At 44.4% G+C, this 57,671-nt stretch carries 57 protein-coding genes and 3 pseudogenes (1 of these 60 running past the window's edge); 38 read left to right on the top strand and 22 right to left on the bottom strand.

What is annotated here, in order from left to right; translation table 11 throughout:
- From ACED28_RS09920 to glmU, 21 genes are all read left to right on the top strand, one after another.
- Positions 1-251: the final stretch of an amino acid ABC transporter ATP-binding protein gene (locus ACED28_RS09920; protein ID WP_135445416.1), read on the top strand. 499 nt of this gene lie to the left of the window's left edge; 251 of the gene's 750 nt are visible here — the last part of the coding sequence; its start codon lies off the left edge, out of view; the stop codon is at positions 249-251.
- A 194-nt stretch (positions 252-445) separates the two neighbouring features.
- Entirely contained in the window at positions 446-580 is a 135-nt protein-coding gene (rpmH, locus tag ACED28_RS09915; protein WP_004735800.1) for a 50S ribosomal protein L34, read from the top strand.
- Positions 581-625: 45 nt separating this feature from the next.
- Positions 626-949, top strand: a complete 324-nt coding sequence (rnpA, locus tag ACED28_RS09910; RefSeq protein ID WP_029223763.1) for a ribonuclease P protein component — start codon at positions 626-628, stop codon at positions 947-949.
- Positions 916-1,173, top strand: coding sequence for a membrane protein insertion efficiency factor YidD (yidD, locus tag ACED28_RS09905; protein WP_004735802.1), 258 nt, complete (start codon positions 916-918; stop codon positions 1,171-1,173). Before rnpA ends, yidD begins: the two co-directional genes overlap by 34 nt.
- A gap of 2 nt (positions 1,174-1,175) precedes the next feature.
- A complete protein-coding gene (yidC, locus tag ACED28_RS09900) occupies positions 1,176-2,795 on the top strand; it encodes a membrane protein insertase YidC (protein WP_371709751.1) in 1,620 nt (539 codons plus the stop codon).
- A 129-nt stretch (positions 2,796-2,924) separates the two neighbouring features.
- Positions 2,925-4,286 (top strand): tRNA uridine-5-carboxymethylaminomethyl(34) synthesis GTPase MnmE, encoded by a 1,362-nt coding sequence (gene mnmE, locus ACED28_RS09895; protein ID WP_029222947.1) that lies wholly within the window; start codon positions 2,925-2,927, stop codon positions 4,284-4,286.
- Between the two features lie 50 nt (positions 4,287-4,336).
- The gene (gene mioC, locus ACED28_RS09890) at positions 4,337-4,771 is read left to right on the top strand and encodes an FMN-binding protein MioC (RefSeq protein ID WP_371709750.1); all 435 of its coding nucleotides are present in this window, start codon (positions 4,337-4,339) and stop codon (positions 4,769-4,771) included.
- A gap of 479 nt (positions 4,772-5,250) precedes the next feature.
- Positions 5,251-7,146: a tRNA uridine-5-carboxymethylaminomethyl(34) synthesis enzyme MnmG gene (gene mnmG, locus ACED28_RS09885; protein WP_012605106.1), complete on the top strand. Its 1,896-nt coding sequence runs from the start codon at positions 5,251-5,253 to the stop codon at positions 7,144-7,146.
- Positions 7,146-7,778: a 16S rRNA (guanine(527)-N(7))-methyltransferase RsmG gene (rsmG, locus tag ACED28_RS09880; protein ID WP_009848127.1), complete on the top strand. Its 633-nt coding sequence runs from the start codon at positions 7,146-7,148 to the stop codon at positions 7,776-7,778. Before mnmG ends, rsmG begins: the two co-directional genes overlap by 1 nt.
- A gap of 14 nt (positions 7,779-7,792) precedes the next feature.
- Positions 7,793-8,566 (top strand): ParA family protein, encoded by a 774-nt coding sequence (locus tag ACED28_RS09875; protein ID WP_009848126.1) that lies wholly within the window; start codon positions 7,793-7,795, stop codon positions 8,564-8,566.
- A gap of 23 nt (positions 8,567-8,589) precedes the next feature.
- Positions 8,590-9,471 (top strand): ParB/RepB/Spo0J family partition protein, encoded by an 882-nt coding sequence (locus ACED28_RS09870; RefSeq protein ID WP_012605105.1) that lies wholly within the window; start codon positions 8,590-8,592, stop codon positions 9,469-9,471.
- 192 nt (positions 9,472-9,663) lie between these two features.
- Complete coding sequence (locus tag ACED28_RS09865; RefSeq protein ID WP_008221392.1) at positions 9,664-10,053, top strand: F0F1 ATP synthase subunit I; 390 nt, start codon at positions 9,664-9,666, stop codon at positions 10,051-10,053.
- Between the two features lie 8 nt (positions 10,054-10,061).
- Positions 10,062-10,859, top strand: a complete 798-nt coding sequence (gene atpB, locus ACED28_RS09860) for a F0F1 ATP synthase subunit A (protein WP_009848124.1) — start codon at positions 10,062-10,064, stop codon at positions 10,857-10,859.
- Between the two features lie 49 nt (positions 10,860-10,908).
- A complete protein-coding gene (gene atpE / locus ACED28_RS09855) occupies positions 10,909-11,166 on the top strand; it encodes a F0F1 ATP synthase subunit C (protein ID WP_004411110.1) in 258 nt (85 codons plus the stop codon).
- A 59-nt stretch (positions 11,167-11,225) separates the two neighbouring features.
- Entirely contained in the window at positions 11,226-11,696 is a 471-nt protein-coding gene (atpF, locus tag ACED28_RS09850) for a F0F1 ATP synthase subunit B (protein WP_010433231.1), read from the top strand.
- Positions 11,697-11,711: 15 nt separating this feature from the next.
- Positions 11,712-12,245 carry a F0F1 ATP synthase subunit delta gene (gene atpH, locus ACED28_RS09845; protein ID WP_009848122.1) on the top strand — a complete coding sequence of 178 codons (534 nt, stop codon included), beginning with the start codon at positions 11,712-11,714 and terminating at the stop codon, positions 12,243-12,245.
- Between the two features lie 13 nt (positions 12,246-12,258).
- Positions 12,259-13,800 carry a F0F1 ATP synthase subunit alpha gene (gene atpA, locus ACED28_RS09840; RefSeq protein ID WP_009848121.1) on the top strand — a complete coding sequence of 514 codons (1,542 nt, stop codon included), beginning with the start codon at positions 12,259-12,261 and terminating at the stop codon, positions 13,798-13,800.
- A 48-nt stretch (positions 13,801-13,848) separates the two neighbouring features.
- Positions 13,849-14,715: a F0F1 ATP synthase subunit gamma gene (atpG, locus tag ACED28_RS09835; protein WP_009848120.1), complete on the top strand. Its 867-nt coding sequence runs from the start codon at positions 13,849-13,851 to the stop codon at positions 14,713-14,715.
- Between the two features lie 34 nt (positions 14,716-14,749).
- On the top strand, positions 14,750-16,153 hold the full coding sequence (gene atpD / locus ACED28_RS09830) for a F0F1 ATP synthase subunit beta (protein WP_009848119.1): 1,404 nt from the start codon (positions 14,750-14,752) through the stop codon (positions 16,151-16,153).
- Positions 16,154-16,171: 18 nt separating this feature from the next.
- A complete protein-coding gene (locus ACED28_RS09825; RefSeq protein WP_004735742.1) occupies positions 16,172-16,594 on the top strand; it encodes a F0F1 ATP synthase subunit epsilon in 423 nt (140 codons plus the stop codon).
- A gap of 182 nt (positions 16,595-16,776) precedes the next feature.
- Positions 16,777-18,138: a bifunctional UDP-N-acetylglucosamine diphosphorylase/glucosamine-1-phosphate N-acetyltransferase GlmU gene (glmU, locus tag ACED28_RS09820; protein WP_029222948.1), complete on the top strand. Its 1,362-nt coding sequence runs from the start codon at positions 16,777-16,779 to the stop codon at positions 18,136-18,138.
- Between the two features lie 123 nt (positions 18,139-18,261).
- Here glmU and punC read toward each other — a convergent pair whose 3' ends face one another.
- A complete protein-coding gene (gene punC / locus ACED28_RS09815) occupies positions 18,262-19,473 on the bottom strand; it encodes a purine nucleoside transporter PunC (protein ID WP_371709749.1) in 1,212 nt (403 codons plus the stop codon).
- Between the two features lie 163 nt (positions 19,474-19,636).
- On the opposite strand from punC, the gene punR reads away from it, so the two are divergent.
- The gene (gene punR, locus ACED28_RS09810) at positions 19,637-20,551 is read left to right on the top strand and encodes a DNA-binding transcriptional activator PunR (RefSeq protein ID WP_012605101.1); all 915 of its coding nucleotides are present in this window, start codon (positions 19,637-19,639) and stop codon (positions 20,549-20,551) included.
- 99 nt (positions 20,552-20,650) lie between these two features.
- Here punR and ilvA read toward each other — a convergent pair whose 3' ends face one another.
- From ilvA to ilvG, 5 genes are read right to left on the bottom strand one after another with little or no spacing between them, the layout of a single operon-like run.
- Complete coding sequence (gene ilvA, locus ACED28_RS09805; protein ID WP_017087280.1) at positions 20,651-22,195, bottom strand: threonine ammonia-lyase, biosynthetic; 1,545 nt, start codon at positions 22,193-22,195, stop codon at positions 20,651-20,653.
- A gap of 2 nt (positions 22,196-22,197) precedes the next feature.
- Positions 22,198-24,039, bottom strand: coding sequence for a dihydroxy-acid dehydratase (gene ilvD, locus ACED28_RS09800; protein ID WP_102451419.1), 1,842 nt, complete (start codon positions 24,037-24,039; stop codon positions 22,198-22,200).
- 33 nt (positions 24,040-24,072) lie between these two features.
- On the bottom strand, positions 24,073-25,041 hold the full coding sequence (locus tag ACED28_RS09795; protein WP_004735750.1) for a branched-chain amino acid transaminase: 969 nt from the start codon (positions 25,039-25,041) through the stop codon (positions 24,073-24,075).
- 12 nt (positions 25,042-25,053) lie between these two features.
- On the bottom strand, positions 25,054-25,338 hold the full coding sequence (gene ilvM, locus ACED28_RS09790; protein ID WP_017077311.1) for an acetolactate synthase 2 small subunit: 285 nt from the start codon (positions 25,336-25,338) through the stop codon (positions 25,054-25,056).
- 1 nt (position 25,339) lies between these two features.
- On the bottom strand, positions 25,340-26,986 hold the full coding sequence (gene ilvG, locus ACED28_RS09785) for an acetolactate synthase 2 catalytic subunit (protein ID WP_004735752.1): 1,647 nt from the start codon (positions 26,984-26,986) through the stop codon (positions 25,340-25,342).
- 471 nt (positions 26,987-27,457) lie between these two features.
- On the opposite strand from ilvG, the pseudogene ACED28_RS09780 reads away from it, so the two are divergent.
- The 5 genes and pseudogenes from ACED28_RS09780 to ACED28_RS09760 form a co-directional block, all read left to right on the top strand.
- Positions 27,458-27,655: pseudogene (locus ACED28_RS09780) on the top strand (magnesium chelatase domain-containing protein); the annotation flags it as partial.
- A gap of 63 nt (positions 27,656-27,718) precedes the next feature.
- A complete protein-coding gene (locus ACED28_RS09775) occupies positions 27,719-29,377 on the top strand; it encodes a recombinase family protein (protein ID WP_371709748.1) in 1,659 nt (552 codons plus the stop codon).
- A gap of 89 nt (positions 29,378-29,466) precedes the next feature.
- Positions 29,467-30,339 (top strand): hypothetical protein, encoded by an 873-nt coding sequence (locus tag ACED28_RS09770; protein ID WP_371709747.1) that lies wholly within the window; start codon positions 29,467-29,469, stop codon positions 30,337-30,339.
- Between the two features lie 4 nt (positions 30,340-30,343).
- Positions 30,344-30,622 carry a hypothetical protein gene (locus tag ACED28_RS09765; protein WP_371709746.1) on the top strand — a complete coding sequence of 93 codons (279 nt, stop codon included), beginning with the start codon at positions 30,344-30,346 and terminating at the stop codon, positions 30,620-30,622.
- Positions 30,615-31,016, top strand: a complete 402-nt coding sequence (locus ACED28_RS09760; protein ID WP_371709745.1) for a hypothetical protein — start codon at positions 30,615-30,617, stop codon at positions 31,014-31,016. The genes ACED28_RS09765 and ACED28_RS09760 overlap by 8 nt, the downstream gene beginning before the upstream one ends.
- Positions 31,017-31,754: 738 nt before the next feature.
- Here ACED28_RS09760 and ACED28_RS09755 read toward each other — a convergent pair.
- Positions 31,755-33,584, bottom strand: a complete 1,830-nt coding sequence (locus ACED28_RS09755) for a hypothetical protein (RefSeq protein ID WP_371709743.1) — start codon at positions 33,582-33,584, stop codon at positions 31,755-31,757.
- 328 nt (positions 33,585-33,912) lie between these two features.
- On the opposite strand from ACED28_RS09755, the pseudogene ACED28_RS09750 reads away from it, so the two are divergent.
- Positions 33,913-35,244: pseudogene (locus ACED28_RS09750) on the top strand (YifB family Mg chelatase-like AAA ATPase); the annotation flags it as partial.
- A 140-nt stretch (positions 35,245-35,384) separates the two neighbouring features.
- Here the strand turns inward: ACED28_RS09750 and ACED28_RS09745 are convergent.
- From ACED28_RS09745 to ACED28_RS09720, 6 genes are all read right to left on the bottom strand, one after another.
- Complete coding sequence (locus tag ACED28_RS09745) at positions 35,385-36,338, bottom strand: DUF2860 domain-containing protein (RefSeq protein ID WP_017099682.1); 954 nt, start codon at positions 36,336-36,338, stop codon at positions 35,385-35,387.
- A 139-nt stretch (positions 36,339-36,477) separates the two neighbouring features.
- Positions 36,478-37,077, bottom strand: coding sequence for a thiol:disulfide interchange protein DsbA/DsbL (locus tag ACED28_RS09740; protein WP_012605095.1), 600 nt, complete (start codon positions 37,075-37,077; stop codon positions 36,478-36,480).
- 53 nt (positions 37,078-37,130) lie between these two features.
- Entirely contained in the window at positions 37,131-38,117 is a 987-nt protein-coding gene (locus tag ACED28_RS09735; RefSeq protein WP_371709768.1) for a serine/threonine protein kinase, read from the bottom strand.
- Between the two features lie 74 nt (positions 38,118-38,191).
- Positions 38,192-39,610 (bottom strand): cytochrome c oxidase accessory protein CcoG, encoded by a 1,419-nt coding sequence (gene ccoG, locus ACED28_RS09730; RefSeq protein WP_371709742.1) that lies wholly within the window; start codon positions 39,608-39,610, stop codon positions 38,192-38,194.
- A gap of 326 nt (positions 39,611-39,936) precedes the next feature.
- A complete protein-coding gene (locus ACED28_RS09725) occupies positions 39,937-40,200 on the bottom strand; it encodes a YihD family protein (protein ID WP_009848104.1) in 264 nt (87 codons plus the stop codon).
- 131 nt (positions 40,201-40,331) lie between these two features.
- The gene (locus ACED28_RS09720; protein ID WP_009848103.1) at positions 40,332-40,499 is read right to left on the bottom strand and encodes a hypothetical protein; all 168 of its coding nucleotides are present in this window, start codon (positions 40,497-40,499) and stop codon (positions 40,332-40,334) included.
- A 283-nt stretch (positions 40,500-40,782) separates the two neighbouring features.
- Here ACED28_RS09720 and ACED28_RS09715 point away from each other — a divergent pair, with 283 nt between their 5' ends.
- Both ACED28_RS09715 and ACED28_RS09710 read left to right on the top strand, forming a co-directional pair.
- Positions 40,783-41,574: a sporulation protein gene (locus tag ACED28_RS09715; RefSeq protein WP_009848102.1), complete on the top strand. Its 792-nt coding sequence runs from the start codon at positions 40,783-40,785 to the stop codon at positions 41,572-41,574.
- A 173-nt stretch (positions 41,575-41,747) separates the two neighbouring features.
- The gene (locus ACED28_RS09710) at positions 41,748-42,401 is read left to right on the top strand and encodes a hemolysin III family protein (protein WP_004735763.1); all 654 of its coding nucleotides are present in this window, start codon (positions 41,748-41,750) and stop codon (positions 42,399-42,401) included.
- A gap of 22 nt (positions 42,402-42,423) precedes the next feature.
- Here ACED28_RS09710 and ACED28_RS09705 read toward each other — a convergent pair whose 3' ends face one another.
- The 6 genes from ACED28_RS09705 to def all read right to left on the bottom strand — a co-directional run bounded on the left by ACED28_RS09705 (position 42,424) and on the right by def (position 48,934).
- The gene (locus ACED28_RS09705; protein ID WP_009848100.1) at positions 42,424-42,978 is read right to left on the bottom strand and encodes a DUF3157 family protein; all 555 of its coding nucleotides are present in this window, start codon (positions 42,976-42,978) and stop codon (positions 42,424-42,426) included.
- 26 nt (positions 42,979-43,004) lie between these two features.
- The gene (locus ACED28_RS09700) at positions 43,005-44,450 is read right to left on the bottom strand and encodes a TrkH family potassium uptake protein (protein ID WP_009848099.1); all 1,446 of its coding nucleotides are present in this window, start codon (positions 44,448-44,450) and stop codon (positions 43,005-43,007) included.
- Between the two features lie 80 nt (positions 44,451-44,530).
- Entirely contained in the window at positions 44,531-45,907 is a 1,377-nt protein-coding gene (gene trkA, locus ACED28_RS09695) for a Trk system potassium transporter TrkA (RefSeq protein WP_004735766.1), read from the bottom strand.
- A 110-nt stretch (positions 45,908-46,017) separates the two neighbouring features.
- On the bottom strand, positions 46,018-47,298 hold the full coding sequence (rsmB, locus tag ACED28_RS09690) for a 16S rRNA (cytosine(967)-C(5))-methyltransferase RsmB (RefSeq protein ID WP_371709741.1): 1,281 nt from the start codon (positions 47,296-47,298) through the stop codon (positions 46,018-46,020).
- Positions 47,299-47,417: 119 nt separating this feature from the next.
- The gene (gene fmt / locus ACED28_RS09685) at positions 47,418-48,383 is read right to left on the bottom strand and encodes a methionyl-tRNA formyltransferase (RefSeq protein ID WP_371709740.1); all 966 of its coding nucleotides are present in this window, start codon (positions 48,381-48,383) and stop codon (positions 47,418-47,420) included.
- A 38-nt stretch (positions 48,384-48,421) separates the two neighbouring features.
- On the bottom strand, positions 48,422-48,934 hold the full coding sequence (gene def, locus ACED28_RS09680; RefSeq protein WP_004735769.1) for a peptide deformylase: 513 nt from the start codon (positions 48,932-48,934) through the stop codon (positions 48,422-48,424).
- A gap of 140 nt (positions 48,935-49,074) precedes the next feature.
- Here def and ACED28_RS09675 point away from each other — a divergent pair.
- From ACED28_RS09675 to ACED28_RS09660, 4 genes and pseudogenes are all read left to right on the top strand, one after another.
- A pseudogene (locus ACED28_RS09675) lies at positions 49,075-50,167 on the top strand (LysM peptidoglycan-binding domain-containing protein).
- Positions 50,164-51,276 (top strand): DNA-processing protein DprA, encoded by a 1,113-nt coding sequence (gene dprA / locus ACED28_RS09670; RefSeq protein ID WP_371709739.1) that lies wholly within the window; start codon positions 50,164-50,166, stop codon positions 51,274-51,276. The pseudogene ACED28_RS09675 and the gene dprA overlap by 4 nt, the downstream one beginning before the upstream one ends.
- A 3-nt stretch (positions 51,277-51,279) precedes the next feature.
- The gene (locus ACED28_RS09665) at positions 51,280-51,756 is read left to right on the top strand and encodes a DUF494 family protein (RefSeq protein WP_009848094.1); all 477 of its coding nucleotides are present in this window, start codon (positions 51,280-51,282) and stop codon (positions 51,754-51,756) included.
- A 12-nt stretch (positions 51,757-51,768) separates the two neighbouring features.
- The gene (locus ACED28_RS09660) at positions 51,769-52,338 is read left to right on the top strand and encodes a type I DNA topoisomerase (protein WP_017098117.1); all 570 of its coding nucleotides are present in this window, start codon (positions 51,769-51,771) and stop codon (positions 52,336-52,338) included.
- 86 nt (positions 52,339-52,424) lie between these two features.
- On the opposite strand, the gene ACED28_RS09655 is transcribed toward ACED28_RS09660, so the two are convergent.
- Complete coding sequence (locus ACED28_RS09655) at positions 52,425-53,555, bottom strand: 5-(carboxyamino)imidazole ribonucleotide synthase (protein ID WP_371709738.1); 1,131 nt, start codon at positions 53,553-53,555, stop codon at positions 52,425-52,427.
- 5 nt (positions 53,556-53,560) lie between these two features.
- Positions 53,561-54,046 (bottom strand): 5-(carboxyamino)imidazole ribonucleotide mutase, encoded by a 486-nt coding sequence (gene purE, locus ACED28_RS09650; protein WP_004735777.1) that lies wholly within the window; start codon positions 54,044-54,046, stop codon positions 53,561-53,563.
- Between the two features lie 195 nt (positions 54,047-54,241).
- Here purE and ACED28_RS09645 point away from each other — a divergent pair, with 195 nt between their 5' ends.
- The 4 genes from ACED28_RS09645 to ACED28_RS09630 all read left to right on the top strand — a co-directional run bounded on the left by ACED28_RS09645 (position 54,242) and on the right by ACED28_RS09630 (position 56,931).
- Complete coding sequence (locus tag ACED28_RS09645; RefSeq protein ID WP_004735778.1) at positions 54,242-54,799, top strand: L-threonylcarbamoyladenylate synthase; 558 nt, start codon at positions 54,242-54,244, stop codon at positions 54,797-54,799.
- A 19-nt stretch (positions 54,800-54,818) separates the two neighbouring features.
- Positions 54,819-55,736, top strand: coding sequence for an oxygen-dependent coproporphyrinogen oxidase (gene hemF / locus ACED28_RS09640; protein WP_371709737.1), 918 nt, complete (start codon positions 54,819-54,821; stop codon positions 55,734-55,736).
- A 77-nt stretch (positions 55,737-55,813) separates the two neighbouring features.
- Positions 55,814-56,644 (top strand): shikimate dehydrogenase, encoded by an 831-nt coding sequence (gene aroE, locus ACED28_RS09635; protein WP_371702041.1) that lies wholly within the window; start codon positions 55,814-55,816, stop codon positions 56,642-56,644.
- A gap of 17 nt (positions 56,645-56,661) precedes the next feature.
- On the top strand, positions 56,662-56,931 hold the full coding sequence (locus tag ACED28_RS09630) for a DUF1488 domain-containing protein (RefSeq protein WP_065104207.1): 270 nt from the start codon (positions 56,662-56,664) through the stop codon (positions 56,929-56,931).
- Here ACED28_RS09630 and ACED28_RS09625 read toward each other — a convergent pair.
- Positions 56,928-57,473: a gamma carbonic anhydrase family protein gene (locus ACED28_RS09625; protein ID WP_012605080.1), complete on the bottom strand. Its 546-nt coding sequence runs from the start codon at positions 57,471-57,473 to the stop codon at positions 56,928-56,930. The two genes, ACED28_RS09630 and ACED28_RS09625, sit on opposite strands and share 4 nt — an antisense overlap.
- Positions 57,474-57,671: the final 198 nt, after the last annotated feature.

The following is a 57,671-nucleotide window of genomic DNA, read 5'->3' as shown; positions in this document are numbered from 1 at the left end:
CTTCAGCGCTTGATCCTGAATGGGTTGGCGAAGTGCTTAACCTAATGAAAAAACTAGCAAATCAGCATCAAACCATGCTGGTGGTTACTCACGAAATGCAGTTCGCTAGAGAGGTCGCAGACCGAGTGATCTTCATGGCTGATGGCCACATTGTCGAACAGGGATCTCCACAGGATATTTTTGGTAATCCACAGGATCCTAAATTAAAGAAATTCTTAAATAAGGTCGGGATCGACGAAGGATCCTTGTGATTTTAGTTATTCTACGTATAATCCCCCGACCGGAATTTTAGTTAACCCAATCATTGACACTTTTTGTGACAGTGATTACAATTCCGCCTCTTTGTTGAGAGGCGTCGGTTTTCCTTTCTTATATAAAGAAGAGAAAAAATGCCCACGCCGGGTTTAACAAAAACCTAAAACTACTGATCAGTAAGGTAATTACAATGAAACGCACTTTTCAACCTACAGTTCTAAAGCGTAAGCGTACACACGGTTTCCGTGCTCGCATGGCTACTAAGAACGGTCGCGCAACAATCAATGCACGTCGTGCAAAAGGCCGTAAGCGTCTTTCTAAGTAATCTTTGATTATTTTGAATAAGCTAGCCTTCGGTCGGGAGTTACGCTTGTTAACTCCCGAACATTATCAGAATGTCTTCAAGCAAGCTCATCGAGCAGGCTCCCCTCATTTCACCATCATTGCCCGAAATAACTCTCTTTCAAATCCTCGCCTTGGATTAGCCGTTCCGAAAAAGCAGATTAAAACCGCCGTGGGTCGTAATCGATTCAAGCGTCTTACTCGTGAAAGCTTTCGTAACACTCAACACAAACTTCCTAACAAAGATTATGTTGTAATCGCTAAGAAGAGCGCGCAAGATTTAAGCAATGAAGAAATGTTCAAGCTACTCGACAAATTATGGCTTCGCCTGTCTCGCCCTTCGCGTGGATAGCGCTAATACCCATCTATTTTTATAGATGGTTTATTAGTCCACTCATCGGCCCACGCTGCCGATTTACTCCAACCTGCTCTTTATATGCGATAGAAGCGTTGAAAGCTCACGGTTTTGTAAAAGGGTGTTGGTTATCAGGCAAACGTCTATTAAAATGCCATCCTTTGAACGAAGGGGGCTTTGACCCCGTTCCACCAGTCCAAAAACAAGACAGAGATAAATAACGATGGATTCTCAACGTAATATCCTGTTAATCGCATTGGCTTTGGTTTCTTTCCTACTGTTCCAACAATGGAACGTAGCTCAGAACCCAGCTCCACAAGCGGTTGAGCAGGCACAATCTGGCAGCACCCTACCAGCGCCATCTTATGCAGATGATCTAGACCCGGCTCCTGGTCAAGTTGCTTCTGCTAAAACTATCACAGTAACAACTGATGTTCTGACTCTGTCAATTGATACGGTTGGTGGTGATGTCGTTACAGCAAACCTAAACGATTACTCTGCTGAGTTCGATTCTGAAGATACTTTTGTTCTTCTTAAAAACGAGCCTGGTCACCAATTTATCGCTCAAAGCGGTCTAGTGGGTCCTCAAGGTATCGATTTAAGCAGCACTAACCGCCCTAGCTACACGGTTTCAGCAGACAGCTTCACGTTGGCTGAAGGTCAAGATGAACTACGCATCCCAATGACTTACCAAGCGAACGGCCTGGATTACACAAAAACATTCGTCCTTAAGCGCGGCAGCTACGCGATTGACGTTGGATACGATGTAGTCAACAACTCTGGCAATAACGCAACATTCGGCATGTACGCTCACCTACGTCAAAACGTTATGGATGACGGTGGTAGCCTAACAATGCCAACTTACCGTGGTGGTGCTTACTCTACGGAAGATACGCGTTACAAAAAATACAGCTTCGACGACATGCAAGATCGCAACCTTTCTCTTAACCTAGCAAACGGTCAAGGTTGGGCAGCGATGATTCAACACTACTTTGCAAGTGCTTGGATTCCACGCGACGAAGCAGGCAGCAACCTTTACACTCGTGTAATTGGCAACCTTGGCGACATCGGTGTTCGCATGCCGAACAAAACCATCGCTACTGGCGACGAAGCAAACTTCAAAGCAACGCTTTGGGTTGGTCCTAAACTTCAAGACCAAATGGCTGCTGTTGCACCAAACCTAGACCTAGTAGTTGACTACGGTTGGTTATGGTTCATTGCTAAACCACTTCATACTCTGCTTTCATTTATTCAAGGCATCGTTGTGAACTGGGGTCTGGCAATCATCTGTCTAACTTTCATCGTTCGTGGTGCTATGTACCCACTAACGAAAGCTCAGTACACGTCTATGGCGAAAATGCGTATGCTTCAGCCTAAGCTGACTGCAATGCGTGAGCGTATTGGCGACGACCGTCAACGCATGAGTCAAGAAATGATGGAGCTTTACAAGAAAGAGAAAGTAAACCCACTAGGTGGCTGTTTACCTATTCTTCTTCAAATGCCTATCTTCATTTCGCTATACTGGGCACTAATGGAGTCTGTTGAACTGCGTCACTCACCGTTCTTCGGTTGGATTACTGACCTTTCAGCACAAGACCCATACTACATCTTGCCACTTCTGATGGGTGCTTCAATGTTCCTAATCCAGAAGATGAGCCCGACAACTGTAACGGATCCAATGCAGCAGAAGATCATGACCTTTATGCCGGTTATGTTCACATTCTTCTTCCTGTTCTTCCCTTCAGGTCTGGTTCTTTACTGGCTAGTATCGAACATCGTAACTCTAATTCAGCAAACGCTTATCTACCGCGCACTGGAAAAGAAAGGCTTACATTCTAAGTAAGTTCGATAATAGAAAGAGATAAAGAAAGGCGACCAAAAGGTCGCCTTTTTGTTTTTAGCTGATTACAATTCAGCTAATTGATTAATCGTGAATGCCCTCTTTGGCTTTCACATGCTAGCAGGCACACCTATGACTACAGATACGATTGTTGCTCAAGCGACCGCGCCAGGCCGTGGTGGCGTCGGTATTATCCGCGTTTCCGGCCCATTGGCGACTCAGGTTGCCCTAGAAGTAACAGGAAAAACACTTAAGCCTCGCTACGCTGAGTACCTCCCGTTTAAATCTCACGATGGCATCGAACTCGACCAAGGTATCGCGCTTTTCTTCCCTAACCCACATTCGTTTACTGGCGAAGACGTGTTAGAGCTGCAAGGCCACGGCGGTCCGGTGGTGATGGATATGCTAATCAAACGAATCCTCGCGATCTCAGGCGTGCGTGCTGCGCGTCCAGGTGAGTTTTCAGAGCGTGCCTTCTTAAACGACAAGATGGATTTAACTCAAGCCGAAGCGATTGCTGACCTGATTGACGCAAGCTCAGAAGAAGCGGCGAAATCTGCACTACAATCCCTGCAAGGTGAATTCTCAAAGCGTATTAATACACTGGTAGATTCCCTGATTTACCTAAGAATCTACGTTGAAGCGGCTATCGACTTCCCTGAAGAAGAAATTGATTTCCTTGCTGACGGTAAAGTAAGTGCTGACTTACAGGCTATCATCGACAATCTCGAAGCTGTGCGCCAAGAAGCCAATCAAGGTGCCATCATGCGTGAAGGTATGAAAGTCGTGATTGCAGGTCGCCCAAATGCGGGTAAATCGAGCCTATTAAATGCATTGTCAGGCAAAGAATCTGCCATTGTGACTGATATTGCCGGCACTACGCGTGATGTACTGCGTGAACATATCCATATTGATGGCATGCCACTGCATATTATTGATACCGCAGGCCTACGTGAGGCCTCTGATGAAGTAGAAAAGATAGGTATTGAACGTGCTTGGGAAGAAATAGCTCAGGCAGACCGAGTTTTATTTATGGTTGATGGCACAACAACAGACGCAACCGACCCGAAAGATATCTGGCCAGATTTCGTTGATCGTCTACCAGACAACATCGGAATGACGGTAATTCGTAATAAAGCGGATCAAACCAGTGAAGAGTTAGGCATTTGTCATGTTAACGATCCAACCCTGATTCGCTTATCAGCCAAAACAGGCCAAGGTGTCGACGCTCTGCGTAGTCATCTAAAGGATTGTATGGGCTTTGCTGGTGGTCATGAAGGTGGCTTTATGGCACGTCGTCGTCACTTAGATGCCCTAGAACGAGCATCAGAACACCTAGATATCGGCCAACAGCAGCTTGAAGGCTACATGGCGGGTGAGATTTTAGCGGAAGAGCTTCGAATTACTCAGCAGCACCTCAATGAGATCACGGGTGAGTTCAGTTCAGACGATCTTTTAGGTCGCATCTTCTCTTCATTCTGTATTGGTAAATAACCTTAAAAGGCCAGTTCATGCTGGCCTTCTTCTTTAGTAAGGACAGCTTAATGATCCACATTATTACAGGTAGCACCTTAGGTGGTGCAGAGTACGTTGGCGATCACCTTAATGATCTTCTTGAAGAGCAAGGTCATGAAATAACCCTTCATAATCAGCCTGAATACGATGATATCCCCCAACAAGGCTTTTGGTTGTTGGTCACTTCAACTCATGGTGCCGGTGAATTTCCAGATAATATTAAGCCGTTTATCGACGCATTGACCCAGCAATCTCCAGATTTAAGCCAGGTTCGCTTTGCTGTAGTGGCGCTTGGAGATTCGAGCTACGATACCTTCTGTTTGGCAGGTAAATCAGTCCACAGCCAACTAAAAGAGCTCGGTGCTCAAGCGATTTCTGCTTGTTTTACCATCGATGTTCTTGAAACACCGGTCCCAGAAGATGCTGCAGGGGAATGGTTTAACGATCATAGTGACCAGTTTTAACACCCCAATCTTCTAAAAAGCGGCTTATGCCGCTTTTTTTGTCTCTGAAAATCGTGATTGTGAATAACTTTTTTGAAAATAAATCGAAATACATGTCCTTTTTTCAATTTTCTCTGTGGATAAGATAATACATATACGGTGATCAACCTATAGTTATCCAAATAACAACTTTCTAGGTAATTCCCCCTTGTGTATAAGTAGCCATTTTGATCCCAGCTAATCCTCATTATGATCAAAGTTAGATCACACCCTTTGATCCAAAAAAGATCCATGATCTTGTTGATCATTTTCTACTTATCCACAGACACCCTCGATCCTAATAATAGATCTAATAAAAGATCTCTCTAAAGATCTTATCTATATTAATTAAAAACAGCTTTTTCGAAAAATTCCAAAAACGTTTTCTCAAGCTATGAAAACAGGTAGAATATCGCTCCTTTTTATCAATCTAGAAACGTTTGAGTACCTGAGGTCGGTTCATGCTTTATCACGAAAAATTTGACGTCATCGTTGTTGGTGGTGGCCATGCAGGAACGGAAGCCGCACTCGCATCTGCACGTACTGGTCAAAGTACGTTATTACTAACTCATAATATCGATACGTTGGGACAGATGTCTTGTAACCCAGCCATTGGCGGGATCGGTAAGGGCCACTTGGTAAAAGAGGTCGATGCTATGGGTGGATTAATGGCGCAAGCTATTGATCATGCAGGTATTCAGTTCAGAACATTAAACGCATCAAAAGGCCCTGCGGTACGTGCAACTCGTGCACAAGCTGACCGCGCACTTTACAAAGCCTTTGTCCGTAATGTTCTTGAAAACACACCAAACCTAACTCTGTTCCAACAGTCGGTTGATGACTTGATCGTTGAACAAGATCAAGTGGTGGGTGTGGTTACGCAAATGGGCCTCAAATTCCGCGCTAATGCTGTGGTCTTAACGGTAGGCACATTCCTAGGCGGTAAGATTCATATTGGTATGGAAAGTTCATCGGGTGGACGTGCGGGTGATCCACCATCGATCGCGCTCGCTGACCGTCTTCGTGATCTTCCATTTCGTGTTGATCGCCTAAAAACGGGTACACCTCCTCGCATCGATGCACGCAGCGTTGATTTTTCTGAGCTTGAGGTTCAACACGGCGATAATCCGACTCCGGTTTTCTCATTCATGGGTAACCGAGCTCAGCAGCCGCGTCAGATTCCATGTTACATCACGCACACTAACGAAAATACGCATGACGTTATTCGTGCCAACCTCGATCGCAGCCCGATGTACGCTGGTGTGATTGAAGGTATTGGCCCTCGTTACTGTCCGTCGATTGAAGACAAAGTGATGCGCTTTGCTGATAAAAACAGTCACCAAATTTTCATTGAGCCTGAAGGCCTAACGACGCACGAGTTATACCCGAATGGTATTTCAACCAGTTTACCGTTTGATGTTCAGGTAAAAATCGTTCACTCAATGAAAGGTTTTGAGAACGCACACATCGTCCGTCCTGGCTACGCGATTGAGTACGACTTCTTTGACCCTCGCGATCTTAAACTGACTTACGAGACCAAGTTTATTAAGGGGTTGTTCTTTGCGGGGCAAATCAATGGCACCACTGGCTACGAAGAAGCTGCAGCACAAGGCTTAATGGCCGGTTTGAATGCGAGTTTGTTTACGCAAGGCAAAGAGGGCTGGAGCCCACGCCGCGATCAAGCTTACATGGGTGTACTTATCGATGACTTGTCGACGATGGGTACTAAAGAACCGTACCGAATGTTTACATCTCGCGCGGAGTACCGCTTGTTGCTTCGTGAAGACAACGCTGATATCCGTTTGACTGAAAAGTCTCGTGAACTTGGCTTGGTCGACGATGCTCGTTGGACGCGATTCAACGAGAAGATGGAAAACATGGAGAAAGAGCGTCAACGTCTTAAAGAAACATGGATTAATCCAAAATCTGAAGATATTGATCAATTGAACCAGATCCTGAAAACACCAATGTCTCGTGAAGCGAGTGGTGAAGATCTTCTTCGTCGTCCTGAAATGACTTATTCACAGCTAACGTCGTTGGATCGTTTTGGTCCTGCACTGGAAGATCAACAAGCGTCTGAGCAAGTTGAGATCCAAGTGAAGTACGATGGCTATATCCAACGTCAACAAGATGAAATTGAAAAATCACTGCGTCATGAAAACACCAAACTGCCGGCTGACATCGATTACAGTAAGGTAAAAGGGCTTTCTAACGAAGTGGTTCTTAAACTAACTACCGCTAAACCAGACTCAATTGGTATTGCATCGCGAATCTCAGGTATCACACCTGCTGCAATTTCAATTCTGTTGGTTTACTTGAAAAAACACGGCCTGTTGAAAAAAGGTGAGGAAGCATAATGAGCGCATTACGCGAAAAACTGGATCACCTGATTGGCCAGACTGAACTTGAAGTATCTGAAAAGCAACGCAGCCAATTGGTTGGCTACGTTGAGTTACTAAACAAGTGGAACAAAGCATACAATCTGACGTCAGTTCGTGATCCGCAAGAAATGATGGTGAAACATATCTTAGATAGCATCATTGTTAGCACTCACTTACAAGGCAAGCGCTTTATTGACGTTGGCACAGGCCCAGGTCTTCCTGGGATTCCGCTCTCAATCATGAATCCTGACTGCGAGTTTTACTTGCTAGACAGCTTGGGTAAGCGTATTCGTTTTATCAAGCAAGTGATTCATGAGCTGGGTATCGACAACGTGGTGCCGATTCAAAGTCGCGTTGAAGAATTTCAACCAGAAGAAAAGTTTGATGCCGTGCTCAGTCGCGCATTTGCATCAATGACAGACATGGTAGAGTGGTGTCATCATTTACCTAAAGAGCAATCCGGTGTATTTTTGGCTCTTAAGGGACAACACCCTAGAGACGAAATCGACCTGTTACCTGAATGGTGTTCAGTGACAGACATTAAAGCTTTGCAAGTGCCAGAGCTTGATGGAGAGCGTCATCTAGTTACTTTATCGCGTCAGGGATAATCAGCGAGGCCATAGTGGGTAAAATCGTAGCAATTGCCAACCAGAAGGGTGGCGTAGGAAAAACAACAACTTGCATTAACTTGGCAGCATCAATGGCGGCAACAAAGCGCAAGATATTGGTTGTTGACCTCGATCCTCAAGGTAATGCCACGATGGCGAGCGGTGTTGACAAGTATCAGGTTGAAGCAACTGCTTACGATTTGTTGGTTGAAGACACCCCATTTGATGAGGTAGTTTGCCGAAGTACATCTGGCAACTATGACCTTATCGCCGCAAATGGTGATGTTACAGCGGCAGAAATCAAATTGATGGAAGTGTTTGCTCGTGAAGTTCGTCTAAAGAACGCGTTGGCATCCATTCGTAATAACTATGATTTCATCTTTATCGATTGCCCACCGTCATTAAATCTTCTTACAATTAATGCGATGGCTGCGGCCGATTCCGTATTGGTTCCTATGCAATGTGAATACTTTGCTCTGGAAGGTTTGACTGCGTTGATGGATACCATTAGCAAGCTCGCTGCGGTGGTAAATGAGAACCTGAAGATTGAAGGTCTTCTGCGTACTATGTACGATCCTCGTAACCGCTTATCGAACGAAGTATCTGATCAACTCAAAAAGCACTTCGGTAGCAAAGTCTATCGAACTGTGATCCCTAGAAATGTGCGTCTGGCAGAAGCGCCGAGTCATGGCAAGCCAGCAATGTACTACGACAAATATTCTGCAGGAGCTAAGGCATATCTTGCTCTTGCTGGCGAAATGTTACGTCGTGAAGAAGTCCCAGTATAGGTCCAACCAAAGGAATTCGCTCAATGTCTAAGCGTGGTTTAGGAAAGGGGCTAGATGCATTGCTTGCAACTAGCTCATTAGCTCGTGAAAAGCAGCAAGTTGCTTCTTATAGTCAGGCGTTGTCGGCTGATGGTGAGCTTATCGAATTGGCTGTTGGTTGCTTAAAGCCAGGTGTATATCAACCGCGTAAGGATATTGCGCCGGAAGCGCTAGAAGAGCTGGCAGCATCAATCCAATCTCAAGGTATTATTCAGCCAATCGTTGTACGTCCCTTAGCACACGACCAGTTTGAGATTATTGCTGGCGAACGTCGTTGGAGAGCTGCTCGTCAAGCTGGCCTTAAGCAAGTGCCATGTCTAATTAAGAGAGTCGAAGACAAGGCCGCGATTGCGATGGCATTGATCGAGAACATTCAGCGTGAAGACTTGAATGCTATCGAAGAAGCACAAGCGTTAGAGCGCTTGCAGAACGAATTTGAGCTGACACATCAACAAGTTGCTGAAGTGATCGGTAAATCGAGAGCAACGGTTAGTAACTTATTACGTCTAAATCAGCTCGAAAATGAAGTAAAAGGTTTAGTTTCCAACAAACACCTGGAAATGGGGCATGCTAGAGCATTGCTTGCGCTCGAAGGCGATACCCAGGTTGAGGCAGCAAACACTGCAGCAACCAAAAAAATGACCGTGCGTCAAACTGAGCAGCTTGTTAAAAAGTGCTTAAAGCCAGACGTTGAATCAGAATCGAAGCAAGAAGACACTGAAGCTATCGAACTTTCACGAAGACTCACGGAAAAATTGCAAGCAAACGTTTCAGTTACTCGTTCTGTTAGTGGGAAGTCAAAAGTGACAATTACTCTTGATGAGCCTCACAAATTAGATCAACTTATTGCTAAATTAGAGTACTAAGTGAGATAATTGATTTAAGTCAATTATGTAATGAACAAGTGATTTCGTACAAAAGTTGTCGGTTTGTATACAAAAATGTAAATGATTGCTGCATTCTTATTGCAATCAATTTGGCTGAACGTATAATTTTCGCCAATTTATCAGCACGCTTTTAAGCGAGTATCAAAGTAGGCTTAAAAGAGGAACGAATACATGGTAGCGGCGTTAGCAAGACCAGGACGAGTGCTTGCAAAGCAAATGTTATTGATCGAGCTTAGCGCGGTTATATTAGTGGCGATAGGGTTAGGTTTAGCTGTTAATCCTGATTGGGGTTTTGCTGCATTAATCGGTGGCGGTATTTTTGTCATCGCGAATGTAGTTTTTTGTGTGTGTGCTTTTCTATTTTGTGGAGCTCGCGCAACTAAGTTAGTTGCGGCGTCGTTCTATGCAGGTGAAGCGCTCAAAATCTTAATCACAGTTCTACTATTCTCTATCGTCTACATGTATATGCAGGTGGAATTAATTCCCCTCAAACTGACCTATTTACTGGTTCTAGGTATTAATATCTTTGCGCCAGTGCTTTTCATTAACAATAAAAAATAGGATGAGTTATGGCTGCGCCAACAGCATCCGGATACATTGAACACCATTTACAAAACCTTTCTTTAGCTAAGTTTGGTCTTGTAGAGGAGACAAGTTTCTGGAACGTACATATAGACAGTCTGTTTTTTTCGGTGTTGACAGGGATGTTATTCCTTTGGGTTTTTCGCTCAGTCGCTAAGAAAGCAACAGTAGGTGTACCTGGTAAGCTTCAGTGTTTTGTTGAAATGGTAGTGGAATTCGTTGGTGACAACGTTAAAGAAACTTTCCATGGCCGCAACCCTCTGATTGCCCCACTAGCACTGACTATATTCTGCTGGATTATCATTATGAACTTGATGGACTTAGTGCCTATCGATTTCTTACCATATCCTGCAGAGCATTGGCTAGGTATCCCTTACTTGAAAGTGGTTCCTACAGCTGATGTTAATATAACAATGGCAATGGCTTTAGGTGTTTTTGCTCTGATGATCTACTACAGCATCAAAGTGAAAGGTCTAGGCGGATTTGCTAAAGAATTGGCACTGCATCCATTTAATCACCCAATCATGATTCCATTTAACTTGGTACTTGAGGTAATTTCGTTATTAGCGAAGCCACTATCTCTAGGTATGCGTTTATTTGGTAATATGTTTGCGGGTGAGGTGGTGTTTATTCTTATCGCGGCAATGCTACCGTGGTACTTACAATGGGTAGGTGCACTACCTTGGGCTATCTTCCATATCTTGGTTATTTTGATTCAAGCGTTTGTTTTCATGATGTTGACAATCGTTTACTTATCAATGGCTCATGAAGATAGTGATCACTAAAAAATTTTTAAGCTTTATTCTAACTATTAATGTTAACCGGAGAACGTAAATGGAAACTGTACTAAGTTTTTCAGCAATCGCTGTTGCTATCATTGTTGGTCTTTGTGCCGTAGGTACTGCAATTGGTTTTGCTATTCTTGGTGGTAAATTCCTAGAAGGCGCTGCGCGTCAACCTGAAATGGCTCCAATGCTACAAGTTAAGATGTTCATCATCGCTGGTCTATTGGATGCTGTTCCAATGATCGGTATCGTAATCGCACTACTATTCACGTTTGCTAACCCATTTGTTGGTCAACTAGCAGGCTAATTAACTTCTAAATAGTTAATTAAATTTTTGTAGTTGATTCTTAACGAGGGGTAGCTGTTGTGAATATGAACGCAACTCTGCTAGGTCAAGCAATTGCTTTTTCACTGTTTGTTTGGTTCTGCATGAAATATGTATGGCCACCAATCATGCAAGCAATTGAAGAACGTCAGAAAAAAATTGCTGACGGTCTAGTAGCCGCTGAACGCGCTGCTAAAGACTTGAACCTGGCACAAGCCAACGCTTCTGAGCAAATGAAAGAAGCAAAGCGCACTGCAACTGAGGTTATTGATCAGGCAAACAAACGTAAAGCTCAAATTATTGATGAAGCACGCGAAGAGGCTCAGGCAGAACGCCAGAAGATCTTAGCGCAAGCTGAAGCAGAAATTGAAGCAGAGCGTACACGTGCCCGTGATGACCTGCGCAAACAAGTCGCAACTCTGGCTATAGCTGGTGCTGAGAAAATCCTTGAACGTACAATCGATAAAGATGTACACGATGATCTTCTTAACAACATTACTGCAAAACTTTAAAGCAAGGGGCTGTATATGTCTGATTTGACTACAATCGCACGCCCCTATGCTAAAGCAGCGTTTGACTTTGCGGTAGATAAAGGTGAGCTAGACCAATGGGGTCAAATGCTTACTTTTGCTGCCGAAGTGGCACAAAATGATGATGTTCACAATTTATTAAGCGGTTCTATGACTGCTGAAAAATTAGCTGAAGTATTCATTGTAATTTGTGGCGAACAATTTGATGAATTCGGTCAGAACTTAATTAAAGTGATGGCAGAGAATGGCCGCTTAATGGCTTTTCCTGATGTTTGTAAAGAGTTCTTTATACTCAAAAAAGAGTATGAGAAAGAGATCGACGTTGAAGTAACTTCAGCGGTAGAACTTTCTGAAGAACAACGTGCAGAGATCAGCAGCAAATTGGAACAGCGCTTAGCGCGCAAAGTTCAGCTGAATTGCAGTATAGATGAGACTCTACTTAGTGGAGTTATTATTCGAGCCGGAGACCTAGTCATCGATAACTCAGCGCGCAGTCGTTTAGACCGCCTGAGCGATGCATTGCAGTCTTAATGGGGATTGGAGCATGCAACTTAATTCCACTGAAATTAGCGATCTAATTAAACAACGTATTGAATCTTTCGACGTTGTTAGTGAAGCTCGCAATGAAGGTACTATCGTTTCTGTAAGCGATGGCATCCTTAGCATTCACGGCCTAGCGGACGTGATGCAAGGTGAAATGATCGAACTACCGGGTGGCCGTTACGCTCTAGCACTAAACTTGAACCGTGATTCGGTTGGTGCTGTTGTAATGGGCCCGTATGCTGACCTACAGGAAGGCATGAAAGTTACAGGTACTGGTCGTATTCTAGAAGTACCAGTAGGTCCTGAAATGCTTGGTCGTGTTGTAAACACGCTAGGTGAGCCAATTGATGGTAAAGGTCCAATCGAAGCTAAATTGACTTCGCCTGTAGAAATTATCGCACCAGGTGTAATCGACCGTAAATCGGTAGATCAACCTGTTCAAACTGGTTACAAGTCTGTTGACTCAATGATCCCTATCGGTCGTGGTCAACGTGAGCTAGTAATCGGTGACCGTCAGACTGGTAAAACAGCAATGGCGATCGATGCGATTATTAACCAAAAAGATTCTGGTATTTTCTCTATCTACGTAGCTATCGGCCAAAAAGCGTCGACTATTGCTAACGTAGTTCGCAAACTAGAAGAGCACGGCGCACTAGCAAACACTGTTGTTGTTGTTGCATCTGCTTCTGAATCTGCAGCGCTGCAATACCTTGCACCGTATGCTGGATGTGCGATGGGCGAATACTTCCGTGATCGCGGTGAAGATGCACTGATTGTTTATGATGATCTATCTAAGCAAGCTGTCGCTTACCGTCAAATCTCGCTACTACTTAAGCGTCCACCAGGTCGTGAAGCGTTCCCAGGTGATGTTTTCTACCTTCACTCTCGTCTACTAGAGCGTGCAGCTCGTGTAAGCGAAGCATACGTAGAAAAATTCACTAACGGCGAAGTGACAGGCAAGACTGGTTCTTTAACAGCTCTTCCTATCATCGAAACGCAAGCTGGTGACGTATCTGCATTCGTACCAACGAACGTAATCTCGATTACTGATGGTCAGATCTTCCTACAAACTGAGCTATTCAACGCGGGCGTACGTCCAGCTGTTGACCCAGGTATCTCAGTTTCTCGTGTAGGTGGTTCGGCGCAGACTAAAATCATCAAGAAGCTATCTGGCGGTATCCGTACTGCTCTAGCTCAATACCGTGAACTTGCAGCATTTGCTCAGTTCTCTTCGGATCTTGATGAAGCGACTAAGAAGCAGCTAGACCACGGTCAAAAAGTTACAGAACTGATGAAGCAGAAGCAATACGCTCCTATGTCTGTATTTGACCAAGCTCTAGTAATCTTCGCTGCAGAGCGTGGATACCTTCAAGACGTTGAACTTTCTAAAGTTCTAGACTTTGAAGCTGCTTTACTGTCGTTTGCTCGTGGTCAATACGCTGATCTAGTAACACAGATCGACGCAACGGGTGCTTTCAACAAAGAAATCGAAGCTGAGCTGAAGAAGCTTGTTGACGATTTCAAGGCAACCCAGACCTGGTAATTGGTAGGTGGTCTTAGGGCCACCTCATACCATTAACGGAGAGTAACGATGGCCGGCGCAAAAGAGATACGTAATAAAATCGGTAGTGTTAAAAGCACACAGAAGATTACGAAAGCAATGGAAATGGTAGCAGCTTCAAAAATGCGTCGTTCTCAAGACGCAATGGAAGCTACTCGTCCATATGCAGAAACAATGCGTAAAGTGATCGGTCATTTGGCTAATGGTAGCCTCGAGTATAAGCATCCTTATCTTGAGGAACGTGAAGCCAAACGTGTTGGTTACATCATCGTTTCTACAGACCGTGGTCTTTGTGGTGGTTTGAACATTAACTTGTTCAAGAAAGCCATGAACGACATGAAAGATTGGTCTGAGAAAGGTGCTGATGTTGAGCTTGCAATTGTAGGCTCTAAAGCAACAGCATTTTTCAACAACAGCGGCGCGAAAGTAGCAGCTCAAGTTTCTGGTCTGGGCGATCGTCCAAGCCTTGAAGACTTGATTGGCTCTGTGAGCGTTATGCTGAAGAAATATGATGAAGGCGAACTAGATCGCCTGTTCGTAGTGTTCAACAAGTTTGAAAACACTATGGTTCAAGAACCAACGATCGATCAATTACTTCCTTTGCCTAAATCAGACAGCGAAGAAATGAAACGCAGTCATTCTTGGGACTACATTTATGAGCCCGAGCCAAAGCCACTACTAGATGCACTATTGGTTCGCTATGTCGAATCTCAAGTGTACCAAGGTGTGGTCGAGAACCTTGCTTGTGAGCAAGCGGCTCGAATGATTGCAATGAAATCAGCAACAGATAATGCTGGTGACATTATTGATGACTTAGAACTTGTGTATAACAAAGCCCGTCAATCGGCGATTACACAAGAACTTTCTGAGATCGTTTCAGGCGCAGCTGCGGTTTAAGCTTAGGTAAAACTAAATAGTTAGAGGATTAACGATGGCTACAGGTAAGATCGTACAGATCATCGGTGCGGTAGTCGACGTAGAGTTCCCACAGGGCGAAGTACCTCGTGTATACGATGCTCTGAATGTTAATGAAGTGAAAGAGCGTCTAGTTCTTGAAGTTCAGCAACAACTTGGCGGTGGCGTAGTTCGCGCAATCGTAATGGGTAGCTCTGATGGTTTACGTCGTGGTTTGACAGTTGAAAATACTGGCGCTCCAATCTCAGTACCAGTAGGTACTAAGACATTGGGTCGTATCATGAATGTCCTAGGTGACGCGATTGATGAGTGTGGCGAGATTGGTGCTGAAGAGCATTACGCCATTCACCGTGAAGCTCCAAGCTACGAAGAGCAGTCTAACGAGACAGCTCTTCTAGAAACTGGTGTTAAAGTAATCGACTTGATTTGTCCATTCGCTAAGGGTGGTAAAATCGGTCTATTCGGTGGTGCTGGTGTAGGTAAGACCGTTAACATGATGGAACTTATCAACAACATCGCACTTCAACACTCAGGCCTATCTGTATTTGCAGGTGTAGGTGAGCGTACTCGTGAAGGTAACGATTTCTACTTTGAGATGCAGGAAGCAGGTGTTGTAAACATCGAAAAACCTGAAGAATCAAAAGTAGCGATGGTTTACGGCCAGATGAACGAGCCACCAGGTAACCGTCTACGTGTTGCACTGACTGGTCTAACAATGGCAGAGCGTTTCCGTGACGAAGGTCGTGACGTTCTACTGTTTGTTGATAACATCTACCGTTACACACTAGCAGGTACTGAAGTATCAGCACTTCTAGGTCGTATGCCTTCTGCGGTAGGTTACCAACCTACACTAGCTGAAGAAATGGGTGTTCTACAAGAGCGTATCACGTCAACTAAAGCTGGTTCTATCACGTCTGTACAGGCGGTATACGTACCTGCGGATGACTTGACTGACCCGTCTCCAGCAACAACGTTCGCTCACTTGGATGCAACGGTTGTACTTAACCGTAACATCGCATCTATGGGTCTATACCCAGCGATCGACCCGCTAGATTCTACTTCACGTCAACTGGATCCATTGGTAGTTGGACAAGAACACTACGACATCGCTCGTGGCGTTCAGTCTACTCTTCAGCGCTATAAAGAGCTGAAAGATATCATTGCTATCCTAGGTATGGACGAGCTATCTGAAGAAGATAAGCAAGTTGTATCTCGTGCTCGTAAGATTGAGAAGTTCCTAACTCAGCCTTACCACGTAGCGGAAGTATTTACAGGTGACCCAGGCGTTTACGTACCTCTTAAAGAGACTCTACGTGGCTTCCAAGGTCTTCTATCTGGTGAATACGATGACATTCCAGAGCAAGCGTTCATGTACTGTGGTGCAATTGACGAAGCTATCGAGAATGCTAAGAAGCTATAAGGCTAACTAGGAGGCGATATGGCAGCAATAACCTTTCACCTAGACGTTGTAAGTGCCGAGAAACAAATTTTCTCTGGTCTTGTTGAGACGTTTCAGGTGACCGGTAGTGAGGGTGAGCTTGGTATTTTCCATGGTCACACTCCACTGCTGACCGCTATCAAGCCTGGTATGGTGCGTATTGTTAAGCAGCACGGCCACGAAGAAATTATTTATGTTTCTGGTGGTATGGTAGAAGTTCAGCCTGGTACAGCGACTGTACTGGCTGATACAGCTATCCGTGGTGAAGAGCTAGACGCAGCAAAGGCGGAAGAAGCTAAACGCAAGGCTGTGGAGAATATCCAAAATCAGCATGGCGACATAGACTTCGCACAAGCGGCCGGTGAACTGGCTAAAGCCATTGCTCAGTTACGAGTTATCGAACTGACAAAGCAGCGTCGTTAATCTTTTTAAGATTATAGACTCTGAGATAAAGGCGACCTAAGGGTCGCCTTTTTGCATTTTTAGGTTCTGAAAAATGCATCTTTTAAGCATCACTACTGGTTAAATGGTTATTGTGATTTAATTTTTTGGCCAAAAACGGTTACAATATCGGCTTAATAAAAATACTGTTGGATAGGTTTACAATGAAGTTTAGCGCAGTGATTCTCGCGGCGGGCAAAGGCACTCGCATGTATTCAAACACACCAAAGGTTCTGCACACGCTTGCGGGTAAGCCAATGGTGAAGCATGTTATCGATACATGTAATGGTTTAGGCGCTCAAAATATCAACCTGGTTTACGGCCACGGTGGTGATCAGATGAAGGCTACTCTAGCTGAAGAATCTGTAAATTGGGCACTGCAAGCTGAGCAGCTAGGTACTGGTCACGCTGTAGATCAAGCATCTGCACATTTTGCTGATGATGAAAAAGTATTGGTGCTATACGGTGATGTTCCACTAATCTCTCCTGAAACCATTGAAAACCTATTAGACGCTCAACCAAACGGTGGTATCGCACTACTTACTGTCGTTCTAGATAACCCGATGGGCTACGGTCGTATCATTCGTCGCAATGGCCCGGTTGTCGCTATCGTTGAGCAAAAAGATGCAACCGATGAGCAGAAGCTTATCAAAGAGATTAATACTGGCGTTATGGTTGCTACTGGTGGAGATCTGAAGCGTTGGTTGTCTGGCTTAAGCAACGATAACGCACAAGGTGAATACTACCTGACTGACGTTATTGCAGCGGCTCACGATGAAGGTCGTGCGGTTGAGGCTGTACATCCAGTAAGCCCAATTGAAGTTGAAGGCGTGAACGACCGCTCACAACTGGCTCGTCTAGAGCGCGCTTACCAAGCTGAACAAGCAGACAAGTTATTAAAGCAAGGCGTAATGTTACGTGACCCAAGCCGCTTTGACCTACGTGGTGAGCTTCAATGTGGTATGGATGTTGAGATTGATACTAACGTTATCATCGAAGGCAGTGTAAGCATTGGCGACAATGTGGTTATCGGCACTGGTTGTGTACTTAAAGACTGTGAGATTGATGACAACACTATCGTTCGCCCATACAGCGTAATCGAAGGTGCGACAATTGGTGAAGACTGTACGGTTGGTCCTTTCACTCGCTTACGTCCTGGAGCTGACATGCGTAACAATTCGCATGTAGGTAACTTTGTTGAAGTGAAGAACACTCGTCTTGGTGAGGGTTCTAAAGCGAATCACCTTACTTACCTAGGTGATGCTGAGATCGGTCAACGTGTAAATGTGGGTGCGGGTGCTATCACTTGTAACTACGATGGCGCGAACAAGTTTAAGACCATCATTGGCGATGACGTATTTGTTGGCTCAGACAGCCAATTAATCGCACCTGTTACTATTGGCAACGGCGCAACTGTCGGTGCGGGCTCTACAGTAACGCGCGATGTTTCTGAAAATGAGCTAGTTATCAGCCGTGCGAAAGAGCGCAAGATTGCCAACTGGCAGCGTCCGACTAAGAAAAAGTAGTCTCAACTATAAATCAGATGACTGCGATAGAGCTAATAGCACTGCTATTAGTTTTTCTTAGATATCTAGATATAAAAAAAGAGCGATTAATCTCGCTCTTTTTTGTTTTCTTTAACCTAGAAACTAGTCTTGTTTCTCGTCAGCGACCACTCGAGAGTTGTCTGGTGTCGCGAAGTGTTCAGAAAGCTCTTTGTTTGAAACAATATAGCCAACCCACAATGCACCCAAACAAATCACAACCGCGATACCCGTTGCGCTTAGTGCTTGGCTAGCCATTGCCGCGACCAATGCACTTGATAGGCCACTGATACTGATTTGCAGGCTGTTTTGTAGGCCAGCAGCTGTTGCTGGGCTTTGCTTAGCACTTGATAGAGCACGGTTTACTACTATTGGGTAAAGTGCACCGTTTGCTACTGCAATCAAACAGAAAGGCGCAAGCAGAGGCCAGATTGACGTCAGTTCCCACTGTGATGCAATGAAGATAAGCATCACTGCAACGCTGAACAAACCGATAAGATTTCTTAGTACAACGCCATCACCATATTTCTTCACCGCTTGCTTACCGAAATAACCACCCGCCATGAACGCGATTGTCTGTGGGATAAAGCTCAAGCCGATGTCTTTTGCTTCATAACCTAGCTGAGCCATTATCTCTGGCATACCCGTTAGGTAAGCGAAGAACGCTGCAGATGCCGAAGCAAACATTAAAACATTACCCATGTAAGGCTTTGATTTTATCAACATCTTGATGTCTGTCTTAATCGATGTCTGCTTTACTTCAGGCGCTTCTTTTGGTTGAGCCATTGTTGTTGCAATTAGTAGTGCGCCCATCAAAGTCAATGTAATGAAGATACTGTGCCAGCCAAAGCTGTTTGCTAGCAACACACCCAGTTGAGGTGCTAGTGCTGGAGATAGCGCTACTAGAGGCATGATAGTAGCAAAAATTTGCTGGCTACTGCTTTGCGAGTAACGCTTGATAACCATTGCTTGCCAGATTACCGCAGGCGCACACACACCGATAGCTTGAATGAAGCGTAGTGTTAGTAGGTGCCATACCTCGGTGCTGAATGCCAAGCCGAATGACGCTGCCGTAAAGATAACAAGACCAACCGCTAGTGTGTTGCGGTGACCATACTTGTCACTTGCCAGACCCCAAAGAAGCTGACCCATTGCCATACCGCCAAGGAATACAGTTAGAGACAGAGCAATCTGCTCTGGACCGGTTGCGAAATCAACTTCCATTGCCTTAAATGCAGGAAGGTACATATCGGTCGCAATAAAGCCAAGCATTGAAAGTACTGCAAGGTAGACCAATTGAAATTTAGAAATATTCATAAGATGCCATTAAGCTAAAGGTAGTGATGTTTTTATCATCAAAAAAATTGTTTGATATACAGAAGTGAAAGCCCCTGTTTATTTGTGCTGACATTCTATTTTTCAGACCTGATAAAATAAAACGCTAAAATATGTGGTTATCAATCAAAAAATTTGAAGGCTTATGTTCTCTAAATCCTCTTTAGAAATGCTCGATACTGTTGCTCGCTTAGGCAGTTTTACTGCGGCGGCAGAACAATTGCACAAAGTGCCCTCAGCGATCAGCTATGGGGTTAGGCAGGTAGAGCAAGAGCTTGATGTTCTACTTTTCAGACGGTTACCAAGAAAAGTAGAGCTGACACCTGCAGGTGAGTTGTTTATTGAAGAGGCTCGTCAACTGCTGAGACAGATGGAAGAACTCAGTGCCCAGACTCGCCGAGCTGCGCGTGGTTGGAAGAAAACCTTGCGCTTAACGCTTGATAACGTGGTTAAGCTCGACAAGATGAAGCCGATGATTGAAGAGTTTTATCAAACCTTTGAGTTCGCTGAACTGCAGATTAACATGGAAGTGTTTAACGGCTCTTGGGAAGCCATTGCACAGGGCAGGGCGGATGTCGTGATTGGTGCAACCTCGGCGATTCCGGTTGGTGGTGACTTTGAAGTTAAAGATATGGGGCGGTTAGATTGGGCATTTGTCATGTCACCCAGTCATCCTTGTGTGCGAGAGCAAAACCTTAATGAAGCCTTTGTCAGTCAATACCCAGCGATCTGTTTAGATGATACCTCTAGTGTGCTGCCTAAGCGTCACACTGGCCATTATGCAAGTCAGAGACGTCTTCTATTACCTAACTGGTACAGCGCAATAGAGTGTCTTAAAAATGGTGTTGGGGTGGGTTACATGCCAAGGCATATCGCCGCACCTATTATTGAGCAAGGTTTGCTGGTAGAAAAAATATTGCCCGAGCCAAGCCCGCAGAGTCATTGTTGTTTGGTATGGCGAAAAGACGATAACCATAAATTGATCGAATGGATGGTGAAGTACCTAGGATCGAGTGAGCAACTTCACCAAGATTGGTTGGATCATCGCAAGGCGATCTAATGATCTATTTACAAGAAGATCCTTTTCAAGCTTGAACTGAATCAGCACCATAAAAAGAGCGAGTAAATACTCGCTCTTTTTTGATTCGGTCGTTAACTCTTAAGACAAGAAGAACTTGTAGGAAGGGTTATCGGTTTCATCTTTGCATTGGTAGCCGAGTTCTTCTAAATGCGTAGAGAACTGAGCCAAATCGTCATCACCCAGCTCAAAACCACACAGCACACGACCGTAGTCAGCACCATGGTTACGATAGTTGAACAAGCTGATATTCCAGTGAGTCCCTAAGGTATCAAGGAATTTAATCAATGCTCCTGGGTATTCAGGGAACTCAAAGCTGTACAGACGCTCTTTCAATGGTTTCGATGGTTTGCCGCCAATCATGTAACGAATATGAAGTTTTGCCATCTCGTCATCAGACAAGTCGACAACCGCGTAGTCACCCTCACGTAAGTCATTGATGATGTGTTCGAGTTCTTCTTGTCCACCTTGTAGACGTACACCAACGAAGATATTCGCGAGGCTTTCGTCGTTGTGGCGGTAGTTAAACTCAGTCACCGCTCGACCACCAATAATGTTACAGAACTCTAGGAACGCACCTTGTCGTTCTGGAATAGTCACCGCAAGTAGACCTTCTCGCTTCTCACCCAATTCACAACGCTCAGAGACATAACGCAGACCGTGGAAGTTGGTGTTCGCACCAGAAAGTACCGTTGCTAGTTGCTTATTTTGCAGTTGGTTTTGTTCTGCAAACTTCTTAAGGCCTGCCAGAGCAAGCGCTCCTGAAGGCTCAGCAATCGCACGGGTGTCTTCAAAGATGTCCTTTACCGCAGAGCAGATTTCATCGCTAGATACGGTAATATGACCATCAATGTACTGTTGGCAAAGACGGAAGGTTTCTTCACCTATGCGTTTAACCGCAACACCATCAGCAAACATGCTGACCTGATCCAGTACCACAGGTTCACCCGCATCCAGTGCTGCTTTCAAGCAAGCCGAGTCTTCAGGCTCTACCGCAATCACTTTAATCTCTGGCATCAGTTGTTTGATAAGCACTGCAACACCAGCGGCTAAGCCACCACCACCAACCGGCACAAAGATATAATCCATGTGGCCGTTTTGCTGCAGCATCTCCATGCCCATAGTGCCTTGCCCTGCAATCACGAGTGGGTGATCGAAAGGAGGAACAAAGGTGAAGCCATGTTCAGCCGACAGACGTTCCGCTTCCGCTTTCGCTTCATCGAAATTACTGCCGTGTAAAACGACTTTACCGCCAAATCCGCGTACTGCATCGACCTTGATATCCGGTGTCGTTTTTGGCATCACGATTGTGGTTTGAATACCTAACTTAGAGCCAGATAACGCCATACCTTGTGCGTGATTCCCTGCGGATGCTGCGATCACACCGGCTGCTTTCTGTTGTTCCGAAAGGCTTGAAACCATGTTGTAAGCACCGCGCAGCTTAAACGAGTGTACCGGCTGACGGTCTTCTCGTTTTAGCTGAACCTGATTACCGATACGAGCGCTTAAGCGTGGCATATCTTGCAGAGGTGTCACGATTGCCGCTTCGTAAACCGGCGCTCTCAGGATCTGGCGCAGATAATCTGCGCCACTTTGTTTTTTGGGACTGGAGGTGTCATCACTCATAGTTAGCCCTCAAGCTTAGACTTATCACGCACAGCGCCTTTGTCGGCACTAGTCGCCATACTTGCGTAAGCTTTCAGTGCGAAAGACACTTCACGTTGACGGTTTTCTGGTTTCCAGCCTAATGCATTTTGTTTTTCACGACGTGCTGCTAGTTCATCTTCAGCCACATCAAGCGTGATTGAGCGGTTAGGGATATCGATAGTGATGATATCGCCTGTGTTCACTAGACCAATTACGCCGCCGCTTGCTGCTTCTGGAGAAGCGTGACCGATAGAAAGACCTGATGTACCACCAGAGAAACGACCATCGGTTAGAAGAGCACAAGACTTGCCTAGACCCATAGATTTTAGGTAAGTCGTTGGGTAGAGCATTTCTTGCATACCCGGGCCGCCTTTAGGACCTTCGTAACGAATGACAACCACTTCGCCTGCTTTTACTTTACCCGCTAAGATGCCTTCTACTGCCGTATCTTGGCTTTCGAATACGATTGCAGGACCTTGGAATTTAAGGTTTTCTTCATCAACACCCGCGGTCTTAACGATACAACCATCAACGGCGATGTTACCTGAAAGTACCGCTAGGCCACCTTCTTGGCTGAATGCGTTTTCTTTGGTACGAATACAACCTTCTTTGCGGTCGTCATCTAGACGATCCCAACGGCAATCTTGTGAGAAAGCTTTGGTGGTACGGATGCCTGCAGGACCTGCACGGAAGAACTTAAGCACGGCTTCGTCTTCTGTTTGCATGATGTCGTATTGAGCGAGCTGCTCTTGCATGCTTAGGCCAAGTACGGTGCGAGTTTGATTATTCAGTAGGCCAGCACGATCAAGCTCACCTAGAATCGCCATTACACCACCAGCACGGTGAACGTCTTCCATGTGGTATTTCGGTGTTGAAGGAGCAACCTTACAAAGGTGCGGAACGCGACGAGACATCTCATCGATATCATCCATATCAAAATCAATGTCACCTTCTTGAGCGGCTGCTAAAAGGTGAAGTACTGTGTTACTTGAGCCACCCATTGCGATATCAAGCGCCATAGCATTATCAAAGGCAGCGCGATTTGCGATGTTGCGAGGCAGTGCTGACTCGTCATCTTGCTCGTAGTAACGCTTAGTTAGATCAACGATGCGTTTACCGGCGTTGATGAATAGCTCTTCACGGTCTGCGTGCGTCGCCAGCATAGAACCGTTACCCGGTTGAGATAGACCTAGAGCTTCTGTTAGACAGTTCATTGAGTTTGCTGTGAACATACCTGAACATGAACCACAGGTTGGACATGCAGAACGTTCTACTTGCTCACTTTGCTCGTCTGAAATCGTTGGATCGGCACCTTGAATCATCGCATCAACAAGGTCGAGCTTGATGATTTGATCTGAAAGCTTGGTTTTACCTGCTTCCATTGGGCCGCCTGATACAAAGATCACTGGGATGTTAAGGCGCATTGCTGCCATCATCATTCCCGGAGTGATTTTGTCACAGTTAGAGATACACACCATTGCATCCGCACAGTGTGCATTGACCATGTATTCTACTGAGTCTGCAATAAGCTCACGTGATGGCAGTGAGTACAGCATGCCGCCGTGGCCCATTGCGATACCATCATCGACTGCGATGGTGTTGAATTCTTTTGCGATACCACCCGCTTTCTCGATTTCACCCGCAACCAGCTGACCCATATCTTTAAGGTGAACGTGGCCTGGAACAAATTGAGTGAAAGAGTTTACAACCGCGATGATCGGCTTACCGAAGTCATCATCTTTAACGCCAGTTGCACGCCATAAAGCGCGCGCACCAGCCATGTTGCGTCCGTGGGTTGTCGTTGCTGAACGATAGATTGGCATTGTTTAAATCCTTATAAAATATTTGGCTGTTGCTTACTTATTTGTTTGTGTTTGGCTTTCTGACGCATGGTCTGCTGGATAAACGTAGTCTAACCAGCCCCATTTATCTTCAGTGGTTCCATTGAATAAACCAAAGTAAGCTGCTTGAACTTTTTCAGTGATAGGACCGCGTTTGCCTTCACCTACTGTAATTTTGTCTACACTGCGAACCGGAACGATCTCTGCAGCTGTGCCTGTCATGAATACTTCATCGGCAAGGTATAGCGCTTCACGAGCAATGTTCTCTTCACGGATTTCGTAACCCATGTCTTTTGCTAGTGTCATGATTGAATCACGGGTGATGCCCGGTAGAATCGCGCTGGTTGCTGGTGGCGTTGATAACACACCATTACGAATCACAAAGATGTTCTCGCCAGCACCTTCTGAAAGGTAACCATCGACGCTCAGTGCGATACCTTCATCGTAACCATGACGACGAGCTTCACCACCAACCAGTAATGAAGATAGGTAGTTACCACCAGCTTTCGCAGCGGTAGGGATAGTATTTGGCGCGGCACGATTCCAGCTTGAAATCATCGCATCTACACCATTCTCTAGCGCTTCTTCACCTAGGTAAGAACCCCAAGGGAACGCAGCGATGATCAGATCCATCTCAGTATTTTCTGGCGGGCAGACACCCAAACCAACGTTACCGACAAAGCCCAGTGGGCGTATGTACGCAGACTGTAGCTTATTTTGGCGTAGCGTTTCGCGAGTCGCTTCCATAATTTCTTCCTCAGTAAAAGGAATAGGGAAGCGGTAGATTTTCGCTGAGTCTTTTAGGCGTCTTGCATGCTCTGGGTGACGGAAGATTACCGGCCCTTTTGGCGTGTTGTAACAACGAACGCCTTCAAACACAGAAGTACCGTAGTGCATTGCGTGAGTCAGGACGTGAACGTTCGCCTCTGCCCAAGGAACCATTTCACCGTTAAACCAAATATAGTCTGCTGTTTTAGCTGTCATGTTTGCGGTTCCTTATGCGTTTATCTTTTGCTGTAAGTTGTTGTTTGGCAATTCATTACGACTGATAGAGATAACGTCAACGGAACGTACATCCCACAGCTTTTCGATTTGATTCACCAAAAAAGAGATCGGACGGTCACTGTCGACAATGATCTCTACACTCGCCACTTTGCTTTCGTGGTTTTGAGTGCCCGCAACTTGCTTAACAATGAAGCCACGGTGACGGATAACACGAAGAACACGCTCTAGTAGTACTGGCTTATCATCGGCTTTGATGTCTAATAGGTATCTTTTCATGTTATGTGTTCTCCAACATCTCACTGTTTGAAGCACCTGGCGGTACTAGTGGCCATACGTTTTCTTCTTCATCGATAAGAACATGAAGTAGGTAAGCAGTTTTGCTTTCTAGCATCTCTTTCAATGCTGGCTCTACTTCTTCTTTACGAGTGATGGTTTTGCCCGGGATATCAAATGCTTTCGCGAGCATGACGAAATCAGGGTTGTCATCCAAGATGGTTTCACTGTGTCGGCCATCAAAGAACAGAGATTGCCATTGGCGAACCATGCCCAAGCGAGAGTTATTCAGAAGCACCATCTTCACTGGGATCTGACGACGCTTTAGCGTGCCAAGCTCTTGTATGTTCATCATGAATGAACCATCACCAGAGATAAGAATCGATTGGTCATCAGGACGGCCAACCGATGCACCCATCGCGGCTGGTAAACCAAAGCCCATAGTGCCTAGACCGGCTGAGGTTATGAAGTTTTGAGGATCGCGAGGCTGAATGTGCTGAGCGGCCCACATCTGATGTTGGCCAACATCCGTCGAAATGATAGAGCTCGCTGGCATCATGTCTGATAACTGCTTTAGCAGTAGTGGAGCAAAGATCAGATCACCTGGGTGGTCGTAGCGCCACTTGAATGAGCTACGAAGGCCTTCTGAGTGGTGAACCCAAGATGAGATGTCTTGGCTCAGTTCTAGTTGAGGCAGAATCTTGTTGATGTCACCGCGAATTGGCGCATCAGCAAGGCGCAGTTTACTGAACTCTGCCGCATCGATATCGATATGGATAACTTTTGCGTGAGGAGCAAAAGTATCAAGCTTGCCTGTTACTCGGTCATCAAAACGAGCGCCAACAACAATCAACAGGTCACTTTCTTGAACCACTAGGTTAGCGGCTTTAGTGCCGTGCATGCCCAGCATGCCAAGGTAGTGTGGGTCGTCACGTTCAATGGTGCCTAAGCCTTTTAGAGTGCTTACTGCAGGCATTGGATTTAGACGTAAAAACTCACGAACTGCATCGGTTGCTTTCGCCAGTTGAACGCCACCACCTACGTATAAAACAGGACGAGTCGCTTGAGATAAGAAGTACTGAGCTTGCTCAATGGCATCTGTTGTCACAACAGGAATAGCTGGTGGTGTAAATTCAGGAAGAATTTTTACAGGGGACTCTGCTAATTGAACGTCTTTAGCTATATCGACAATAACCGGACCGGGACGCCCTGCTTTTGCAACGATAAATGCTTCAGCCAATGTCGGCGCAAGATCTTCAATATCGGTAACGAGGTAGCTGTGTTTAGTACATGACAGAGACATACCAATCACATCCATTTCTTGGAATGCATCGGTACCGATGTGGGAGCTAGCAACTTGACCTGTGATAGCGACGAGTGGGATGGAATCCATAAAAGCATCAGCAAGACCTGTGACTAGGTTAGTTGCACCCGGGCCTGAGGTTGCCATACAAACAGCGACGTCTTGCGTTGCTCGAGCCATACCGATAGCGGCCATTGCAGCGCCTTGCTCATGGCGACATAGGATATGTTCAACCCCGCCGTCATAGAGTGCATCGTAGATTGGCATGATGGCACCGCCAGGGTAACCAAATACGGTCTCAATGCCTTGTTGCTTGAGTGCGGATACGACCAGTTCTGCGCCTTTCATCGTAATTCCTCCGTATTACCTTTGTTTTGGTAATTGTTTCCATTGTCTCTGCACATCTTGTGCTCCCATTCTTCCTGTAAATCGGCAAAGCCGAAAATGTTTCAAAATATAAAATCGAATGTCTAAATTAGAAAAAACCCCCGGACTTTTCAGTGCGGGGGTTTTTTCTAATTCGTGGTTACTTTTTTCCCACTCGCCCCCGCGCAGTCTCAATAATGACTACGATAATCAGGTTAATCAGTGCGTAAATGCGAGCGTTAAATGTCATAAAGTTCGAGTTTTCTCGTTTATTTTCTTAAGTAAATGTCTACATCTCTAGTGTTATCACACAAATCTGCTGCATGACAAGGAAAATGTCATTCTTTTTTCACATTAAAACACCATTCCACCACGCTATATAACAACCTTATCGCTTTGGTGAGCAATGAATATCCAGAGTGAATACTTTTAAATCAAAGACAAAGGAAAGTTATGGGACTCGCAATAATTCATAGCCGAGCTAGTGTGGGTGTAGAGGCACCAGAAGTGACTGTGGAAGTGCATATTAGCAACGGAATGCCCGGTTTTACGCTGGTGGGTCTACCTGAAACGACGGTTAAGGAATCTAAAGATCGAGTAAGGAGTGCCATCATCAATTCTCGCTTTGAATTTCCATCGAAAAGAATCACAACACTATGGATGGTTTACACTGCATTTGATACTTTGTGAGTATAAAGTGGAGAAGGAACTAAAATGCAAAAGGTTATCTACCCATACGTGCGCTTTTCGAGTGCAAAGCAAGCCTCTGGACATTCATATAAGCGACAACTTCAACGTGTGTATGACTATGCGGGTTTAAATGGATTTGAAGTAAATGACAATTTTAACTTTCGAGATTTAGGTGTGAGCGCTTGGAGTGGCAAGCACCTTGAAAGCGGATCGCTAGGGTTGTTTCTTGAAGCAATTGAGAACGGTTCTATCCCTCAAGATGGGAGTTCTTATCTTTGTATTGAGCAAATGGATAGGCTGAGTCGTCAAAGAGTTGATGACGCATATTCTCTTTTTCGAAAAATTCTAAGCTCGAACGTCAATATCATTACTCTGATGGACGAAAAGATTTTCACCAAAAACTCTTTAAATAGCATGATCGAAATTATTTCGTCTTTGTTAATTATGGAGCAGTCAAATTTAGAGAGTGAAAAGAAGTCTCAACGAGTCAATGCGGTGTTCAAAAGTCGATTAGAGAGGCTTTCCAATGGTGAAAACGTTTCGTTTGCTTCTATGCTGCCGGGGTGGATAGATAACAATGGAACGAAGGAAAGCACTAATTTCGTATTAAATGATAAGGCTGAAATTGTGCGATTAGTTTACCGCCTATATATAGAAGGTATTTCTATGGGGCAAATCGCAAAGAAGCTAAATGATGACGGGACGAAACAAATAGCTAGGAAGAGGCATCGGAATTACACAAATTCTTGGAGTTCGGGCAAGGTATCCCATTTATTATCTAACGAGTGTGCAATTGGACGCTTGAAGATCAATAAAACAGGACAAGTGTTTGAAGGTTATTACCCTGCCGTAATCTCAATGGATGATTGGGACTTAGTCAAATCTATGAAGAACACTAGGAAAGTAACTAAAGCTAGTGGTAGGCGGTCTATTAACATTTTCGTAGGTAGGTTGTTTTGCGCTGATTGTGGCAGCAAATACTATTTTGAAACGGATGAACAAACTACAAAAACCAAAAAATACAAATATCATCTATTAAAGTGTGCTGGCAGGCGAAACCACTCATGCACATCAAAAACAATTAGATTTGATGATTTAGTGCAGTTAAATAATTTGTTTGGTGGTATCGATGACGATACAACGAAAGATGAATCAACTTATGCTCGAAACCTTAAATGCTCTCAAAAATCTATACAGGAAGAGTTGAGAAAGTTAAATCAGGAACGAAAGGAACTCGATGCGTTGCTAGATTGTGACGAAATATCGTTTATTGCACACGCAAAAACAACGTCAAAGCTTGAAGGCAGGGTTGAAAACCTTGAGTTGGAGTTAGCTAAAACGAAACAAGATTTAATGTTCTTCACTAATAGCAATAAAATCACTCATTTTGATAAGAATGATCCTGTTCTTGTTGAAAAGGCTAAAAGGTATATCCGTGAAACTTACGCAGGTTTCATTATTTCGAATAAACATAATTCAATTGTTGCGATAGGACATTCTGGCACAGTCCATATCATGGAAAAGCCAAACGAATATCCCAATGTTCCGCAAGCTTACTTTCAGTTTGAAGAGATAAAAAAACAGGTATTGAGAAAACACGAAAAAGGTGTGTTGGATGGAGCTTTCTTAGAGCTAGTGCGTTCTTTTAATTTCTACAATCTACAATCAAAAATGGAGAAGTAAACGAGCTTTTTCGATTGTAAGTGTCTAAAACATTGTGAAAAAAAGGGGTATCTGTTTATCATATAAGAAAAATTAATGACAAGGGTTAAATGATGGCATCTAGTAACAATGAGCCAAGTAAACAAGTATTTAAACTGTCGTATGACATGGAAGAAACAGCCAACCATACAATTGATGCTGAGACTCTTGGACATTCGATTTTAAGTATGTCGAGTGCGATCAAAAGCGCAAACAAGCTTCTTAATGGTGAGCATTCGGATCTACAGGTTCAGGTTCGAGCGCATCAAGAAGGTTCGTTTATGGTTGAATTTGTAACATGGCTAAACAATGGTGGAGCCGATGTGTTGCAAGTTTTAGGTATTTCATCTGCAGTTGGTGTTGGCGGTGCTAATACAGTTTTTGGTGCAATGGAAGCGTTAAAAGGTCGAAAAATCGTTGGTAGCTTGAGACGTGACGGCAAGGTAATCCTTAAAACCAAAGATGGTGAAGACCATGAGCTTGAACCTGATGTTGCCAAAATACTGTTGGATAAAGATGTTCGCAAGGATATAGAAACAGTATTCACAACGCCAATTGAGAACAAGGACGATGCAAAACTAATCATCAAAAATGAAAATGGTGAAGAGTTAAAAGTTGTAGTTAGTGAAGATGCGGCAGCTTTCAAAAAGCTACCTCAAAAAACTCTTGAGCAAGTGGAAGAAGATACAAAGCAGATGACAATTCACTTTTCTCAGGTAAACTTCGAGGCCGCTACAGGTTGGAAGTTTAAATTGCCGAATGGTGAAATTGAATCAGTTCGTATGAATCATGAAGCCTTTATCAACCGAATCAATCAAGGTTATGAAGAGTTTTCAAAAACTAAGCCTTGTTTAGTGATGATGAAAACAGTTAAGACAACAAAGCCTGATGGTTCTATGAATACACGTTACACTATTGAAGAAGTGATTCGTCAACTAGGTTAATACTATGAATTTAGAGCACGACACAATTATGAGCTTATTTCTGACGGTAGGGATTTTCATGTCTCTTCCGTGGATTGCTCGTATCTGTCGTTTATTGGGTCGTGCTATAGCTCTTTATATTGTTCCCACCACCACTATAAAGCTTACTGTTGAAGGAGATAACCACCGTTCAACGACAAGAATTATAAAGCTTGATAATACCGATGAAATAGCTGATGTAATTCTGAAGGCTACGGGACACATAGAAGAGCATTCCGTTGTGAAGGTCAATACAAATGACTGAGCAGCCTAAGAACACCTCAAGCAAAGCTTTGTCTCCAGGTCTGTCTATTGGTGGCGCTTCAACTGCATTTATTGCTATGTATAACGCTTGGGGTAATCCTGAGAACGCAGTATTTGTATCTACTGCTGTGCCTGTTGTAGTTGGTGCACTTTTTTGGTTGTTGGAATATGCTTTTACCGCTATTGGAGTCAGATCTCTTGAAGAACTTAAAGTTATTCGTCGATTTGATGGCGATATTAAGAAATTAAATAAAAGTATTGTTGCAGCGAAAAAGTTGGGGTATCCACAAGAAGAGATAGATATTTTGATGAAGCAACATATCAAACTCGTAGTTGCACGTAGTGAAATAAGCTCGAATCCGAACCTTATAAAACCTGAACAAGCCTCTTCTTAACTTTCTTTTCTAGAAACTCTTAGGTGAGTCGATTCAAAACTAAAACCTCTAGTACATACTCTTCATTGATACTTAGTACACCTTAAGTCTGTTTGCTGCCAGATGCAGTGTAAGCGCTTGCGCTAAGGCGTTAGCCTATCAGGAAGTAGCGAAGCGTTTAAGCCGTAGGCGTGATTAGCAGCAACCAGAAATCCTAGCACAGAGTGCTATATTCTGGTTTACTGCATATGCTAATTAAGCATATTTGCAGACCAACACTACCGTAAAATATGTTGGCTGAGAAAGCTATAATGTGGTTATTTACGACCACCTTGAACCCCTTTCTCCACTTTGTTGATATGGAACTGTTTTTTACGTTGAGATAATCTCGGTTATCAGGTCAAACAAGTAAACCTCTAATTTTATATCAGCAAAGCCCTTCTTAGGCTACCGCTCTCAAGTCCCCTTCTAGCGGTTGACGCCATTATCTCATCGTCTTTATATCCAAAAAATAATGGTATTTAAACATGTCCCTGTATTATTTTATGTTTTTAAAATAAAAAACATACACCTTGTCGGGTATATGTGGAAAGTTTTTATTTTTTAATCTTGATTTTAATTAATGATATGATTTAATATTTATAAGAGATTTAACTTTCCACACATTTAAAGTTTAAATCTTAAAAAAACGTAGCGACTAACTGCGTTTTTTTACGTCTATAATAATATTTACCATATTATATTTGTTTGTAAAGTTAATTACCTGTTTTTAAGATTGTTTCTTCTTCTTTGTCTAACTTCATCTGCGATAGAGCCACTGTTATATCCATCAGGGAAAAGCTTTTTTTCAAACATTTTTGTCCTCTCTAGCCATTCTTCTCCTTTGTCAAAATTGTTTTTGAATACACGGCTGAATAACTCAACAATTTTTAAAACAAGCTCTGTCATAGTTGTAGGGCTTGGTTTATCTTGTATAGCTTCTTCAAACCACAAATCCCTTTGGTCATTTAATGCTGTATGCTCTTCTGCTCTAATCCTTTCTTCCTTTGCTATCTTTTGATCAGCTTCTGCTTTAGCTTTGGCTTCTTTCCAAAGTGTTTCTGAATTATCATTATGTATCTTTAACTTTCTAGCTTCATTTAATTTATTTTGTAGAGGCTCTGAAAGTTCTTTAATTTCGTTATATTCATTAATTTTATTGGCTGCTTCTTTCTCTTCTTTTAATACCAATTCTCTAGCTGATTTAATGGCTATATCTAACTCTTTTCTACCATGCTTTATGGCTTTTTTCTTCCATATTTTAATCATTTTATCTTTTTTTAAAATTAGGTCTTTAGCTTTGTTTTTTTCTTTTTTATATTCGTTTTTAGCATTTAGTGCTCCCTTCATATTTTCTTCTGCCCTCTCCATAAAATAGTTCATCATAGAGAATCCTCTCTGTGATTTTGGTAAATCAGCCATTTTTTTAATCTGTTTTCTTAAAAGTATTTCTTCATTACTAAGCTCTTTTTTCTCGAAACGAAATTCATAGTTGTATTTTTTAAGAATTCTATTTGCGTGGTTATAAAAATCTTTTTGAAATGCTTCACCTGCAATAGAGCGAACTTCCTCTGTGGTTTTTGAGTATTCCAAGCTTTTTATTTTTGAAATGTCAATTTTTATACCCGCACGATTCTTAAATCCATTTTTTTCTGCTAACTCCAAACCAATTTTATGTTGATGTTCGTTAATATCGAACTTGTTGGTTTTAGAGTTTCTACCACTTCTTAGAAAATGAATGTGGTCATCAACTTCATTATTCTCATTGGTTCTTTCATCTTTATGTAAATAACCTTTAATGAACTTGTAATTTTTGAAATGTTTTTTATGCCATTCGACCATTATTTCGATTGCATGCTCATCTTTAATTCCTTGACCATTATGTTTAGGGATCTTGAAAAGCTGTTCTTCTAACATAATTGAATTGGGTATTTCACTTGCTAGTTGGTTATTAACTAAACTCATTCCTTCAATATTATCTATTATGTTTTTTAAATGTTTCTTTTTTGCGGAAAGACTTTTTACTTTATTGTTTTTATCGATACTTTTGTAAAAGTTTAGTGCGGATTCAATTTCTAACTTATCAATTATAGAATAATCTTTATTGCTAGTTTCCTGTGATCTAACGGTTTTCATTGCATCTATTACTGGCTGGATAAACTCTTTTTCATTACTTGAAGATTCAAGTTTTGATAAGTATGAAATAGACTTTAATACCTTGTCTTTTTCTTTTCTATCAAGGGTTTGCCCTGATTTTTCTCTACGTTTTAGCTCTTCACTATCAGTAAGCTTAAGCTCGTTATTAATATCATCGAGAATAAGTAAAGCATTTGACTGTGTGGAACCTTGCCAGTCCTCACCAACAGCCTCAAAATTGAAATCAGAATCAATGACAAGGTTGTTTCTTGTGAACTCTGGTAAGAAGTCAGATTTATACTGCTTAGTTCCAGGTTTGTAATTTCTAATCAAGTGATTGATTAGATTTTTCAAACGATTATTTTCTTTTATTCGTATGCGATTGTTTTTATTTAGTAGGGTTAGTTTGTTCATTTTTATTTCTCCAGTAGTATTTTATTGCACCTTTGTTATTTGATAAAACTTTTAAAGTTTTCCATTTACCTCACGACACCTTTATTAATACGAAGTATTAAAAAGTGGCGAGGGGATAATAAATGGTTATTATTAGTTAAGCCGATTTCTCGTCTGAATTATAATTTTTATACCGCAAGTTTAATAATTGTCAAATATTAGGTTCGATGTTTTTGGAGTGTTTTTTCTGGAGATTTAGTGTTCGTAATATATTTTGGGGCTGATGGGCTGATGGGCTGATGGGCTGATGGGCTGATGGGGATGGACTGCCGTGTAAATTGTAGGGTTTGTCACGGTCAACCTTGCACCTGCAGATTTACCCAAAGAGGGAGGACGTTTCGATCTGCCAATTGCGCTTGGGATTTTGGTGGCGTCAGATCAGCTTCCTACATCAAAAATAGTTCAACATGAATTTATCGGTGAGTTGGCGTTATCGGGAGAGCTGCGTTCAGTCAAAGGAGTGCTACCAGCAACATTAGCGGCGGATAGTGTTGAGCGATGCTTGGTGGTTCCGCACCATAACGGTGATCAGGCGGCCTTAGTTGGCAAGGGAGCGCATAAATCTGCACAAACCTTGTTGGAGGTTTGCGCTGATATGTGTGGCCAGGCTCAGCTTGGTTTATATCGAACCGAGCATCATCATGTCGATGTGTCTGATAATCGTGACCTACAAGATATTATTGGCCAGCAACAAGGTAAGCGAGCACTGGAGATCGCCGCAGCGGGCAACCATAACCTTCTTTTTCTCGGCCCGCCCGGAACTGGAAAAACCATGTTGGCGTCTCGATTGCGCGATTTGTTACCTGAGATGAGTGACGACGAGGCGATGGAAACCGCTTCGGTGGCTTCTTTAACGCAACAAGAAATCAATCAATACAACTGGAAACAACGACCTTTCCGTTCTCCACACCATTCGAGTTCGATGGCAGCATTGGTCGGTGGTGGCTCGATACCTCGCCCCGGAGAGATCTCTTTGGCGCATAACGGATTATTGTTTCTCGATGAGATGCCTGAGTTTGAGCGCAAGGTGCTCGATTCATTACGAGAGCCTCTAGAGTCAGGTGAGATCATTATTTCACGCGTGGCAGGCAAGACTCGTTTTCCTGCACGCTTTCAGTTGGTCGGAGCCTTGAACCCAAGCCCGACTGGTTATTACGAAGGCAATCAAGCACGCGCTAATCCTCAGATCATATTGCGCTATCTCAATCGATTATCGGGGCCACTGCTTGATCGGTTCGATATGTCATTGGAGATCCCACTATTGCCCAAAGGGATGTTGGCTGAAGGTGGCGATCGTGGTGAAACGACTCAAGTGGTAAAGCAAAGAGTCAAACAAGCGCGTCAGTTGATGTTATCTCGAAACCATAAGTCGAACGCACTGTTAGGCAGCCGAGAAATTGAAAAGTATTGCCCATTGCGACGCGAGGATGCGGAGTTTTTAGAAACGGCACTGCATCGACTGGGCTTATCGATTCGTGCTTATCATCGAATCATCAAGGTAGCACGAACTATTGCGGACCTAGAGGGTAATGCGCAGATTGAAAAGAAGCATTTATCAGAGGCTCTTGGTTATCGAGCGATGGATCGACTGTTGAAACAACTCTCGGCTCAAGCTGTGTAGTCATACCTATCGTAGTAAACAACGGGTCATTTATTTACTGTGATTGGTATAAAAACAAGAAAGCCTGCTTTTTACGCAGGCTTTCTTGTTATGAACCAATTGTTATGAACTAATGGTTATTAGCGAGCAGTGATGCCTAACTAGAACTTGTAGTTCAAGCCAACTGAGACGATGTATTGTGATTCATCGTAGAAGGTAATGTTCGAGTCGCTGGTGCCGTAGCCCGCAAGCGAAACAAACGACCAGTTTTCCCAGTCCATGAATTGATCATATTCATACGCGGCAAATAGGTTGATGTTGTCGTCGCTGCGCTTCTTGCTGTAGATAGGGTTGCTTGCATCGTAAGAGCGTTGGTTATAGCCCGCTGTTAGTGCGTATTGGTGACGACCCATACCGCCAAACAAACTCACTTCACCGCCAAACTGTTCATAAGAGGCAGCTTTGCCATCGGCAGAACTTGATTGGTAAATCAATGATGGTACTAACATCATGGTGCGATTGATTGGTTGACGGTACTGACCTTTCAGATAGAAAGTATTGGCATCACGCTGAAGTTCTTCTCTAACTCGATCATCTTCTACATCTTTGGTGGCGTAGGCCATGTCTAACGAGAAAGCTGAGCCCGCAATGCTACTTAGTTTCAAACGAAAGGCATTGCCTGTTTCATCCGTTTTGGTGCGACCTGAAGTGGTGTTGTACGGATCGGCCCAAGTCTCACCAGACATGACAGTCGGCAGAAGTGAAGCGTCGATGGTCATGCCTGACTCTAGTTGGTATTTATAACCCAATTCAAGCACCACAGTACCTGTTGCTACGTCATCACGAGTTGTACCTGTGTATACCTGGTGATTTAATTTTTCGCCAAAGGTGTAAGCAATACTACCCAAAGGAGCGATAAGAAATGAGCTCTCAGATGAGGCTTTCTGGTTAATGGACGAAATGGTGCTATCTGCATCGGTATTAAAGTTTGAGGTGGAAGAGGTAACCCCTGTATTAATAGAAATTTCACCACTGAAACCTTGTTCGTCTGCAAGCTTGGCAAAAGCAGGAGAGGTTGCAATGCTCAGTGCCAAAAGCGTTATTTTTATTTTCATTCAAAGGCTCCTTGCCTACCAGTTCTTAGGACTGGATATTAATATCAGTAAAGCACAACGTTTTCAGGATGATTGTTTATCTATGAATATTTTTGAACTAGTGCAAAAAAGGAAGCCGAAGCTTCCTTTAATCAATACGTTACTTCTTAAGTAGGAAGTTAACGAGCTCGAAGTACTCATCGAGAGAGCTGATACCTTGAGCGTCTACTAGGTAGCGGTTGTTAACGACGACCGCAGGAACACCAGAAAGACCGCTGTCTTTGAATGCTTTGTCGAAGCGGCGAACCATAGAGTCGACTGCAAAGCCGTTGTATGCCGCATCGAATTTCTTAGCATCAACGCCTTCGTCTAGGAAGATTTGACGCAATTCTGCTTCATCGCGTGGTGGCTTGTTCATGGTGTGGATGCGGTTAAACATCACTGGCACCATTTTGTCTTCAACTTTCAGGGCAATCATGGTTGCGTAAGCTTTGCTCATTGGCAGACCCATGTTGCCACCCATGAATGAAACATGGTTCTTCTGTAGCTTAGCGTCTTTTGGTAGCTGTTGTTTTAGCTGCTGGATGATTGGTTCAAAGCTATTACAGTGTGGGCAGTAAAAAGAGAAGAACTCTGTCACCATTGGTTTTTTTGATGCTTCTAGATCGAGAACTTTGTAGTGTTCACCTTCGTTAAATTTCGCAGCGTGAGCTGAAAGGCTCAACATGATCAATGAGAAAAATGCGAATAGCTTTTTCATTTATCCAATCTCCATTATGTTTGAATTTTTATCTAGTTGTGTTGCGATTGCTGTTACCACTGAGGCATTAACGAAAGTGGTGGCTCTTGCAGGGTAGCAATTTGCTCTTTACAAGCAAGTACTTGTTGCTCCCAATATTTTGGATCATTAAACCATGGGAAGGCTAGAGGAAATGCAGGATCGTTCCATCGTTTCGCCAACCATGCCATGTAATGCACCATACGTAGACCGCGTAGTGGTTCGATTAGTTTCAGTTGCGCGGTATTAAAATCGCAAAATTCTTGATAGCTCTCTAGCAGAATATCCAGTTGCATTAGCTTATCTTGACGCTCGCCGTTAAGCAGCATCCACAAATCTTGTATCGCAGGGCCGTTACGTGCGTCATCAAGATCGACGAACATTGGCCCGTCACGCCATAAGATATTGCCAGGGTGGCAGTCACCATGCAGGCGGATATTTTCAATATTGCTTGGCCACTGGCTCTCTAGCTCTTTGATCAGAAGGTCGACATCATTAAAGAATGCGTTCTCTAGGTGTGTCGGGATAAACTGAGAGCTCTCTAGAATTTTACGTGGTTGATAAAGGTATTCATCTAAGCTGATGGTTGGGCGATGTTGGAATGTTCTCCCCGCGCTGGCTTTATGAATACGACCAAGGAAACGCCCAACGCCTTCCAATTGGTCTAGATTGTCGACTTCGTACTGTCTGCCACCAACACTTTCAAATAAGGCAAATAGGTAGCCTTGATATTCATGCAAGGTTGCGCCGTTGACTCGCATGGGTGGAGCGACTGGCATCTCTTGTTCGATTAGCTCTAACGCGAAGTCGTGTTCTTCTTGGATCTGTGCTTTGTTCCAACGCTGCGGGCGGTAAAACTTAACAACGTAGCGTTTGCGATCTTCATCGGTGAATTGATACACTCGATTTTCGTAACTGTTGAGAGCGAGAAGCCCGGATTCAGCACGGACTCCAATACTCTCCAGTGCGTACCACATGAAGTCAGGAGTCAGGTTATCAAAGTTAAAGGCTTGCATCGTCATAGAATAAAAAAGGCTCATTACTGAGCCTTTTTCCATTTATTGGGTTGTTATACCTAGCACTAAGGTGACTGGTATCAGAGCTTCTTGATAAAGCGGCTTTCGACTTTCATCGTAAACTCTTCATTATCCGAGAGTATAAACTGAATTGTCGAAACTGGTGAGCTCAGTTTTTCTGGATCGACGCCCAAACTGATAGGAAGGTTTAAAACCTCACCTGGGTCTACGGTAATCGTTTGTTTACCGTACCAGATAGAATCCGGCAGCCCGCTGACATCAAGTTTGTACTCTTGCTCTTGCTGAGTCTTGTTGATGACTTTTAAGTTGTAAGTATTTTCGACAAGCCCTTGGCTATTGATTCTAAATAGTTGGTTTCTATCGCGCAGAACGCTTAAGCCTGCAGGATCAACACTCGCGATTTGTGCGAAAAACAGCCCCAACATAACGATCAGTATTACGCCATAGCCCAAGAGCTTAGGACGCATCACCTTGGTTGAGTGCCCCTCAAGCCTATGTTCGGTGGTGTAGTTGATCAGACCTTTCTCATAACCCATACGTTCCATGGTGTTGTCACAAGCATCAATACACGCGCCACAGTTAATACACTCGTATTGCAGACCGTCACGAATATCGATACCCGTCGGGCACACTTGAACGCATAAATTACAGTCAATACAGTCGCCTAGACCAAGTTCTTTTGGATCGGCTTTACGAGAGCGAGGGCCGCGGCTTTCACCTCGTTCAGTGTCGTAACCCACGATGAAGGTATCTTTATCGAACATTGCCGATTGGAAACGCGCGTAAGGACACATGTGCAGACAAACAATAGAACGCATCCATCCGGCATTCGCATAAGTACACCCAGCAAAGAACAATACCCAAAACACAGGCCAAAAAGTGGAATTAAAGGTAAAGAAGCCAACCACCAGCTCTTTGATTGGGATGAAATAACCGACAAAGGTTAAGCCCGTCGCAATCGCAATCGCCCACCATGCGATGTGTTTGAGTGTCTTTCTGATCGCCAAATTGGCGGTGAGTTTGTTTGAATCTTGCTTCTTACGCTTGTTAGCCGCACCCTCCAGTTTCTCTTCGAACCAGATGTACATGAAGGTCCAGACGGTTTGTGGACACAGGTAGCCACACCAGACTCGCCCTAAGAAGGTGGTTATGAAGAACAAGCCAAACGCCGCAATCATGAAGAGGATAGCGAGTAGCGTTAGATCTTGTGGGTATAGGGTTGTACCAAAGAAGTTGAACTGTTGGCTGCCGATATCGAGCAAGATCGCTTGTCGCTCACCAAATGGGATCCATGGGATAAGCGCAAAAAGTAAAAGTAAGAACCAACCGCCATAACGGCGCAGTTGTTGGAATTTACCTTTGCTTTCTCGAACATAGATTCGGTTACTTGGGTTAAATCGATCTCCATTACCTTTATGTGTTTTTGGGTTAAAGGTTTTAGGAGTCACATCTTTGATATCGATTTTATCCTGACTCATGGACTATCCTTTTTGTGGCTTGTTTGCCCGGTTAACTCGAGCATGACGACATTACTTGAAAGTATGGTTTAGAGAACCTGTAGAAATTGAGCTTGGTGCATTTATTGGTATCGCACTCACTCTTATTATTTTAGAAGATTCTTATGGATGGCGATTATAGCGACAATCTTGTTCTCATTTCTTTAACGCTATCAACCTTTAACAACAAAAGTCATAACAGTTGTGACGAAAAAATAGCGAACAGAAACAAAAAAGCGACCGAGTGGTCGCTTTTAAACATTGAGTTTTTTATCTATACGGCAATTGAGCCCTAAATAAATAGGCGACTAAAGAAGGCCACGCGCTTTTAGAATTGCGGTTTTGAAATCATCTTCTTGGTCTTTTTTAAGACCTGGGATCATTTCATCTTTTTCGCTATTACGCATTTTTAGATGGTAGATAAGAACATCGTCAGTGAGCTCTTCAAGCTTACCTTGGTAGCCCGCTTCTTTTGATAGCTTAATGATGAACTCTAATAGGTTAAGCTCTTGATCTTTCTGCCACTCAGGCTCCATCAGTTCAAGCAGTTCTTCAATGCGGTGACACTTCATACTTTATTTCTCCACAAATTTTATAATGATTTGTGGCTAAGGTATCAAATCGGGTAGGGAATACCAATGTGTAAACACATTTCAAGATGGGAGCGGGCAAGAAAAAAGCGCAGTAAAAACTGCGCTTTTTGTTAAGCGGCTTTAATTACTTTTGTTGCAGTCGGTGCTAATAAAGCAGCCTTCTCAACGAGAGTCATTGTAGGAGCCAATTTCTTAGCCGTTGGAGCAGCAACAAAGCCACTACGACGACGCATCGCACTACGGTTGGTGTGCGAGAACCTGACAGCTGTTGGGCGCATTAATTTACCTAACGGTCAGGCATATCCATTGCCAATCTAATGGCCTGATTTATCATGAGCTCCGCCTCAATTACTTGAAGAGTCACTCGTCTGGCTTTCGCCAATCCGAAAAATAAATCAGGATAATGATATGCATGCATATCAAGGGTTAGATTATCACTATCTAAGTTATCGATCGACGCCTGAGTGATAATTAAACGATATTAGAGCTAAAATAGTGTGAGCAGTATATTTGAGTTTGAACCTCTTTCAGGCTTAAGATGATGTTTTAAAGGAGGTGCATATGTCGTTCTTAAAGAAAACGTTAGCAAGTTTTGGAATTGGATCTGCCAAGGTAGATTCTGTATTGCAACAGGAAGTGCTTTATCCAGGTAAGAAGGCGAGCATTATTGTACATGTCTACGGAGGTGCTCAGCCGCAGGAGATCGATAACATTGATCTCAACTTATGCTGTCGCTACGTCAAAGAAGTTACCGCGAACTCGCAAGGACAAGAGGGCGGTCATAAACGCCGAATGCACCAGACATACTCGCTTGCAAAATGGAGCTTGCCGTATGCCTTTGTGATTCAGCCGGGTGAAACCCGTGACTTTGAATGTGAGTTTGATGTGCCACTGAACACACCGGTTACGATTGGTGATTCAAAGGTGTGGCTGGAAACCGGGTTGGATATTGCGATGGCGATTGACCCATCGGATAAAGACACCTTAACGGTTCGTCCCGACCCACTGCTCGATGGTATTTTTAACGAGCTTGAAGCTCAAGGCCTGCGCATTCGTCAAGTGGAATGTGAAGCGGTCAAAGGCTTTGAACTGCCGTTTGTACAAGAGTTTGAGTTTGTGCCGACGACGGGTCCTTATCATGGCCGTTGGCGTGAATTGGAAGTGGTGGCTCATCGTGATGAAACAGAGCTGAAGTTGTGGTTCGAGATTGATAGAAATCGCGATGGTGCAAAAGGCATGTTAGCTAGCTTGCTAGGCGTTGGTAAGCTACAGCGTCAATTGAGTGTGCCACTGGATACCTCACCACAAGATGCTGGCAAGATGGTACTTGAATATCTAGATAACGCCTCTTAGTTCCTATAACCCTTTAATTAACTCTTTGGTTATTTAGTTTTGGATCTTTTAGCCTCATTACATATTTCAGGCGTCATTAATGTCATAAAAGGTGTCATAAAAATTTAAGCTTACACGTGTAAGCTTAATGTGCAATACTGGGTCAATCGAACATTTACTCTAGTAGGATATTCATGTCTGCATCATCAGCCAGCGAATACAGTGACATCGAAGAACGCGCTAATGCAATAACCCATGGCTTGGGCGTTGTGCTCGGCGTGGTTGGTCTGATCTTGCTGCTTATTCGTGCGTTTGATTACCAAGCCGACATGCTAACTGTTGCTAGTATGGCTGTGTATGGCAGCAGTATTATTCTGCTCTTTCTCGCCTCCACGTTGTACCACTCTATCACCACTGAGAAAACCAAGCGCTTACTCAAAACCCTTGACCACTGTGCGATTTATTTGTTGATTGCGGGCAGTTACACGCCGTTTCTCTTAGTGGGCTTAAGAACTCCATTAGCGATGGGCTTGATGGCGGTGATCTGGGGGATTGCGCTAGTGGGCATCATCATGAAGATAGCCTTCGTTTATCGATTCAAGCGTTTATCGCTGTTCATTTACCTAGCGATGGGTTGGCTATCTTTGATAGTTGTTTATCAATTAGCGATGAATATCGATATAGGTGGTTTGGTGTTACTGGCAGTTGGCGGAGTGATTTACTCGCTGGGTGTGATTTTCTATGTGGCAAAACGCATCCCTTATAACCATGCCATCTGGCACTTGTTTGTATTGGCGGGCTGCGCTTGCCATTTCTTCGCTATCTATCTGTTTGTGACACCGGTTTAGTTTTGATTGAACCGGTATGCCCCTAACGGGTAGAAACGTCAGTGATCTCCACGTCTATTTTATATTCAGGATACTTATCAACATCGATCGCTAAGTATTTACCTTCTGCCGAAGTTTGTGGTCGAAGGTAGGTATCAGCAAGGCGCTTAATGGATTGCCAAGTGTTGATACTGCCTTGATGCAGCAGCTCACCCGTTGGTGAGTAGACAGTGATATTTAGCGTAACTAGCACGACGGCTTCTGTGCTTTGGTTAGTGACTGAAATAGGTAAGATTAGCTGTTCATTCTCGTAGAGTCCTGCCCCAATCAAAACGTCCACACCTGATTTGGAAAGCTGCAAGCTTGGCTTGGTGTCTCCAATCTTGATTGTGGTACCGCGTGTGTTTTTGGCTACAGGAATACTCGTCAATGCTGACTCTGCATTCGATGATGCGTTACTCACATACTGCCAAGTAAAATCGTCTTTTAGTAACACTTGCTTACCATCAGACAATGTGACCATTTGATCAGCAAAGGCAGAACTTACGAATACTGAGTTTGCGAGCAATGCGCTAGCGAGAAGTACGTATGATTTCATCTGTGTTTCCTTAAATATTCGCGGAATTAGCGTCGCCAAAAGGCTGGGAAAAATAGAACAATGAGCGTCAGTATCTCGAGTCGTCCCATTAGCATGCCTAAACTTAGCAACCATTTAGCGGCGTCTGGCAGTGGAGCAAAGTTCCCGGTTGGACCGATCACGCTCCCCATTCCCGGGCCCACGTTGGCAACGGCTGTGATAGCGCCTGAGATGCTTGTTATTGGGTCTAACCCCATCGCACTCAAACCACCAGCAATTAAGATAATCGTGATAAAGAACATCAAACCAAATGCCACGAGTGAACGCACAATGTCGTCATTCACAGGTCGCTGATTGTAGCGTTGAACAAACACGCCCGATGGGTGAATTAGCTTCATCATTTGTTTGTGGAGCATGGTCATCGCGATCTGGAAGCGGAAGATTTTTATACCGCCAGAGGTTGAACCCGAGCAAGCTCCCGCCATCATTAGGAATGCAAACAAGGTCGTTGGCAGTGCACCCCACGCGGTGAAGTCTTCTAAGCCAAAACCGGTTGTGGTGACGACTGATACGATGTTGAACATCGAAACACGCATCGCATCCATAACAGTGTAGCCATCTCTAACCACCAACCATGTTGATATTACGGCGCTGGTGACCAAGAACAGGTATGTAAAACCTCTCACTTGCGCGTCTTTGTAGAGGATTGAGAGTTTTCTTCCACGCAGTGCGCTAACGAACAGTAAGAACGGCAGGCCGCCAAGGAACATGAACAGTGTTCCTACCCAGTGAGCACTGTTGGAGAAGTGGTTCATTGATCCATCTGATGTTGAGTACCCCCCCGTCGACAGTGTTGTGAACGCGTGATTGATCGCATCAAAGATGCCCATGCCTGCAAACAGATAGCTAATGATGCATAAGCCAGTCAGAACCAGATAAACCGCCACGATGTTTTTCGCGACTGTTTTTGCTCGTGGGCTACTTTTATCTGACCAATCGGATGATTCAGTTTGGAACAGGCGCATACCACCAACGTTGAGCATTGGTAGAACCGCTACCGCCATCACGATAAAGCCGATACCGCCTAACCATTGCAGTATAGAACGCCACAACAGAATACTTGGTGCCATGCTGTCTAAGCCGCTTAATACGGTTGAGCCTGTCGTGGTGATACCTGACATGGTTTCGAAGTAGGCATCTGTAAAGCTGATGTGGTTAATGAAGACAAATGGCAGGGCGGCAAAGGCGCTGGCAATTGTCCAAACCAAAGAGGTGATAAGGAACATGTCCCGCACCCCAAGTCGGAACTTAGCGGAGCGGCCCAAGCTCAAGCAGATGAACGCCACAATGTGCGTGATCACTACCGATTGACCAAACTCGAGGAAGCCACCGGTGCCTGTGAAAAAGGCAACCAATGTAGGGATGTACATGAAAAGGGCGAGTTTTGATAACACTAACCCTATCACTAATAATATCGGACGAAAGTTGACCATAGCTTAATAGACCATCGCTTTGAGCCGGAGCGTCGTTCTCACAAGAAGAAAGCTGCGAGAAGAAGCTCACGAGAACAAGGCTATAAGAAGAACGGGCTCGGTTGGAATAGAGACTCAACATCAGGTACGTATTTCTTGTCCACTAGGAACATCACTACGTGGTCATCCTGTTCGATTACGGTTCTATCGTGCGCGATAAGCACCTCTTCTCCGCGAACAATCGCACCAATGGTGGTGCCCGGTGGCAGTTTGATGTCGCCAATCGCTCGGCCAACAACTTTAGAGGTAGTTTCGTCACCGTGAGCAATGGCTTCAATCGCTTCTGCAGCGCCGCGACGTAGAGAGGATACGTTAACAATATCAGCACGACGAACGTGAGTAAGTAGCGCAGAAATCGTCGCTTGCTGTGGAGATATCGCAATATCAATCACGCCACCCTGAACAAGGTCGACATAAGCGCCACGCTGAATCAGCACCATTACTTTCTTGGCGCCCATTCGCTTCGCCAGCATCGCTGACATGATGTTGGTTTCATCTTCATTGGTTAGAGCGATGAACACATCTACCTGATCGATGTTCTCTTCGGTCAGCAGTTCTTGGTCGGCTGCATCACCACAGAATACGATGGTGTTTTCTAATTCTTCAGATAGCTTCTCGGCGCGAGTGTAGCTGCGCTCGATAAGCTTGATGCTGTAGCTCTGCTCAAGGCGCTTTGCCAAGCTTGCACCAATGTTACCACCGCCAACAATCATAATGCGTCGGTACGGTTTCTCTAGGCGTTGCAGTTCACTCATTACTGAGCGGATGTGGTTACTTGCTGCCACAAAGAAAACCTCATCATCGGCTTCAATGATGGTGGTGCCTTGTGGGCGAATAGGGCGACCTTGACGGAAGATAGCGGCAACACGAGTATCGATGTGCGGCATGTGCTCACGTAAAGCAGACAGGGCGTTACCAACCAATGGTCCACCGTAATAAGCTTTTACTGCTACTAGGCTAACTTTCTGTTCAGCAAAACTCACAACCTGCAATGCACCTGGATATTGAATCAGGCGCTCGATGTAGCTGGTCACTAGCTCTTCGGGTGCAATCAGGTGATCGACTGGGATAGCACCTGATTTGAAGAGCGCTTCTTTCTCTTCTAGATATTGAGGAGAACGAATACGAGCAATTCGGTTTGGCGTATTAAACAGAGAGAAGGCAACCTGACATGCGGCCATGTTGGTTTCATCCATGTTGGTTACGGCAACCAACATGTCGGCATCTTGCGCGCCCGCTTCACGTAGTGTGTTCGGGTGGCTGGCATAACCGTTTACAACCCTAAGGTCGTATTTGTCCTGAAGTTCACGAAGTCGGTCGGCATTACGGTCGACGATCGTGATGTCATTGTTTTCACCCACTAGGTTTTCAGCAAGGGTACCGCCAACTTGTCCAGCACCTAGAATAATGATCTTCATAGCCTTTCTCTTATTTTTTGCCGTTGTAATTCTAGTGATCTATTTTCGCTTTGATAATGCACTAGAAAGAAACAGCGGCTAAGAAATAAATTCTTAGCCGCTGTTAGTTGTTATGCATGTTTTACTAGAACTGCGTAGTAGAAGCCATCCATATCTTCTTCACCAGGCAGTATTTGACGACCCGGTTTTTCGATATCAGACCCAACCAGCGTTGCGTTCTCGGTACGCTCTAAGAATGCTTTCACTTGCAGCACGTTTTCTTGCGGCGTGATAGAACATGTCGCATAAACCATAGTGCCGCCTTCTTTTAGCTGGCGCCACATTGCATCCAAGATCTCGCTTTGCAGCTCTGCTAGAGCATCAATATCAGATGCACGGCGTAGCCACTTAATGTCAGGGTGACGGCGGATTACACCCGTCGCTGAACACGGAGCATCAAGTAGGATGCGGTCAAACTGACTGCCCGTCCACCACTCTTCAGGGTAGCGAGCATCACCACAGATTACGTCGGCACGTAGTTGTAGGCGTTCAAGGTTATCGTAAACGCGGTCTAGGCGTTTAATATCACTGTCGATTGCAACCACTTCAGTGTCTTGAGTATGTTCAAGAATGTGTGCAGTTTTACCACCAGGTGCTGCGCAGCAATCTAGGATTAGCTCACCATCTTTTGGTGTTAGGTAATCAACAGAAAGTTGAGCTGCAGCATCTTGTACTGATACCCAGCCTCGGTCGAAACCAGGAAGCAAAGTAACATCACAAGGTGATGCTAATTTTATGGCATCAGCCGCTTCAGGGTGCAGTGTGTATTCAATGTTTTCGTTTTTAAGCAGTTCAACATACTCGTCACGAGTGTGGTGTTGGCGGTTTACGCGCAGCCACATTGGTGCCTTGCTGTTGTTTGCTTCAACCAATTGCTCCCACTGATCTGGGTAGCTTTCTTGAAGCATTTTTAGAATCCAGCTTGGATGGCTGTATTTGCCCGCATTGTGGCTAACGGCTTTCTCATCTAGCTCTTCTTGATCGCGCAGGTAGCTGCGAAGTACTGCGTTGATCAAACCACTCAGGCTTGGGCCGCGCAGTGTTTTGGTTGCTTCAACTGTTTCAGCAACGGCAGCATGCGAAGGAATGCGCATAAAGCTCAACTGGTAAATGCCTACTAAGATCAGATGGTGGAATACACGCTTTTTACCTTTAAGCGAGTTTTCCATCAGTTCGTTAGCGATTGACTCTAAGCGAGGCAGGTAACGAAGTGCGCCGTAGCAAATCTCTTGCAGTAGAGCATGGTCTCGCGGACGGATCGTTTTTTGAGCCGCAGGGAGAGCGTGTGAAAGAGAGTGGCCTTTATCGACAACTTGGAATAGGACATTTGCAGCAGCAGCGCGAACATTCATGAGGGGTACCGAATATTTATTTGAATACATGAGGGCATCTCTGCCCTCGTAAAGGTTTTCTAAACTGTGTTTTTACAAGCTACACGTTTTAAAGTACATATTGAGTAGCTTTAAAGCGGTTAAGAAAGTTGAGTACCAACTTCAAACCAGCTTGCACGTGAGTTCAAGATATCTTGAACTGACATGGCTTTTTTACCTGGAACTTGTAACTGTTCCAATACTAGTACTTTGTCGCCAGTCGCAACATAAATACCAGTCTTATCTGCTTTGATGATTGAGCCAGCTGGCGCAGATGTCGATTCTTCATCAACACGCGTTTGCCAAACTTTAATGCTTTTTTCATCATTAGAGCTGCTATCAACAATCGCAAAGTGACTTATTGGCCACGGGTTGAAAGCGCGCACACAACGTTCGATGTGTTCTGCACTGTCATTCCAATCAATTTTAGCTTCTTCTTTGCTCAGCTTCTTCGCGTAGTTAGCAAGTTCGTCGTCTTGCTTCTCAGCTACGGCTTTACCAGAAGCGATGTCGGCTAAACACTCAACAAGCGCATCAGGACCAAGACCAGCTAACTTTTCGTACATTGACGCACTGGTATCTGTAGATTCGATTGGTAGCGTTGCGATGTTTAGCATATCCCCGGTATCTAGGCCGATATCCATCTGCATGATCGTTACGCCAGTCTCTTTATCGCCCGCCCAGATAGAGCGTTGGATCGGAGCAGCACCACGCCAGCGCGGTAGGATAGAACCATGCACGTTAATACAACCCAAGCGAGGCGTATCTAGTACAGCTTGTGGAAGAAGCAAGCCGTAAGCGACAACAACCATGATGTCAGCATTCAAATCTGCTAGCTCTTGCTTAGCTTCATCTGACTTGAAATTTTCTGGTTGGTAAACCGGAATATTGTTTTCAAGTGCGATGTTTTTTACTGGGCTCGCAGTCAGTTTTTTACCGCGGCCTGCTGGACGATCTGGCTGTGTGTAAACAGCAATAACTTCATGCTCCGAAGACAACAACGCCGCCAAATGAAGGGCGGCGAAATCCGGAGTACCTGCGAAGACAATTCTTAAAGATTGACCCAAGGTAGACTTCCTTCTTAATTTAGTAATAGCAGCGGTTATTAACCTTGTTTCTCGTTGAAACGTTTAATCTTCGCTAGCTTATCTTGAATACGTTTGCGCTTTAGTGGCGATAGGTAATCAACAAACAACTTGCCTTCTAGGTGGTCAAGTTCGTGCTGAACACAGATAGCCAGAAGGTCGTCAGCGTCGAATGTGAATTCGTTGCCTTCACGGTCTAATGCTTTAACCGTTACTTCTGCAGCGCGAGGTACTAGAGCTCGAGCGCCTGGTACAGATAGACAGCCTTCTTCGATACCATCTTCGCCACGTTTGTCGGTAATTTCAGGGTTGATCAGAACCATAGGCTCGTCACGTGTTTCTGAAATATCGATAACAACGATGCGCTGGTGGAAATCTACTTGCGTTGCAGCAAGGCCGATACCTTCTTCGTCGTACATGGTTTCAATCATGTCATCAACGAACTTTTGAATCTCTGGGGTAACTTCTTTTACCGGTTTCGCCACGGTACGTAGACGATCATCTGGTAATGTTAATACTTGTAATACAGACATATACACTCGAAATATTGAACTGTGCCGAAACAGCTTAAACCTTGTTGGCTCAATTCTAGACATTTTAGAGGTCAAATGACAGCATCCTGAAGTTAATTCTCTAATCAGATGTCATATATTCAGACCAAGGAACCTAGGTCATGCGTCATTTTTCTCCCACTTTTTCTCTTATTTGTGCCTCGCTTTCGTTCGCCGTTATGGCTGAAAATAGTGAGCAACCTTTAACCATTAAACAAGGCGCACCCGAGGCGTATGTGGTGGTTAAGGGGGATACCTTATGGGATATTTCCGCGATGTATCTCGATAGCCCTTGGTTGTGGCCAAGGCTATGGCAGGTAAACCCTGAAATAGAAAACCCTCACCTTATTTACCCTGGAGATAAATTGTCTCTGGTTTGGATTAATGGCGAGCCTGTGTTGAGCCTCAAACCCGTCATAAAGCTACGCCCTAAGATTCGTGTATCAGAGATGAAAGCAGTACCTACCGTGAATGAGGGGCTTGTTCTACCGTATCTACAATCTGACCGCTTGGTTGAGCAGCAAGATATCCAGTCAGCGCAACGAGTGTTAGGGACCAGTGATGGCAAACGCTTCTTATCGGGTGAAGACCGATTGTTTATTTCGGGAAACCAGCAGCATCAAAAATGGGGTATCTACCGTGCCGTCGAGACTTATCAAAGGCAACAACCTCAAGCGAGTATTACCTCTTTGCGTTTGGTCGCCACGGCGCGCTTGAAAGAGGTGGATGCTGAGTTCAGTAGTTTGCAAATAGAGACTCAGCTGCAAGAGGTACTGCTCAACGACCTCGTGTTACCAGAACTTGGCGTTGATCAGGTGAAGCTCTCAACCACGTTTTATCCTGCGCCTAGTGCTGCGGGTCAGTTTGCTAATATCTTGGGTTCGTTAGATGGCAGCCAATACAGCGCAAAGAATCAGGTCGTGGTTATTAACCAAAGGCTCGCAAGACAATCTTCGCCAAGGCTCTATGTTTACGCTCAGCGAAAGCGGTGCGGTGGTGTTTGGTAAGCAAGGCGAATACAGCTATAAAGAGTCGGCGGCGAGCGATAAGGTGCAATTGCCAAGTACCTCACTTGGTAGTTTGATGGTCATTCGTCCTTATGAGTATTTTAGCTTGGCTTTGATCACTCAGAGCTCTAAGCCTGTTAGCAATGACATTCTGGCGGTATCGCCTTTGGACCTTGCTTTGACGGAAGAGCTTAAGGGCACCGAGTGAATGAGCAACAACTGAGCGCTTGGCTAACTCTAAGTTTTGTACCGCAATTGGGTGGCAAGCGACTTTCTCGACTGCTGAGCATTGATTCTCCTTTTAATATTGTTGGCTACTCAAGCCAGCAACTGCAAGCGATTGGCTTGTCAGCTAAGCAAATCTCCTATTTAAGAGAGCAAGCCCCAAGAGAAGTGGAGGCTTGCTTAGCATGGCAAGCAAAACAAACTAACCATCACATCATTACCCCTAATTGCTCACATTATCCCAAACTACTGAACGAGATCGCCTCTGCGCCAAGCGTACTTTTCGTTAAAGGTCACGTTGAAAAACTGATCGAGCCTCAGATCGCGATGGTTGGTAGCCGTAATGCCAGTATCGAAGGGCTGCAGACAGCGAAGTCCTTCGCCAAAGAGTTCGTCCAAAATGGCTTGATTGTCACTAGTGGCTTAGCGTTGGGTATTGATGGTTATGCTCATGATGGTGCTTTGGATAAAGGAGGGGAGACTTTCGCAGTGCTGGGCTCTGGCTTAGATTCCATTTACCCAGCGCGGCACAGAAACTTAGCCGATAGGATCTGTGAAAATGGTGCATTGGTTTCAGAGTTTCGCCCAAGTGCCAAACCACGACCTGAACATTTCCCTCGCCGTAACCGTATTATAAGTGGATTATCGCTCGGAACCTTGGTAGTTGAAGCGGCTGAGAAGAGCGGCTCTTTGATTACAGCTCGCTATGCCATGGAGCAAGGCCGAGAAGTGTTTGCGCTGCCCGGTTCAATTCATAGCCCTACCAGCCGTGGCGGCAATAGCTTAATTAAAGCCGGTGCATGTTTGGTGCAAAATGCTCAAGATGTTCTGATCGAAATAAAGAGTCTGTTAGACTGGTCTATAGATCAGCAGCCCAGTTTGTTCGAGCCTACGCCGAATGAGAGTGAAAATGAACAATTGCCATTTCCACAGCTGTTAGCTAACGTAGGATTAGAGGCGACACCCGTTGATATTTTGGCACAGAGAACCCATATACCTGTGCATGAGGTCATGATGCAGCTTTTAGAGCTTGAGCTCTCAGGGCATGTTGTTGCAGTTTCCGGTGGCTATATTCGAAAGGGGAGAGGCTAAGCTATGATGATGGACATACTGATGTACTTGTTTGAAACCTACATCCATAGCGATTCTGAATTGCAGGTGGATCAAGATGAGCTGGAAGATGAGCTTCTTCGAGCTGGGTTTCACCAAGATGATATTTATAAGGCCCTCCATTGGTTAGAAGATCTTGCTGCATTGCAAGATACCGAGAACCAAGCGGCGATTAGTGTGTGTTCCAATACCTCGATGCGTATTTATACCAGTCGAGAGATTTCACGTATTAATATGGAGTGTCGAGGCTTCTTATTGTTCCTTGAGCAGATCAACGTGCTTACGACAGAGATTCGTGAAATGGTGATTGATCGTGTGATGGGGCTTGAGACCAACGAATTTGAATTGGATGATCTGAAATGGATTATCTTAATGGTGCTATTTAATGTACCGGGTAATGAAAGTGCTTACACGCAAATGGAAGAGCTGTTGTACACCAAAGAGCAAGGTATCTTGCATTAATACAGGCTTGTCATGAGTAGTAAGATTGATAATCAGCTTTTTTCAGCACATGAACATGCATTAGAGCATGAACCATGTCCACAGTGTGGTGGAGAGCTTCAGCTTCGCCATGGTAAGCACGGCCCATTTTTAGGCTGTAAGCAGTATCCGAGCTGTGATTACATCAAGCCTTTGCATCAAAACGATGGACACGTGGTGAAAGAGCTGGGTGTGCCATGTCCTAAATGCCAAAACGAATTGGTATTAAGGCAAGGCCGCTTTGGGATGTTCATTGGTTGTAGTAGCTACCCAACGTGTAATCACATCGAATCTTTGGATCAACCAAAAGAACAACCAGAAGAGCAGCCACTTGTTGCTTGTCCTGAGTGTGGCAGAGGCCATTTGGTTGAGCGTAAATCTCGCTATGGCAAAACCTTCTATGCTTGTGATAACTACCCAAAGTGTAAGTTTGCAGTAAACCAACCACCTATTATCGGTCGTTGTGAAGAGTGTCAGTTCCCGTTGTTACTTGAGAAGAAAACAGCCAATGGAATCAAGAAACAATGTGCTGATCGCAAGTGTCACCACATTCAATCTCAATAACCTGATGTTATAGACAAAAAAACGGCGCTCACTGAGCGCCGTTTCTATATCCAATAAACGTTCTATATTCATCAAGCAATGTAGACTTACTTCATCTGCTCAGCAAATTCATGCACAGCAGGGTAGGCTTGCTTATCGAGAATGCCTGCCAGTGAGCATAACGCTCTTTGCAGCTCTGCGTTGTAGTCAGCGCTCACGTTAATGTGGCCCATCTTACGACCTGCACGCTTCTCTTTACCATACCAATGAACATGACAGCCACCTTGAGCAAGAATTGCTTCAGGTAGGGTATCTTCGCCAAGGATGTTGATCATTGCGGTTGGGCGAATCAGTTTGGTGCTGCCTAGTGGCATCCCACATACGGCACGTAGGTGGTTCTCAAACTGACAAGTTTCAGCGCCTTGCTGCGTCCAGTGGCCAGAGTTATGAACACGTGGTGCAATCTCGTTAACCAGCAGTGAACCTTGAACATCAAAGAACTCTAGCGCGAGCACACCAACGTAATCTAAGCGTTCAGCAATGGCAGTGAACATGGTTTTCGCTTGCTCTTGCAGTTCAATGTCATCAATCGCTGTCGATAAGCTCAACACGCCATCGGTGTGAACATTTTCAGCCAGTGGGTACACTTGAATCTCACCATTGGCGCCACGAGCACCCACCAGTGATACTTCGCGGTCAAACGGGACAAACTCTTCAGCAACAATGGCTTGGTTGTCTGTTGCTGCGATGCACTCAGCCATTTCTGTCCAAGTCGCGTCAACGTTATCTAATGTCTTTAAGCGCCATTGACCTTTGCCATCGTAGCCGCCAAGTGTGCTCTTCAATACCATTGGTAAGCCAACGTGAGCGATCGCAGCGTCAAAGTCTTCGCGAGAGTTAATCACGTAGTACTTAGCATTTTTCACGCTTGCTTCGTCTAATAGGGCTTTTTCAAGGCGACGGTCACCGCCAGCTTTGATTGCTTCTGTTGTCGGTAAGAACTTACCGCTGCGCTCACACACCTCAAGTACATCATGAGGGATATGCTCGAATTCAGCAGTAATGACGTCCGCACGCTCAATCGCATTGTCTAAGCCGCTGCCTAGAATCGCTTGCGTTAATGGGTGAACAATATTTTTGCTGCCAACATCAAAAGCAGAAATTTCAATATTCAGCGGTGCCCCAGCTAGGGACATCATGCGAGCAAGTTGGCCCGCGCCTAACACAAGAACATGCATGGGAATTAGTCCTCTGCAGGGTTTGGATTAGCAAGAACCGTTTCTGTTTGCTCAGAGCGGAACGCTTCTACTTTCGCCATCACTTCTTCATTGTGTGTACCAATGATTTGAGCGGCTAGGATGCCAGCGTTAGCAGCACCAGCTTCACCGATAGCCAGAGTACCTACCGCGATACCTTTTGGCATTTGTACGATAGAAAGCAGTGAGTCCATGCCCTTCAGTGCTTTAGACTGAACAGGAACACCTAAAACAGGTACGCTTGTGAAAGCAGCCGCCATGCCCGGAAGATGCGCAGCACCGCCAGCACCAGCAATAATCACTTTAATACCGCGCTCTTTCGCACTGGTTGCGTAGTCAGCAAGCAACTGAGGTGTGCGGTGAGCAGAAACCACTTTTGTTTCGTACGCCACGCCAAACTGATCCAACATTTCTGCAGCTAGCTTCATTGTTGGCCAATCAGATTTAGAACCCATGATAATACCGACAGTCATCTCAAACTCCTTCAGGTACGATTTAATTAGTGATTAGATATTTTACGCGCATTATACGGGTAAAATAGCTTAAGGAAAACGTTTGCGTCAGTCTAGGTTGTTAATTGATACATTTTATAAACAAATAGCTTTAGTCACAGTGAATGATAATTTGTACACTTAGCGAGTTCGATAACAGAATTAATGAGGCAACCCTTGGATAACTTTCAACATACTTTGCAGGCATTACAACAAGGTGAAGTCATTGCTTACCCGACTGAAGGCGTTTTTGGGGTCGGTTGTGATCCCGATAATCCACAAGCCATTAAGAAATTGCTCGATTTAAAACAGCGGCCGATGGAGAAAGGGTTGATCCTAATTGCTGCGAGTTACGAGCAGTTGCTGCCCTATATTGACGAAAGCCAACTGACTGAAGCGCAGTTAGCGACCGTAAAAGCAACATGGCCTGGCCCTGTTACTTGGATAATGCCAACCAGTAGTAAAGTAACTGATTGGGTCAGTGGCCAATTTGAATCCATCGCGGTGCGAGTGACGGATCACCCTTTGGTTCAAAGAATGTGTAATGAATTCGGTAAGCCGTTAACCTCGACCAGTGCTAACCTGACAGGTGAACCACCTTGTATGACGACTGAAGAAGTTCAACAGCAACTGGGTCAACATTTGGTGGCTATTCTCGAAGGTCAAACGGGTGGTCGTGAGAAGCCAAGCGAAATTAGAGATGCAAAAACGTCGAAAATATTAAGACAGGGTTAAACCCTGCAAAGGAAGAAAGATGTCAGCAATTGATAAAGAGGCAGTAAAACAGTTTTTACTGAGCCTACAAGATTCGATTTGCCAACAGCTTGAGCAAGCTGATGGCACAGCACTGTTTGAAGAAGATGCATGGGAGCGTGAACCTGGCGAACGCCTTGGTGGCGGTGGTCGAACTCGCGTGATGACCAATGGTGCTTTATTTGAACAAGGCGGAGTTAACTTCTCTCATGTAGCGGGTAAAGCTATGCCTGCCTCTGCAACCGCTCATCGTCCTGAATTAGCCGGGCGTAAGTTTGAAGCGATGGGCGTTTCATTAGTAATCCACCCTAAAAACCCATACATCCCAACCTCACACGCGAACGTTCGATTCTTTATTGCGGAAAAAGAAGGTGAAGACCCAATTTGGTGGTTTGGTGGTGGTTTTGATTTAACACCATTCTATCCTTTTGATGAAGATTGCCAGTCTTGGCATCAAACCGCTAAAGATCTGTGCGCACCATTTGGTGAGGACGTTTACCAAGAACATAAAGAGTGGTGTGATAAATACTTCTATCTGCCTCACCGAGACGAAACACGCGGTGTTGGTGGTCTGTTCTTTGATGATCTGAATGAGTGGGGTTTCGATAAGAGCTTTGCTTATATGCAAGCTGTCGGTGAAGGCTTTGCAGCCGCCTATCTACCAATTGTAGAACGACGAAAAGAGACGTCTTACGGTGAGCGCGAGCGTGACTTCCAACTTTATCGTCGTGGTCGCTATGTTGAATTTAACCTAGTTTACGACCGTGGCACCTTATTTGGTCTGCAAAGTGGTGGTCGCACAGAGTCTATATTGATGTCTATGCCGCCGTTGGCTCGTTGGGAATACCGCTACGAACCACAAGCGGGTTCACCAGAAGCTCTTCTTTATAGTGACTACCTCAAACCTCGAGTTTGGTAGTTCTTCCTTCCTTATAGGGATAGTGATAGGGTCATCTATATAGATGACCCTTTTTATTATTTCTGTTAGGTAAGGATATGACACAGCAAGTAGATCGTTATGCCGTTTTCGGTAATCCTATTGGGCAAAGCAAATCGCCATTCATTCATACACTATTTGCTCGCCAAACCAGCCAACAACTTACCTATACAGCACTCCAGCCAGAACAAGGTGAATTCATCACTGCTGCTCAAGCTTTTTTTAGTGACGGTGGTAGAGGGTGTAATGTCACAGCGCCATTTAAAGAAGATGCTTATCAGTTCGCTAATCGCCTGACTGAAAGAGCTGAACTAGCAGGTGCTGTAAACACACTTAAGAAGCTAGATGATGGAGAGATCATTGGTGATAACACCGATGGTGAGGGTTTAGTTCAAGACCTTCTTCAACATCAAGTTATGCTCGAAGGGGCTCGCGTTCTTCTGCTTGGCGCTGGTGGTGCTGCTCGAGGAGTGATTCAACCTCTTCTCGACCAAAAGCCACAACAGTTGGTAGTCGCTAATCGAACCAGTTCAAAGGCTGAACTTCTGGCCGAGATGTTTTCTTCACATGGAAACATCAAAGGAATGGGGTTAAGCGATGTTAATGAAGGGTTTGATGTCATCATTAACTCGACCTCGTCTGGTCTAAGTGGCCAACTTCCTGAAGTTTCTGAGATTATCTTCAATTCGAATAGCGCCGTTTATGACATGGTTTACGGATCGGGCACCACGGTATTCAATCAGTGGGCATTAGATAATGGTGTTCATGCTGCTTATGATGGCTTGGGTATGTTAGTGGGGCAGGCAGCAGAGAGCTTTATGCTTTGGCGTGGCCTTCGTCCGGGAACAAAACAGATTTTAAGAGAACTACGTAAAAACCTAGAGATGTAATGAGGTATTTATAAAAAATGAATCAATCAATTCTATTTCCTGATATCCAAGATTGGGATGAAGAAAATCAATCAATCATCTTCCCAGCACAGCAGTCTGGCGCACTGATTGAGTGTGTTATGTCTATTGAAGAGCTGTCTCGATTGGCAGGTAAAGATATAGAAGAAGGCGATCAAGCTTTAGTTATCTTTTCAGAGTTACGTTTTGATATTGAAGAGCTAGCTGAAGAGTTAATAGAAGAAGAGGAGTATGACTCCTCTAATCGGATTCAGATCAAAGTGTTTTAGACTGGCAACACAGAGTCTAGATAGTCGTTTTTATTCTGAACATAGTTGTCAGCTGACTTCTGTAAAAAGGCACGCTCTTTATCATTTAATGGGCGTGCTTGTTTTACTGGGCTTCCTACATATAGATAACCGCTTTCAAGTACCTTATTAGGCGGAACCAAGCTACCAGCACCAATCATCACATCTTCTTTAATAACCACGCCATCGAGCACGATAGCTCCCATACCAACAAGTACGCGATCTTCAATGGTGCATCCGTGCAGCATTACTTTATGGCCGATAGTGACATCATTACCTATTAGTAGAGGATAACCCTCAGGGTTTTCTGCATTTTTATGGGTGACGTGCAAAACGCTACCGTCTTGGATATTCGTTCTATCTCCAATATGAATGTGGTTCACATCCCCTCGAGCTGCAACCAAAGGCCACACACTAGAGTCGTCACCGATTTTGATATCACCAACCAGAACAGAACTTGTATCTATATATACACCTTGTCCAATCTGAGGGGATATTCCTTTATAACTGCGTATTGAACTCATAAATTCTCCTTTGTATAGGCACATTAAGCCCTTAATTAAGGGGAATACTAGTGAAAATGGGGTGTTTTGAACAAAAAACGCTCGAACAATCAAAAAAGTAAGAAAAACTTTAAAAAGGGCTTGCCAGTGTGATCGAAATCTCTATAATGCGACCTCGTTGAAACGGGAAGGCTTCGTAAGAAACCAAAACGAATCAGT

Origin of the sequence: Vibrio sp. 1F253 (genome assembly GCF_041439295.1) — a bacterium.
In the GTDB taxonomy this organism is placed as follows: Bacteria; Pseudomonadota; Gammaproteobacteria; order Enterobacterales; family Vibrionaceae; genus Vibrio; species Vibrio tasmaniensis_A.
Note: the sequence above shows the minus strand (reverse complement) of the source record. Positions and strands in the feature narration are given on the sequence as shown.

Coding starts and splice junctions, on each gene's coding strand:
- ilvD (WP_102451419.1), bottom strand. CDS start 24,039: ATGCCAATCTATCGTTCAGCAACGACAACCCACGGACGCAACATGGCT.
- atpD (WP_009848119.1), top strand. CDS start 14,750: ATGGCTACAGGTAAGATCGTACAGATCATCGGTGCGGTAGTCGACGTA.
- atpH (WP_009848122.1), top strand. CDS start 11,712: ATGTCTGATTTGACTACAATCGCACGCCCCTATGCTAAAGCAGCGTTT.
- aroE (WP_371702041.1), top strand. CDS start 55,814: ATGACACAGCAAGTAGATCGTTATGCCGTTTTCGGTAATCCTATTGGG.
- ACED28_RS09740 (WP_012605095.1), bottom strand. CDS start 37,077: ATGAAAAAGCTATTCGCATTTTTCTCATTGATCATGTTGAGCCTTTCA.
- mioC (WP_371709750.1), top strand. CDS start 4,337: ATGATCCACATTATTACAGGTAGCACCTTAGGTGGTGCAGAGTACGTT.
- ccoG (WP_371709742.1), bottom strand. CDS start 39,610: ATGAGTCAGGATAAAATCGATATCAAAGATGTGACTCCTAAAACCTTT.
- hemF (WP_371709737.1), top strand. CDS start 54,819: ATGTCAGCAATTGATAAAGAGGCAGTAAAACAGTTTTTACTGAGCCTA.
- mnmG (WP_012605106.1), top strand. CDS start 5,251: ATGCTTTATCACGAAAAATTTGACGTCATCGTTGTTGGTGGTGGCCAT.
- ACED28_RS09755 (WP_371709743.1), bottom strand. CDS start 33,584: ATGAACAAACTAACCCTACTAAATAAAAACAATCGCATACGAATAAAA.
- yidC (WP_371709751.1), top strand. CDS start 1,176: ATGGATTCTCAACGTAATATCCTGTTAATCGCATTGGCTTTGGTTTCT.
- def (WP_004735769.1), bottom strand. CDS start 48,934: ATGTCTGTATTACAAGTATTAACATTACCAGATGATCGTCTACGTACC.
- punR (WP_012605101.1), top strand. CDS start 19,637: ATGTTCTCTAAATCCTCTTTAGAAATGCTCGATACTGTTGCTCGCTTA.
- glmU (WP_029222948.1), top strand. CDS start 16,777: ATGAAGTTTAGCGCAGTGATTCTCGCGGCGGGCAAAGGCACTCGCATG.
- ACED28_RS09725 (WP_009848104.1), bottom strand. CDS start 40,200: ATGAAGTGTCACCGCATTGAAGAACTGCTTGAACTGATGGAGCCTGAG.
- ACED28_RS09720 (WP_009848103.1), bottom strand. CDS start 40,499: ATGCGCCCAACAGCTGTCAGGTTCTCGCACACCAACCGTAGTGCGATG.
- ACED28_RS09665 (WP_009848094.1), top strand. CDS start 51,280: ATGATGATGGACATACTGATGTACTTGTTTGAAACCTACATCCATAGC.
- ACED28_RS09700 (WP_009848099.1), bottom strand. CDS start 44,450: ATGGTCAACTTTCGTCCGATATTATTAGTGATAGGGTTAGTGTTATCA.
- atpE (WP_004411110.1), top strand. CDS start 10,909: ATGGAAACTGTACTAAGTTTTTCAGCAATCGCTGTTGCTATCATTGTT.
- ACED28_RS09765 (WP_371709746.1), top strand. CDS start 30,344: ATGAATTTAGAGCACGACACAATTATGAGCTTATTTCTGACGGTAGGG.
- ACED28_RS09775 (WP_371709748.1), top strand. CDS start 27,719: ATGCAAAAGGTTATCTACCCATACGTGCGCTTTTCGAGTGCAAAGCAA.
- rsmG (WP_009848127.1), top strand. CDS start 7,146: ATGAGCGCATTACGCGAAAAACTGGATCACCTGATTGGCCAGACTGAA.
- rsmB (WP_371709741.1), bottom strand. CDS start 47,298: ATGAATGTTCGCGCTGCTGCTGCAAATGTCCTATTCCAAGTTGTCGAT.
- purE (WP_004735777.1), bottom strand. CDS start 54,046: ATGACTGTCGGTATTATCATGGGTTCTAAATCTGATTGGCCAACAATG.
- ACED28_RS09660 (WP_017098117.1), top strand. CDS start 51,769: ATGAGTAGTAAGATTGATAATCAGCTTTTTTCAGCACATGAACATGCA.
- ACED28_RS09870 (WP_012605105.1), top strand. CDS start 8,590: ATGTCTAAGCGTGGTTTAGGAAAGGGGCTAGATGCATTGCTTGCAACT.
- ACED28_RS09795 (WP_004735750.1), bottom strand. CDS start 25,041: ATGACAGCTAAAACAGCAGACTATATTTGGTTTAACGGTGAAATGGTT.
- ACED28_RS09710 (WP_004735763.1), top strand. CDS start 41,748: ATGTCTGCATCATCAGCCAGCGAATACAGTGACATCGAAGAACGCGCT.
- ilvA (WP_017087280.1), bottom strand. CDS start 22,195: ATGAGTGATGACACCTCCAGTCCCAAAAAACAAAGTGGCGCAGATTAT.
- ACED28_RS09735 (WP_371709768.1), bottom strand. CDS start 38,117: ATGACGATGCAAGCCTTTAACTTTGATAACCTGACTCCTGACTTCATG.
- ACED28_RS09825 (WP_004735742.1), top strand. CDS start 16,172: ATGGCAGCAATAACCTTTCACCTAGACGTTGTAAGTGCCGAGAAACAA.
- ACED28_RS09630 (WP_065104207.1), top strand. CDS start 56,662: ATGAATCAATCAATTCTATTTCCTGATATCCAAGATTGGGATGAAGAA.
- yidD (WP_004735802.1), top strand. CDS start 916: ATGGCTTCGCCTGTCTCGCCCTTCGCGTGGATAGCGCTAATACCCATC.
- ACED28_RS09760 (WP_371709745.1), top strand. CDS start 30,615: ATGACTGAGCAGCCTAAGAACACCTCAAGCAAAGCTTTGTCTCCAGGT.
- trkA (WP_004735766.1), bottom strand. CDS start 45,907: ATGAAGATCATTATTCTAGGTGCTGGACAAGTTGGCGGTACCCTTGCT.
- ACED28_RS09865 (WP_008221392.1), top strand. CDS start 9,664: ATGGTAGCGGCGTTAGCAAGACCAGGACGAGTGCTTGCAAAGCAAATG.
- ACED28_RS09715 (WP_009848102.1), top strand. CDS start 40,783: ATGTCGTTCTTAAAGAAAACGTTAGCAAGTTTTGGAATTGGATCTGCC.
- atpG (WP_009848120.1), top strand. CDS start 13,849: ATGGCCGGCGCAAAAGAGATACGTAATAAAATCGGTAGTGTTAAAAGC.
- ACED28_RS09745 (WP_017099682.1), bottom strand. CDS start 36,338: ATGAAAATAAAAATAACGCTTTTGGCACTGAGCATTGCAACCTCTCCT.
- atpA (WP_009848121.1), top strand. CDS start 12,259: ATGCAACTTAATTCCACTGAAATTAGCGATCTAATTAAACAACGTATT.
- atpB (WP_009848124.1), top strand. CDS start 10,062: ATGGCTGCGCCAACAGCATCCGGATACATTGAACACCATTTACAAAAC.
- ilvM (WP_017077311.1), bottom strand. CDS start 25,338: ATGAAAAGATACCTATTAGACATCAAAGCCGATGATAAGCCAGTACTA.
- rpmH (WP_004735800.1), top strand. CDS start 446: ATGAAACGCACTTTTCAACCTACAGTTCTAAAGCGTAAGCGTACACAC.
- ACED28_RS09655 (WP_371709738.1), bottom strand. CDS start 53,555: ATGCATGTTCTTGTGTTAGGCGCGGGCCAACTTGCTCGCATGATGTCC.
- ACED28_RS09770 (WP_371709747.1), top strand. CDS start 29,467: ATGATGGCATCTAGTAACAATGAGCCAAGTAAACAAGTATTTAAACTG.
- punC (WP_371709749.1), bottom strand. CDS start 19,473: ATGAATATTTCTAAATTTCAATTGGTCTACCTTGCAGTACTTTCAATG.
- mnmE (WP_029222947.1), top strand. CDS start 2,925: ATGACTACAGATACGATTGTTGCTCAAGCGACCGCGCCAGGCCGTGGT.
- ilvG (WP_004735752.1), bottom strand. CDS start 26,986: ATGAAAGGCGCAGAACTGGTCGTATCCGCACTCAAGCAACAAGGCATT.
- ACED28_RS09625 (WP_012605080.1), bottom strand. CDS start 57,473: ATGAGTTCAATACGCAGTTATAAAGGAATATCCCCTCAGATTGGACAA.
- ACED28_RS09705 (WP_009848100.1), bottom strand. CDS start 42,978: ATGAAATCATACGTACTTCTCGCTAGCGCATTGCTCGCAAACTCAGTA.